The following is a 57,671-nucleotide window of genomic DNA, read 5'->3' as shown; positions in this document are numbered from 1 at the left end:
GCATCGCAAAAGGAGAGAGCATCTTGGGCAAATACAAAACATTGCTGTTTGACGCAGACGACACGTTGCTTGATTTTCGCGCAGCGGAAGACGAGGCTTTGCGCTCGCTGTTTGCCGAGCAAAACATTACGTTGACCCCGGAAGTGAAGGCGCGTTACCAGCAAATCAATCAAGGGCTCTGGCGGGCGTTTGAGGAAGGCAAGATCGATCGGGAGGAAGTATTGAATACCCGCTTCGCCCTTTTGTTCAAAGAATGGGGGCAAGAGGTGGATGGTGCGGTGCTGGAAGAGAGCTATCGCCGTTACCTGGAGGATGGCCATCAACTGATCGAAGGCGCGCTCGAACTGATTACGAGCCTGCAAGACAAATACGATCTGTATATTGTGACGAACGGAACATCCGGCACACAGCACAAGCGTTTGCGGGCTTCCGGATTATTCCCGCTGTTTCAAAATATCTTTGTTTCCGAAGACACCGGTTTTCAAAAACCGATGAAGGAATACTTCGACTATGTTTTTGCCCGCATTCCGGGGTTCTCCGTTGAACAAGGGCTGATCATTGGCGATTCGCTCAGTTCGGACATCAAAGGGGGAAATCTGGCCGGTTTGGACACCTGCTGGTTTAATCCGACGCAGAAACCGAATGAGACAAGCATCGCCCCCACTTATCAAATTCGCAGACTGAAAGAGTTGTACGAGATATTGGTGTAGGAGGCAAAGCTCATTCGACCCTAACAGCAAGAAAGAGGATGTCAGGACGGTAATTCCTTTGCTAAAGTGATGTTCAAAGCTGGTTTTTGGAAGCTGACGAACCGGCCGATACTGATGCAGGAAAAGGAGGAGCCTGGCGATGGCAGATCCCCAGCTTGACTTTGCGGAACTGTGGGAGATTTTTGTTTCCTGTGACAGTTCCTATGATCATCTCTTTTATGCGGCGGTTACGACGACGAAAATTTATTGTCGGCCGTCCTGCAAATCCCGTAAGCCGAAACAAACAAACGTGCGGTTTTATCGCACCCGTGCGCAAGCGGAGCAAGCCGGTTTTCGCGCCTGTAAACGGTGCCGGCCGGACTGCGACCTTTCGCCGCAGCTGGAGCTTGTTACGGATGCGCTCGAATATTTAATGAAACATTATCGGCAAAAGCTCGTTTTGCAGGATATCGCCGAGGCGGTTGGCGTCAGCCCATATCATCTCGAGCGTTTATTCAAACAGACGACCTCCCTGACGCCGCGTCAGCATTTGGAGAAGATCAGGGTGGACAAGGCGGCCTATCTGTTGAAAAAAAGCAAGCGCAGCAACTTGCAAATTTGCTACGAGGTCGGCTTTCAGAGCCCGTCCAATTTTTATAAGGCGTTTCGCCGCTTGAAACAGTGTTCACCTGCAGCTTATCGCAAGGAACATGCGGAACGTGAGGAGGTCGTTGGCGGTTGAATGCGTTCTATCAACTCGATTATTTGTCGCCGATCGGTACAATCAACGTTTGCGGAACAAGGGAGGCGGTCTGGTCCGTGGCGTTCTCTGAGCGGCCCGCAAGCGGTTTGGCGGGGCAGTCGGATGTCCCGCAAGTTTTACGAGATTGCGTAACCGAATTGGAAGAATATTTTCCCGGCAGACGACAAACCTTTACCGTCCCGCTTGCGGTGGAAGGAACCGCTTTTCAGCGGGAAGTCTGGCAACTGCTGCAAACGATTCCTTATGGGGCGACGTCCTCCTATAAAGAAGTGGCGGCGTTGCTCGGAAGCAGCCGGGCCATCCGCGCGGTCGGACGGGCCAATGGCCGCAACCGCTTGGCTTTATTGATTCCTTGCCATCGCGTCATTGGCGCTGACGGCAGTTTAACGGGCTATGCGGGAGGTTTGTGGAGAAAAGAGTGGCTGCTTCAACATGAACAAAAATGGCAACAATCAATAAACAGTTTCGACAGATGTTGACAAAAGTATAATAATGCACTAATATTTTCAATAGTGATTTAAAAAATGAATATTGTTTCTTATCCAGAGAGGTGGAGGGACTGGCCCGATGAAACCCAGCAACCACTAGCGGAACAGGCTAGAAGGTGCTAATTCCTGCAAAACAGCTTTGTTTTGGGAGATAAGAGCGGAGTTTACATACAAGCTTCCTCTTATGCGGGAAGCTTTTTTTATTCGTTTCTCTCCAAAACTGGATGCGCAGGGAGTGAGTTGTTGCAGGCATAAAGCAAAGTATTCAGATCTGAAAAAATGAAATTGAAAGTAGAGGAGACATCTATGTTCACACAAAAAGTACGTTTAAGTTTGTTTACGACGATCATGGCCGGGATGCTTGCCGTGACCGGATGCGGAAATCAGTCGCCGACCAGTACCGCTGGCGATGCGCCAAAAGCTGAGACATCTGCCGCACAGGAACAAGTGCTGAATATCGGTTTGAAGTCCGATCCCCCGAGCCTCGACCCGGCGCAATCAAGCGCAACGGTGGACCGCATGGTGCAAAACAGCATTTATGATAAACTGTTCGATTTGGACAAGGACGGCCAGATCGTGCCGGTGCTTGCTGAGTCTTACGAGGTTTCCGAAGACGGCAAGACCTATACTTTGAAATTGCGGCAAGGGGTAAAATTCCAGGACGGCACCGATTTTAACGCGGAAGCGGTGAAATTTAACCTCGATCGCTATAAAGAAGAAGGTTCAAAACGTGCCGGAGAAGTGAAGATCATCAACCAAGTAACAGTAGTTGATCCGCTGACCGTGAAAATCGAATTGTCCCAGCCGTTTGCCCCGTTCATTTCCGTGCTGACTGACCGCTCCGGCATGATGGCTTCGCCGGATGCTGTGAAAAAATACGGAAAAGACTACTTGAATCACCCGGTCGGAACAGGTCCGTTTGCTTTTGTTGAGCACGTCACCGGAGACCATGTTACATTGAAGAAAAATGAACAGTATTGGAACGGCGACGTAAAACTCGACCAAGTCAATTTTAAAGTGTTCACCAATGGTACCGCAGCGGTACAAAACCTGCGCTCCGGCGTATTGGATATGATCGACAGCGTGCCGACCAAAGAAATTAAAGGCTTGCAAGACAGCGGCTTTAATGTGGTCACAGAACCAAGCATGGGCTACTTCGGGTTTTATCTGAACATGTCCAAAGAACCGTTTACCAACAAATTTTTGCGTCAAGCGGTCGACCGGGCGATCGACCGGGAGGCAGTGGTGAAAGTGCTGATGGAAGGTTATGCCGAACCGGCGAATTCGCCGTTCTCTCCCGGCAACCTCGCTTATGGCGATTTCGATAAAGCAAGCAAGCCAAATCCGGAAGAAATCAAGAGCCTGCTGCAACAAGGCGGCAAGCCGGAAGGGTTCACCTTCAAGCTGCAAATTGGCACTTCTCCAAAAGAGGAACAATTCGGCGCGATTGTGCAAGGTATGTTGAAGCCGTACAACATCAATGTTGAACTGGAGAAAGTAGAATTTGGCGCATTGCTTGACAACGAAGTCAGCGGCAACTTCCAGGCGCTGGCGCTCGGCTGGTCCGGACGTCCTGACCCTGACCAAAACTTCTATGATTTCGTTGTAAAAGGCGCTCCGTACAACGTTTCCCGTTTTGATAACGACAAATTGGGCGAATTGGCTTTGCAGGCCCGGGTTGAACTGGACCCAGCCAAACGGAAACAACTGTATGGTCAAGCGATGGAGATCATGCACGACGAAGCAGGATATGTGTATGTTTACCATGAAGCAAACTTGATCGCGATGTCCAAAAACGTCGCCGGCTTTACCTACGTTCCGGACGGCATTATCCGGACGGCGACAATCGAGAAAAAGTAAAAAGAAGCGGCCTGCATGGCGTGAAAAAACGGCCGTTTATACGACATAGACAAATTTGTCTGCAAACTGGCGCTTCCGTTCCCAAAGAACGGAGGCGTTTTTTTGTCGGAAAGATGAGGAGCGGTTGCCCTGTTCAGGCCGGCAAGGTTGTCTAGTCCGCGGCGTTATTTTATAGTTACGGTAACGAAAGGAAACAGGAGGAGAGCAAGCATGAACCGATGCGGCTGGGTCAATCAGGATCCGCTTTATATCGATTACCACGACCGGGAATGGGGAGTGCCGGTTTATGATGATCGGCTGTTGTTTGAATATTTGAATCTGGAGGGAGCGCAGGCAGGCCTAAGCTGGTATACGATCTTGAAGAAACGGGAAAATTACCGCGCCGCCTTTGATCAGTTCGTTGCCGAGAAAATCATAAACTATGACGAGCAAAAGATCGAAGAACTGATGCAAAACCCGGGAATTGTGCGAAACCGGCTGAAAATCCGGGCGGTGATTGCCAACGCCCACGCCTATTTGCGGGTGTGCGAGGAATGGGGTTCGTTTAGCCGTTATCTCTGGTCGTTTGTCGATGGCAAGCCGATTCAAAACAACTTTGCCTCAATGAGCGAAGTGCCGGTGACAACAGACATCAGCGACAAGTTAAGCAAGGACTTAAAAAAACGAGGCTTTAAATTTGTCGGCTCGACTATTTGCTATGCCTTTATGCAAGCGGTTGGCATGACCAATGACCATCTGATCGGCTGTATGTGCCATCCGGAATATACGGCCAACATTGACAAATGAACTGGAAAATTTTATAGTCAAGTTAATTGAACGATGGTTAATTAAATAAAGGAGTAAATCATGGCACCCAGAAAAGCTGTTGCGCAAGAATTAACCAGAGAAGCGATCATCGATGCGGCGAGAGGTTTGTTCCAGGAGAAAGGGTACCAAAACCTCTCCATGCGGCAGATCGCGCAAACTTTGCAGTATAGCCACGGTGCGCTCTACTATCATTTTAAAAATAAGGCGGAATTGTTTTATGCGATCGTAAAACAAGATTTTTCGCTGCTTGACGACACTTTGGACCAGATTTTAAGCCGGCAGCTGGAGCCGAGCGAAAAGCTGCGCCGCGTGTTGCTGGGCTTCATCGAGTTTGGTTTGACGCACCGGAGTCATTACGAGATTATGTTTTTGATACGGGACAAAGAGATTCAGGAATTTGTCGATGATGGGCCCAGTCACAGTTATGAAAAGTTTGCCAAAGCGGTTCAGTCTTTGTCCAAAAACCGATTGGGCATTCAAACTATCTGGTCATTGTTTTTGGCATTGCACGGTTTTGTCACGCATTATTGCCGCAATCAGCAATCATACGAAGAAGTCCGGTCCATGGCGGAATACCATGTCGAGTTTTTGCTGAAGGGCTTGCTTCACGAGTAGTTTTTTTAGAGATTTATTGAACGGTGGTTAATAATAGGGAGGGTCAGATGAAGAAAGCTTTGGTATTGGGAGCTACGGGGAGCATGGGCTATGCGCTTGTCCAGGAATTGGTGAAGCGAAATGTCGAGGTGACCGCATTTGCCCGCGGGGAAGAAAGGCTGCGCGCTTTTTTTGCCAATCAAAACGGCGTCACCCTTTTTCCGGGCGATATGTTTCATCCGGACTCGTTGGATCAAGCAGCCGCGGATGCCGATGTGATTTTTCATGCGGTCAATTTGCCTTATGGCCAATGGGAACAAAAATTGCCGCTGCTGACCGATCGTCTGCTCGCTGCTGCACAAGCAACCGGCGCGAAACTGGTCGTCGTCGATAACGTTTACGCGTATGGCCGCAGCAATGGACAAAAAGTCACGGAGGAGACGCCCAAGCAGCCGGCCAGCAAAAAAGGAAAGATTCGTTTGCAGCTTGAGCAAACGATCAAGCAAAGCGCGGTTCCTGCCTTAATCGCCCACTTTCCCGATTTTTACGGCCCACACGCCGGCAATACGCTGCTCCATTATACGATGCAAGGCATTCTGTCGGGAAAGAAAGCTTACTTTGTCGGGAATCAACAGATCGAACGCGAGTACATCTATACGCCGGACGGAGCGAAGGCTTTGGTTGAGCTGGCGCTCCATGATTTCGCCTACGGCCAAAACTGGAACATACCGGGGAGCGGGGTAATTTCCGGAGCGGAGATTATCCGGATTTTGCGGGAGGCGAGCGGGTATCGCCGGCGGGTGGGTACCGTTACCAAGCCAATGCTTCGTTTCCTTGGGCTCTTTGACAAAATGATGAGCGAAATGGTCGAAATGATGTATTTGACCGAACAGCCGGTGATTCTCAGCGGCGAAAAGTACGAAAAGTTCATTGGAAAAGTGCCAATGACCGCTTATCGGGATGGTATCTTGCAAACATGGAACTGGATGACGGCGCGGCGCTGAGCAATGGAAGGGAGACAAACCATGAGCAGAAAAATCGATGTTCGTGCGGTTTGGGGCGGCAAACGGCGGTTTGAGGCTTGCGGCCCGACCGGTCATCGGGTGATCATGGATGCTGATGCGACATATGGCGGAGAAGGCAAAGGGAACAGCCCTGTCGAATTGCTTGTCATGGGGTTGGCCGGTTGCATGGGCATCGATGTGGCGCTGATACTGGAGAGAATGCGGCTTGTTTGCGAACACCTGGCGATCGATGCCACCGGTTGGCAAGGGGGTGAGACACCGCATGCGCTTGAACGGATTACGCTTCGGATTGACGTATCCGGAAAAATCCCGCCGTCCCGATTGCGGCAGGCAGTCCGACTGGCCAAGGAGAAGTACTGCACGGTGTCCGCTTCTTTGCTTGCGGCAATCGACTGTGAAATTTACTTGAACGGCACGCTTGTTGCAGAAGCAGTGGAATCCGCCGACTGACCATCACTACAAAAGAGAACAGGGAGGATATTACATGGCACATCAGGAAAGAGCGGAAGAAGTGGTTCAACGCCAGTTGGACTTTTATAACAAGCAGGATTTGGACGGATTCGTCTCAACGTACGCCAAAGAGGTAGAGCTGCTGGAACATCCAAGCGGTCAATTGCTGGCCAAAGGAGAGGCCGCCTTGCGCGACCGGTACGCCAAGATGTTTCGGGAAAACCCGAACAATCATGCCGAAATCAAGAATCGTACCGTATTTGGCAACTATGTCATCGATTTGGAAGAAGTGACGGGACGGGAGAATCGGGGGCCGTTCCAGGCGTTGGCGATCTATGAGGTAAAAGAGGGACTGATCAGCAGGGTCTGGTTTTTGCGTGAGGAAGCATAAATAAGCGAAAGGGCGGCAGTTGGCAAGTGCTGGTTATACAAAACGGGCCGTTTGCGAATCCTAACCAATGACCATGCCGCACCCGGATCAGGTTGAAGCATGAGTTTTGGCAGAAGGAGTGCTTACTGTGAATAGGACCTTGCAAAAAAAACTCGGACAAATCCTGTCGCTGGCAGCAATCGTCTCGCTGCTGGCCGGAAACGGACCGGCGATTGCCGCCAAAGGGGAACCGGCGCGTCAGAACTTTCAGGTTGGACAACCGCTCCAGGCCCCCGGCATAACGTTGCCGCAGGGAACCGTTATCGTCGAGGTGCAGCGCGCCGATGTGACCGGCGATCGTGTCCCGGATGACGTGTTGCTGGTTGGCAAACCTTTGTCGGACAACCCATCCTATTATCGCCCGCTGAGTGTAGTCGTGCGGGACGGAAAGAGCGGCCAATTCTCTGCTCTTCCCGACACGCGGACTGGCCAGTATTTGGCTGGTTACGAGCCGTCGATGTTTATCGGTGACTTTAGCGGAGACAAAGTTGGCGATGTGATGGTGACAGTAGCAACCGGAGGCAGCGGCGGCACCTCCAACCACTTGATCGCCACCTGGACAAGCGGCAAGCCGTCGGTCATTTTTGGGGAGCAGGAAAATCAGGGGCTGAAAATCACCGGCAAGTATTTGGACGGTTTTAAGGCTGAATTGTACAGCCCGGTATTGGACAAAAGTTTTCTTGTCGATGTCAGCGGATTGAAAGAACAGTATATTCAGGCCAAGGTGTACGACGCTAGCGGCAAATATATATATCGCGATCCGAACCGGGGGAATCAACGCAATGCGGCCGATATTTTTTCTGATCCATTTTCCGTGCTCACGCCGACGGATGTGAATCAGGATGGCGTATACGAATTAAGGGGAATGCAAAGTGTCTGGGGCCCGTTCCACGTGCTGACCTTTACGCAAGTGGCTTCAACTTGGGCTTATCGAGGCGGAAAATGGCAAGTCACTGATGCGCAATATACGCTAACGTATCCGATCACCGCCGGGAAATGAACGACCAGGGAAGAACGTCGCTTGTACGAGCGGCGTTTTTTGTTTTCTTTCCCTGCCGCAAAACCTTATAATAGATAGATACGCAAGCACGAACGCACCAGCGAAATGGAAGGATGTTATGATGAGCAAAACCTTGGTATTGGCAGAAAAACCGTCAGTCGGCAAGGACATTGCCCGCGTTCTCAACTGTACCAAAAAGGGAAACGGTTTTTTTGAAGGAGATCAATATATTGTCACATGGGCGTTGGGCCATCTTGTGACCTTGGCAGATCCGGAGGCATACGGCGAGCAGTACAAAACATGGCGGTTGGAGGATTTGCCGCTGTTGCCCGAGCGGCTGCAGCTGGTCGTGATCCGGGAGAGCGGCAAGCAGTTTCAAATCGTCAAAGCGCAGATGACGCGCAAAGATGTTAACCAAATCGTCATCGCCACTGACGCCGGCCGGGAAGGAGAATTGGTGGCGCGATGGATTATCGAGAAGATTCAGTTGAAAAAACCGCTGAAACGCCTGTGGATTTCCTCCGTAACCGACAAGGCGATTCGCGATGGCTTTCAGAAGCTGCGGGACGGCAAGGCTTATGAAAATTTGTACGCCTCGGCCGTTGCCCGCGCGGAAGCGGACTGGCTGGTCGGGATCAATGCGACCCGGGCCTTGACCTGTCAACACAATGCCCAGCTCTCCTGCGGCCGAGTGCAGACGCCGACACTAGCGATTATCGCCAAGCGGGAAGAAGAGCGAAACAACTTTGTTCCCAAGACATATTACCGCATCACCGCATCCAGCGGCAGCCTGAAACTGTACTGGCAAGACGCCAAATCGGGGGAGACCCGCATCTTTGACCAGCAAAGAGCGGAGAAAATCGCGAAGGCGGTCAAACAGCAAAGAGCGGAGATCATCGAGGTGCACAAGGTGCTGAAGAAAAGCTACGCCCCGCAGCTGTATGATTTGACCGAGCTGCAGCGAGAAGCTAACAAGCGCTTCGGCTTTTCGGCAAAGGAAACTCTGTCGGCGATGCAAAGCCTGTACGAACGCCATAAAGTGCTGACGTATCCGCGGACGGATTCCCGCTATTTGTCATCCGACATCGTCGCGACGCTGCCGGAGCGGATCAAGGCGTGCAGTGCCAAGCCGTATGCCGCGATTGCCGCGAAAGTGATGAAACAGCCAATCAAAGCCAACAAATCGTTCGTCGATGATCAAAAAGTGTCAGATCACCATGCAATCATTCCGACGGAACAGCGTGTATCGCTGACAGACCTGTCCGATCGGGAGCGGAAGATTTATGATTTGGTCGTGAGGAGATTTCTCGCCGTCCTGCTGCCGCCGTTTGAATACGAGCAGACGACGATCAAAACGGCACTCGCCGACCAGTTGTTTGTCGCCAAAGGCAAGATCGTGATCGCCCAAGGCTGGAAAGAGGCTTATGAAGAGGCGCAAGAGGATGAAGGGGACGCGGACGAGATTCGCGAGCAACTTTTGCCGAACGTAAGCAAAGGCGAGATATTGCCGATCACCGGTGTCAACCTGGCCACAGGAGAGACGCAGCCGCCGGAGCTGTTTACGGAAGGAACATTGTTGTCTGCCATGGAAAATCCCGCCCGCTACATGGCCGAATCATCCAAAGAGCTGGCCCGGACGCTCGATGAAACGGGCGGACTTGGCACCGTGGCCACCCGGGCGGATATTATTGAAAAGCTGTTCAAAAGCTTTTTGATCGAAAAACGCGGCAAATACTTGACGATTACCTCGAAGGGCAAACAACTGCTGGAATTGGTGCCGGCTGATTTGAAAACCCCTGCGCTCACGGCAGAGTGGGAGCAAAAGCTGGCCGCGATTGCCAAAGGGCAATTGGCGAAGGACGCTTTTCTGCGGGAGATGCGAGGATACGCCAAACAGGTTGTGCTGGAGATCAAGAACAGTCAGCATAAATTTAAACACGACAATCTTACTCGCAGCAAATGTCCGGAGTGCGGCAAACTGCTGCTGGAAGTCAAAGGGAAAACCGGGAAAATGCTCGTTTGTCAGGATCGGGAGTGCGGCTACCGCAAAACAGTGGCCCGCACGACCAATGCCCGCTGCCCGCAATGCCACAAACGGCTGGAATTGCACGGCGAGGGAGCCGGCCAAACGTTTGTCTGTCAGTGCGGCTATAAGGAGAAGCTGGCTTCCTTTACCGAACGGAGAGCCAAGGAGAAAAGCGGCAAACTGTCTCGCAAAGAGGTGGCCCAGTACTTGAAGAAGCAGGAACGGGAAGCGAATGAACCATTAAACCCGGCGTTGATGGAGGCTTTATCCAAACTGAAATTCGACGAATAACACGGAACCCTGTTTAAACACGAGTCAAATGTGTTCAAACAGGGTTCTTTTCCATGCGTCACGCTTGTACGGAGGTGACAGACTGGCTGGTTCGGTTTCTTTTCATCAGGCGGACAATGGTCAAGGCAAACACACAGGTGGACAAATACGTTACGGCCAGGCCAGTCAAGGTCAGCCAAACATTGTCGTAGATCCACTCCAGATCTCCGCCGAATTTTTCCGCAAATCGGTTAAACATGGTGATAAACGCGGAGTGAAACAGGTAGATGAAGTAAGTGAACCCCTTGCGGAAGGCTATCGGCAACCGATCGACTATGCGTTGCCCCAAAAACAGCATGAGCAAAAACGAAAGAGCAGTAGCCAGGACAAACCGCAGATGAACGGCAACATACATCGTGTCCGATAAAACAAACAACACCGCGCTGAGCAAAACGAGGCTCGTTCCCCCGGCTAGCAACAGCGGCTGCTGCAGGCAGGCGAACAATTTTTCGCGATACCAATACAGCGTATGCCCAAGATAAAAGGTAAAAATCCAGGTTGGCAGAAAGTGGCGGGTCGTCAACCCAAGCCACTCGTGATGCAACACATGGATGTAAAGATACTGCATTCCCATCAACGGCAGGAGCCAGTAAACGATATTGCGTTTTGTGATGAGATTGCGAAACAGATAGGCAAACAAGTAGTACTGGAATAACATAAAAATATAGTAAAGATGGCCGCCGGTTTTCCCCAGCAAAATATTGAGAAAAGCCGGCAGATCTTTCGGCAGTCCGCCAAACAGCAAATAATGATACAGAATACCCGCCAGTACAAACGGGACAAAAATAAATTTGATTTTGCCCATGATATAAGGAGCGAACCGCGGTTGCTTCCGGTCGAAGGAGTAGGCGGTGATAAATCCGGTAGCGATCGTGAGGAGCACAGTGCCGTAACGACTTAGTTGATTCAGGGCAAGAATCCAAAAATGATCGGTATAATTAAGCGCAGAAGCTGTATAGTGGCCGACCACTACCAAAAAAGAAGAGATCAACTGGATCAAAAATACCGTCTTCAATATCTTCTTTTCTGTGGGCATGATGGATCTTCTCCCATCCGAGATTTTTGCTTCTTTTAACAGGATAGCGTGCATTTTTTAAAAATACATGAGAGCGGGCGGGAGTGCAAATGAGATTGGTACCAATCGAGGAGCTTGTTGGAACTCTCTGTTGGTGCCATCTGCCTATAAATTACCGCAAAAAAGACTGTCCAATGGACAGTCACTGTTTGAATGCAGAGCAGTATGTTGCAAAAAAAAGCGGCTTCTCCGGCCGGAGCGTCTTCCGCGGCCGCGATGAGCGATGCGGCCCGAAGAACCGGCCGTTGGCTAAACATGGAGTCACTTTGTCTTTCCGCCTCAGACTGATGATGGGGCGGTTCCGGCCAAGCTTTTTGCCCGGCTCAAGGTAAACAATTGGGAAGCCATATATTCCGGCGGGTAGGGCATGCCGTTTTCAAGCCACCATAAAATAACGCCAAGATAGGCTGAGGTAATATAACGGATCGTGATTTCTTTGGGAACATCGGAACGGTTATCATGTTTCGAACAGTTCTCCAGCAGCGATTGGAAATAAGTTTGAAACAGTTGTGTCATCGAGGCCATGAACCCGGGAAACCCTCGCTTGCCGAGCATGACCGCATAAAAATCGGCATGTTCGGCGACGTGTTCAAAGAGTGAGATTAAAGCGGTCGCGCCAACGGGCTGATGAGTCGCCAGCGAGCGCAACCTCTCTTCCAGAGAGGACAGCACTTCAGCCATGCTATGGTCCAGCAAATCTTGTTTGTCGTGATAATGCAAATAAAAAGTGGCGCGATTGACGGTAGCCCGATCTGCCAAGTCTTGCACCGTAATCGCGTCGTACCCTTTTTCGTTGATCAACGTGATGAGCGCTTCTTTTAGAAGCTGTTTCGTCCGGATGATCCGCCGATCGATATTCTGGCCCTTGACTGTCACTCTGCACACCTGCCCAAAAAAATAAGTCATAATGAACGAGAATAGCTTCATTATCGTGAACTGTCTCGTATCTGTCCAATGAGTTTATCTAATAGAATATTACAGAAACTTAAATGCTGTCAAATAATTTGCTCATTTCAAAACAGAATGGCAGATTTGGAGGTCAACCGCAGTTGTGGTACGATTACCAGAAAGAAACACGTCATTTGACAATGCGAGGGGATTGGCATGGGCAAGTTTTTCCTTTTTTCGTTGTTGTTTTGGCTGACAGGCAATCCATTTTTGGCGATAATTTTGTTGCTTGTCATCTTGTACTTGGTCGACTTGCGATATGTGCGCCTGCTTCCCAATTGGTTCAGGCCAATTCAGCTTAACAATCGCTTGTCGAAATTAAAGCAAAGCTTAAAGGTAAATCCGCATGATACCTCGGCCAAACTTGAAACTGCCCGTATTTACATGGAGAAGAAACAGTACGATCAGGCTTTGACCTATCTGGAAGGAATAAAGGAAACGTTGCATGATTCCGCCGAGTTTTTGGCTGATTACGGCATCAGTTTGTTAAAGACGGGGCGCATTGCCGAAGGGGAAGAACAGATTCGGCTCGCGTTGGCGCGAAACCCCCGCGTGAAATATGGCGAACCTTTTCTTCATTTAAGCCAGGCATTCGCCCACCGCGATACGGCAAAAGCGTTGAGCTATTTGGAGAGCTTGAAGCAGCTGCATTCTTCATCGGTGGAGCTTTTTTACAGAATGGGACAGCTTTATTTGGAGCTGCAGCGAAAGGATGAGGCCAAGGCCGCCTTTCGGGAGGCGATTGAAGTGTACAACGGACTTCCGAAATACAAGAAACGGCAGGAGCGGCGTTGGGCGCTGCTGTCGCGAATGAAATGAACAACTGCGGAGAAAGAAAAAAGAATAAACAAACATGCAGCCGGCTCGCGAGCGGCTGCATGTTTTGTGTTTTAGGCAGTTGCTTCTCAACGGCTCTTGGTGAATTCTTGCACCCAGTAGCCGTTATAGTAAGCGACGCCGATTTTTGTATAGTTGGCATTGAGGATGTTGGCGCGGTGACCCGAACTGTTCATCCAATCTTCCATTACTTGTTGCGGGGAGCGCTGCCCCATGGCAATGTTTTCGCCAGCGTAAGAATAATTAATTCCATATTGTTCCATCATCTCAAAAGGTGAGCCGTATGTCGGGCTGTTATGATCAAAATAATGGTTGTTTGCCATATCTTTCGCCTTGTCTGTCGCCATCGCCGACAACTGGCTGTCCATTTGCAAAGGTTTCAGACCTGCTTTTGCCCGCTCTTGATTCACCAGGTCAGCTACCTGGCTGGCAAAAGCACTGACGGACGCAGTTTGCTGCTGAGTTTGCTGTTGTTGTGGCTGCTGGGACTGCTGTTGCTGTTTGGCTGGAGTGGAATAAACCTTGGCGGGAAGATTCAGCCGCATTCCAGGATAGATCCGATTTACATCTGTCAATTGCGGATTGGCAGCAATCAAGCTGTTCAAGGATAAGCTTTTCTTTTGGGCAATCTTGAACAACGTATCATTAGCCTGCACTTTGTAAGTAGCAGCAAATGCAGACGTGGAAAGACTCGCTACGACAAGCGTCAGCGTAAGGGCGGCAAGTGATTTTTTCATGCTGTTTTTTTTCATTGGGTTCACTCCTTTTGTTTGTCCTACGAGGTTAGTTGTCGGATTCGGATTGAGGATACAACCCTACGCTCAAAAGCGATTCACCCCAGTTGCAACGGCCGTTTACTGACCGCGGCATCGAAAAGCTGTCCCCCGCACTTCCGCAAATCTATGGGAGATTGATGGAAGTTTCGGCAAACTAAGGATAGCAAAGATTGGCGGTGCAAAAAATATGAGATTGCTGGAAATGAACACAACTAGATGGGGAGCAAAACGGTAAATGTCGTCCCGACATACAGTTGACTGTCTACTTCAATTTCGCCTTCAAAATTCTCAATCAATTTCTTGACCATGAACAAGCCAATTCCTTGCCCGCTTTTCTCTTCGTTTATTTTCCCGTACTTGCGGAACAACATATTTACTTGTTCCTGATTCATGCCAATCCCGTTATCTTCGACAATCATCGTCAAATGTTTGTCGGTTGCGTATGCAGTGAACCGGACGGTGCCGCCTTCGTCGCTGTATTTGATCGCATTGCTTAACAAATTGGAGACAATCAATTTGAACCCGTTGGCATTGCAGCGGAGCAGCAAATTGACGGGAAGGTCCAGTTTGACATCCAGGTTGATATTTTGTGTGCGCGCTTTTACCCGCATCACCGACAATACTTCCTCCAGGAGTGATTCGACCAGGATGACTTTCTTGCGCCATAAAGCTTCGGAAGTCAGCATTTCCTCCGTATTGATGATATGGGTCAACTCATTGTCAATCAACTTGACGTAATCAATGATAGCTTCCAGTTTTTGTATGGCTTCGGGGTCTGTTTCTCTGGCCAGCAGCAAGCTGGCGTAAGCGCGGATGACCGTTAAAGGATTGCGTACTTCATGGGAAACCACGTGAACGAAATCGAGTTTTTGCTTGTACAAATCCATTTCCGTGTCGATTTTCGATTGCACGGAGAGGGAAGGGAAGGTTGTCTGGGACAGCTTGTTTTTCGGATACAAGTTGGATAAGACAAGTTCATGATCGGTCATCAAATATTCATGGGAGCGCATCATTTCAATCTGGATCGCCGCTGGAACGGAGGTGCCATCGTATGCACATACCGTCAAAAAACCGAGATCGCTAATCGTTATGTCACACTGAGACTCGTAGCTATGCAGTTTTTTTAAGATGCCTGGCTGATCGACCCAGTCGACGTGCCCCCAAAGTCTGATCGGGATAGCTTCACTGATGTAAGGATTGATCGCGTTGTTGAGGTTAAGCAAGACTCTTTCGAAATGGAAGTCCCCGTACATTTCATAAAAGTGATAATGATCGATGTATTGCAGCTTGTCCTGATGAGGCCCCAGGGACTCTCCCAATTGGTCCAGGATCAATTGGTACCTTTCCGGGCTGTCGATAAAGATGACGTGTTGCCCCATTTGGATTCCGCTCAGGATAAATGAGGAGGCGTTTTCAACATAGCCTTGCAAATCATTGTAAAAATACAAAATGTGGGAACCGGTGGTAATGTTGATCTTGCTTGTTAACGGAATGCTTGCGATACTCAATGACAAAATCCTCCCTCATAAGCCAAGGTTTGCGACACCCTTTTTCGCGATAACGCGATAATAAGTAAGATTTTAACATCTTGCTAATTTTTCCTGTTATAGTGGGTAAAATTTTGTATGTCATGCTATGATAAAGGCTGATCAGGCAAAATGAGGGGGAGAGGAGAAAAACCATGGCATACAAAATTGTGTTTTTTGATGTAGATGGAACTTTGTTGGACCAGCAAAATCAGATCCCGGAGGATACCAAGCAGGCGGTTCGCCAACTTCAGCAGAAGGGAATCAAGGTCTCTCTGGCCACCGGCCGCTCGCCATATCACTCCGCCGGCATTGCAAAAGAGTTGGAGATTGACACGATGGTTACGTTTAACGGTTCGCTTGTGATCGATAAAGGGGAGATCATCCACAGCACCCCGTTGCAAAAGGATGAGATGAACCTGTTGCAACAACTGGCCGATCAAAATAATAAACCGCTCGTTCATTTGGGTGCGGAAGTTTGCTATGCAACCGAACTTCATCCCGATGTGAGCGAAACGTTCCGCTACTTGGGCTTAACCCCGCCGCCGGCTCAGCAAGATTACTGGAAAAACTTCGATGTTTATCAAGCGTTTTTATATTGTGGAGCGGATGAGGAAGAGCAGTACCGTGAGCTGGTGGGCAGGGTGACCATTCACCGTTGGCATCCAAAAGTAGTAGACATCTTGCCTTTGCATGGATCAAAAGCGCGCGGCATTGAGGCTTTGCTGCGTCACTACGGCATCTCCAGCACAGAAGCGGTTGCCTTTGGCGATGGTCTGAACGACAAGGAGATGCTCCAATATGTCGGCATGGGAGTCGCCATGGAAAACGCCAATCGCGAACTTCTGCCCTACGCCAACTTAGTGACCTACCGGATGGATCAGGGCGGCATCACTTTCGCTCTGCAAGAATTGGGACTGATCGATTAATGACAGAGAAAAGTTTTTGAGGGGAGACCGGTTATGCAACAGATGATACGACGAATGCTATGTTTTCTGCTTGCCTTGACCGCCATCATAACCGTACACGGCGCCGGCTCGGCGGCCCAGGCTCGTCCAACCATTTTGCTGGACGGTTTTCCGCTCGCTTTTCCCGCCGATCCGGAAATTATCGACGGCTATACAATGGTGCCGTTCCGTGCCGTAGCGGAAGCGATGGGCGTAACCGTGAGCTGGAATGAAGCCAATAAAACGATAACAGCGGTTAAAGGGACCGGACAAGACAGGAAAACGGTTATGATGCAAATCGACAATCCGGTCATCACCGTCGACGGCAGTCCGGTAACGCTGCCGGTCAAGCCGATTCAGCGCGGCGGACACAGCCTGATTCCGCTCAGCTTTTTCAGCAAGCAGTTTGGCGCGGAAGTAAGCTGGGACGAAGCGACCCGCACGGTTTCGATTGTTTCACCGCCAGCCGATTTGTATAAAATGGCTTTTTATGCGATCTCCTCCTTTTCCGAGCGCTCTTATATTGACCAGTTTGATTCGGTGGCATTTGGCTGGAGCCGGATTGCCGAAGACGGCTCCTTGACGGTTGACGGAAAAGATTTTTACTGGCCGCAGCCGGCAGGAGAAGTGACTCCGGAATCGCTTGTCCAGAATGCGGCAAATGCCGGGACCGTCCCTTATCTGATGGTGTTTGCGGTTGACGGCAGCGGAGAGTTGAGCCGGCTGCTGGCTGATTCCTCGCTGCAACATAAGGCGATCGACGAAATGATCCAGTTGGCCAAGGAAAAGAAATTTGGCGGGCTTGTGCTTGATTTTGAAGGATTGGGGCTTGGCGGCGATCCCGGTCAGGCAAAACAGCGTTACAGCCAGTTTGTCCAGGCATTGGCCCAACGGACAAAAGCGGCGGGCCTGCAGCTGTCGCTTGTGCTTCATCCGCTGAATGGCGCCTACCAAGGATATGATTACGCCGTACTGGGCAAGCTTGCCGATGACTTGATCGTCATGGCGTATGCCTATGAAAACGAAACGCAGCCGGAACCGTTGGCAAAAGTAAACGAGGCGGTCCAACTGGCGCTTCAGCAAGTGCCCAAGCAAAAGCTGATTCTGGGAATTTCCATGGGCAGCGAGAATGAGCAATCGATCGCCAGCAAAATCGGTATTGCAAAAAGGTACGGATTGAAGGGAATTGCCATCTGGCGGCTTGGTTTGCTGGGGCAGCCGGCCTTTGAGCAGCTGGAAAAGAGCGCGGGAAGCAAAGCGCTCCCGGCGTCCCGCTGATTCAAATGGCATGGAAAACGGGGAAAATAGCACAATCTGAAAGTGCTGGCATGGATCACAAAATGTTGCTATAATTGAAAAACAGTTGAGCCAAGTATATTCAGATGAGATGAGGAGAGAGAAGATGAGAAAAGTAATTGGTTTATTCGCGACAGGTTTATTGGCGGTTTCATTGGCAGCATGCGGTACGGCAGGAAATCAGGAACAAACGGCGGCGCCTTCCGCTCCGGCAACTTCCGATGCACCGGCGGAGCAGAAAACATTGAAACTGGGCATTACTCAGTTTGTGGAGCATCCCGCTCTTGATTCCGTTTACAAGGGCATTGTCGACGGATTGGCCGCTTCTGGCTACGAAGACGGGAAACAGATCGCGATCGATTTCCAAAATGCGCATGGAGAGATCGCGAATACGACGACGATCGCTCAGAAATTTGCCGGCGACAAGGATGACATGGTCATTGCGATTGCTACGCCGTCCGCGCAGGCAGTAGCCAAAACGGTTCAGGATGTACCGATTGTGTTCAGTACCGTCACTGATCCGATTTCCGCCGAGTTGGTCAGTTCGCTGGAAAAACCGGACAAAAACATCACAGGCACTTCCGATAAATTATCGATGGCACAACAGTTGGAACTGATTCAAAAATTTCTGCCCAATCTGAAAAAACTGGGGGTTCTGTATACCACTTCCGAAGTAAACTCCGGGGTACAGGTGAAAGAACTGCAGGAAGCAGGCAAACAGAAAGGGATAGAAGTAGTTGAAGCGGGCATTTCCAGCCTCAGTGAAATCCAGAATGCCACGCAATCGCTCGTCGGTAACGTGGATGCCGTACTGATCCCGATCGATAATACAATCGTGTCCGGCTTTGAAGGGGTGCTTTCGGTCGCCGAAAAAGCGAAGCTGCCGGTATTCGCTTCCGACACCGATACGGTCAAACGCGGAGCTGTCGCTACTTTTGGGATTGACTATTACAAAATGGGCAAACAAACAGGGGAAATGGCAGCGCGGATCCTTGGCGGCCAACAGGTTGCCGATACACCTGTAGAAGTGTCCAAAGAAACCGACTTGTATATCAATGCCAAAGCAGCCGAAACATTTGGCTTGCAGGTCCCGGAAGATCTGGCCAAATCCGCCAAAGAAGTCTTTCAGTAACAGAAAGAGAGAGCCTTGGTGCTCTCTTTTTCTTTCCCTTTTTGAGCGGGGCGAAGAGGGAGTTGGATATATTTCCAGGGCGGATTTGCAAATTTGGCTTTCATTTATTCATCGCATCGTGATAAGATTCTGATAATACAAAAAAACAGATGCCATTAAGGAGGAATTCTTCGTGCTTTCAAAAAACTTTTTAACCAAGACTGTACCCGCGGCTTTTTTTGCGCTGTCGCTTTTACTCGTTACAGCGTGTGGGCAGCAAAGCGCTAATACCCAGCCCCAATCAGCAGCCCCTCAGGGTGAAGCTTCCGCGCCAGCTGGAGGAGAAGATCAAGCAGGCAAAACATATAAAATCGGTGTCGTGCAAATTGTTGAACACCCCGCGTTGGATGCAGCGCGCGAAGGATTTATTGCACAAATGGCCAAAAACGGTTTTGAGAAAGACAAAAATGTTGTATATGACCTCCAATCCGCTCAAGGTGAAATGAGCAATGCGCTGTCGATTGCACAAAAATTTCAAGGGGATGGCGATGACCTGATTCTGGCGATCGCCACGCCGACCGCACAGGCAGCGTTGCAAACAACCAAAGAGATCCCGATTTTGTTCACAGCTGTCACCGATCCGGTTGCAGCCAACCTGGTCGCTTCCATGGAGAAGCCGGGCGGAAACGTAACCGGTACCACAGACATGAACCCGGTGGAAGAACAATTAAAACTGATACAGGAATTAAAATCCGATGCGAAATCTGTTGGAGTCATTTATAATTCAGGGGAGGTTAATTCCAAAGTGCAAGTGGATATGGCCAAGGAAGCGGCCGGCAAACTGGGCATGACGATCCAGGAAGCGGCAATTACCAGCGCAACCGAGGTAAAACAGGCTGCTGAATCGATGGTCGGCAAGGTAGACGCGTTTTACGTACCGACCGACAACATGGTTGTTTCCGCGATTTCCGCTGTCTTGACCGTAGCTGAGGCACAAAAAATCCCTGTGATTGCCGGTGAAGAAAATTCCGTGAAGAGCGGAGCGATTGCAACATACGGCATCGACTACGGAAAATTGGGCGAACAAACGGCTGACATGGCGTTGAAAATCCTGAAAGGGGAAGCGAAACCAGCCGATATGCCGGTCGAAAAACAAGCCGAAATGAAGCTGGTCGTCAACAAACTGGCAGCTGAAAAAATGGGGGTTACTTTGCCGCAAGCTATGCTGGATCGCGCCGCGGAAGTTATTGACAAGTAATCAGCTTGATAGAAGGAGAACAAAATGGGTGTAGCGATAAACGGAGCAATTGAACAAGGCTTGTTATTTGCCTTTTTGGCACTAGGTGTCTACTTTACCTTTCGAATTTTAAATTTCCCTGATATGACGGCGGACGGCAGTTTTGCCTTGGGCGGAGCGTTGGCGGCCAAGCTGATTATCGGAGGATGGAACCCGGTCACCGCCACTTTGGCAGCGATGGTCGTAGGGGCGGCTGCCGGCGCCTTTACCGGCTTGCTCACGACAAAGGGAAAAATCAACGGCTTGTTGGCCGGGATTTTAACCATGAACGCTCTTTATTCGATCAATTTGCGCATCATGGAAAAAGCGAATTTGCCTCTGTTGCGGGAAGATACGTTTTATACAATGATTCAAAGTTTGCATATTCCGGGGATCGGTGTGATCTCCGGAGAAGCCATTATTTTTCTTGTTATTGTCTTGCTGGTCAAATTGATCATGGACTGGTTTTTGCACACCGACCTTGGTTTGGACATCCGGGCGACCGGCGATAACAGCAAAATGATTCGCAGCTTTGGCGCCAATACCGACCGGACGACGATTATCGGGCTGGCTTTGTCCAACGCCATGATCGCGATGTCTGGTGCTTTTATCGCCCAGTACCAAGGTTTTGCCGATGTGGGCATGGGGATTGGCATGATCGTCATCGGGTTAGCTTCTGTCATCGTCGGGGAAGTATTATTTGGCAGCCGCAGCATCTTCCGCGCCAGTCTGGCGGTGATCGGCGGTTCGATCGTCTATCGTCTGGTTATTGCGGTAGCACTGCGCGCCGGCTTTAATCCATCCGATTTAAAGATTATTACGGCATTGATCGTCATCATTGCGTTGACACTCCCGAATGTAGCCAAAGGAATTTGGAAGAAAAGCAGCAAAGCGGCAAAAGGGGGGAAACTGGATGCTTAATATCAGGCAGGTTCGCAAAGTGTTCAATGCAGGAACCGTCAATGAAAAAATTGCGCTGCAGGAAATCAACTTGACGATGGCGCCCGGTGATTTTATTACCGTGATCGGAAGCAACGGCGCCGGCAAATCGACGCTGATGAATATCATTTCCGGCGGTTATTTACCCGATCAAGGGACGATCGAGATCGACGGCAAAAACGTCACCAAGCTGGCTGAACATCAGCGGGCCGCGTTTATTGGCCGGGTATTCCAGGACCCGATGGCTGGAACTGCTCCCAATATGACGATTGAAGAAAACTTGGCCATCGCCTATGCTCGCGGCCATCGGCGCAAATTGGCGCTGGGGGTAAATGCGAAGAAACGGAAAATTTTTCAGGAGCAATTGGCTCTGTTGGATCAAGGGTTGGAAAACCGCTTGAAAACAAAAGTCGGCTTTCTCTCCGGGGGGCAGCGGCAGGCGCTCAGTCTGTTGATGGCTACCTTTACGCAACCGAAAATTTTGCTGTTGGATGAACATACAGCTGCGCTTGACCCGAAAAGAGCTCAGCTGATTGTCGATCTGACCGTGAAGATTGTGGAAAAAAACAAATTGACGACATTGATGGTCACACACAACATGGAACAGGCTCTCACAATGGGAAATCGACTGTTGATGATGCATGAAGGTCGAATCATTCTTGACTTGCCGCAGGAAAAGAAACAGCAGATGACCACCAAGGATTTGCTGCAGGCTTTTGAGCAGGCAAGAGGCGGAGAAGCGTTTGCGGAAGACCGTTTCATTTTGGCGTAGCCTGAACAAACACCTCCCCAAGACCGATCTTGGGAGGTGTTTTTGTTATGGAGGGAAGTATAGTACAAAAATAGGCGCATAAAGATAGTGGATGGGAAAAACATAGCGGTTCCCTGGCAGGCGTCTGTTTGAAAGGAAGGGCTTGAGTGAAGGCGATTTTAATTGGCGTGGTCTCTTCGTTCTTTTTTGCGTTTACGTTTGTCCTGAACAGGGCAATGAATCTTGACGGGGGCAGTTGGATCTGGAGTGCGTCGCTCCGCTATATTTTTATGATTCCTTTTTTGCTGATGATTGTTGGCTGGCGGGGCAATTTGCGTCCGCTTATGCAAGAAATGCGAGAGAAACCGGGCGTATGGTTGCTGTGGAGTTTTGTTGGCTTTGGCTTGTTTTATGCCCCTCTCTGCATAGCGGCAGCTTACGGACCTGGCTGGCTGATCGCCGGTACGTGGCAAATTACGATTGTGGCCGGTTCGCTGTTGGTGCCGTTGATCGACCGCCGGCAAAAAATTCCTGCCAAAGGATTGCTGATGTCATTGATCATTCTGGCCGGGGTGATCGTCATGCAGCTGCAGCATGCGGAAGCCTTGTCGCCGCTGCAGATGTTTTTCGGGGTTGTGCCGGTGCTGATTGCCGCAGTCGCCTATCCGTTGGGCAATCGCAAAATGATGGCGGCCATACAGGGAAGACTCGATGCGTATCAACGGGTGCTGGGAATGACTTTGGCCAGTTTGCCGCTCTGGGTGGTTCTGTCCGGATACGAGTGGATGACATCCGGGTTTCCCAGTTATGGGCAAACGGTTCAGTCGTTGGCCGTTGCGCTATCATCCGGAGTGATCGCCACGGTTTTGTTTTTCAGCGCCACCGATCTGGCCAGGGGAAATGTGCAGCGGCTGGCCGCCGTTGAGGCAACGCAATCAGGAGAAGTCATTTTTACGGTTTTGCTGGAAATGCTGATTTTGCAAGCGGCGCTTCCTGATCTTGGTTCTTGGATCGGGATGTTGCTGGTCATTGCCGGGATGATCCTGCATAGCTATGTGTCCCAACCGCGTGTGAACCGCAAATTGAAAAAACCGCTTAATGATTCAGCCGTTTAGCGATCAGCTTCTCCAGCCAATTCCAGGGAAGCAGCGCTTTGGCCAGCAGCAACATCCGGATACCTTTGCCGACGGGATAGCGGAATCTCGGCTGTCCGACGGTTGCTGCCTTGACGATGGCTTGTACCACTTCGGAAGGGTCTTGGGCAGCGCCGGTGATTTGCTTCACTTCTGCCAATAAGCGGCCGAGCAGTGTCGCGTAAGGGGAATCGGGAACAGCGGCCAACTGCCGAAAACCCTTGTCCCAAATCGCTGTGCGGTAAGCGCCTGGTTCAATCAGCACCACCTCGATTTGGAACGGTTTCATTTCCAGACGGAGCGATTCGCTGAATCCTTCGAGCGCATGCTTGGAGGCAGCGTAGGGGGCGAGCCCGGGAAAGCCGATTCGGCCGCTGATGCTGCCGACGTTGATAATTCTGCCCTGCCTGCGTGCCCGCATATGAGGCAAGACAGCTTGCGTAACGGCGATAACGCCAAATACATTGGTGGCAAACTGCCGCTGCCATTCCGGCAACGGAAGTTCCTCCACAAACCCGCCTGCCGCGTAGCCGGCGTTGTTGACCAACAGATCAATCTGCCCGGCTTGTTTGACGATTTGCTCGATCACGGCGGGAATCCGGGAAAATTCGGTCACGTCCAACTGGATGCAAGTGATGCGTTCGCTGACACCTTCTTTTCGTGCGGTGTCCGCCAGTTGACCGCTTCGCTCCAGCGTGCGCATGGTGGCGAAGACATGATAGCCGGCCTTGGCCAGGGCAATGCTTGTCAAACAGCCGAAACCGCTCGATGAACCAGTAATAACTGCCACTTTGTTTTTCAAGGAAATCCTCCTTTTTGCAGTGATGAAAAAAATGTGTAAATCCGAAGGAAATATGGCGGAAATGTAACAGAATTATAACAAATTATCATATTAATCGTTGGTTATTTTATGTATACTATCTATGCTAACATTTTTATTGTGGCCCCAAGATTTTAATTGCAAGAAAACAATGAAAGTGCTAGTCAGGCAACAAATGAATTCAAAAGTTTGCTGTTCTTTTGGATTCTGGTTTGCGTCGACCCTTACTCTTTTTTAATTCACGCTATAGAAAGGTTGCTATTTATTTTCTTCTTTGGTTATCATATAGAATGGAAAGTAAGTAGCCGGGGCCATCTGTGGATTAGAAAAGGGCAATAATAGATTTCTAGTTGCGTACAGCAGTTAGAACTATTACAACATGGAAAGGAAAGAGGGGTAAAAAAAGTTATGAAGAGTCGATGGCAGCAACTTTGGCGTCAACTGTTCTTGTTTGGTATGTTGGCGCTCTTCCTCGCCGGTTGCGGCAGAGAAAACCTATCTGCCTTAACCCCGCAAGGGCCAGTAGCAGAGATGCAGTTTTCATTGATGAAGCTTAGCGCTTTGATCATGATCGGTGTCTTTGTAGTAGTAATCTTAATCTTTACCTATGTTCTTATTCGTTACCGTAAACGTCCCGGACAAGACGGAATTCCAAAACAGGTAGAAGGAAATCATAAGCTTGAAATCTTATGGACAGTAATTCCTTTCTTGTTGCTTATTGTGATGGCGGTTCCTACGGTAACAATCGCCTTTGACCTTTCGAAGGAATACACCAATAAGGACGCTTTGGTTGTCAAAGTAACAGCACACCAATTCTGGTGGGAATTTGAATATCCTGATCTCGGCATTTCTACCGCTCAGGACTTGTATATTCCAACCGGAAAGAAAATCCAATTTGACCTTACTTCCGCAGATGTTATGCACGCTTTCTGGATCCCGGCGTTGGGCGGTAAAATGGATACCAACCCTGGCGACTCCAACAAAATGTGGTTGCAAGCAGAAAAACCTGGCATTTACTACGGAAAATGTGCTGAGCTTTGCGGCGCATCCCATGCTTTGATGGACTTTAAAGTAAATGCATTGGAACCAGCAAAATTTGATGAGTGGGCAACTGCGATGAAATCGGCTGAATCCACTCCGGCTACCGCTTCTGCTCAACAAGGTCAACAAATCTTCCAAAAAAGCTGTCTCGGTTGCCACGCAATCGGTGCTGAAGGTGGAAAATTGGCGCCAAACCTGACCAACTTTGCCGATCGTCAACGCGTAGCAGGTATTCTGGAAAACAATCCGGAAAACCTCGACAAATGGTTGGCTGATCCGCAAGCGGTAAAACCAGGCAACTTGATGCCTAATCTCAACCTGAAACCTGAAGATCGCAAAGCGCTTGTTGATTACATGTCCACATTGAAAGTGTACCAACCTTAATGTGATTTGCTTTATACTTAGTCATCCTTAAAAAGGAGGTAAAACTGTGTCTGGTCATGCACACTCTCATAAAAGATCGGGCCTGTGGGATTGGTTAACCACAGTTGACCATAAGAAGATCGGGATTCTTTACCTGATTGCAGGTGGATTTTTCTTCCTGATCGGCGGTCTTGAAGCTCTGCTTATACGTCTCCAGTTGATCGTTCCTGAAGCGGATTTTGTCGGTGCAGCAACATTTAACGAGTTGATCACCATGCACGGAACGACCATGATTTTCTTGGCCGTCATGCCAGTTATTTTTGCCTTGATGAATGCGATTGTTCCTTTGCAAATTGGGGCACGCGACGTTGCCTTCCCATTTGTTAACGCATTGGGATTCTGGCTGTTCTTTTTCGGTGGAGTTCTCTTGAACACCAGCTGGTTTTTAGGTGGAGCGCCTGATGCCGGATGGACATCTTACACCACGCTCGCTCTGAAACAATATAGCGGCATTGGGGTAGACTTCTACGTGTTGGGGCTGCAAATTGCCGGTCTCGGTACATTAATCGGGGGTATCAACTTCCTGGTTACCGTTATTAACATGCGTGCACCTGGTATGACTTTTATGCGCTTGCCAATGTTCACCTGGTCCGCATTTGTTACTTCCGGTTTGATTCTGTTTGCTTTCCCGGCGATTACCGTTGGGTTGGTTTTGCTGATGTTTGAACGTTTGTTCGGCGCAAACTTCTTTAATCCAGATGCAGGCGGTAACGTTGTGATCTGGGAACACATTTTCTGGATCTTCGGTCACCCCGAAGTATATATCCTGATTTTGCCGGCATTCGGTGTTATCTCCGAAGTTGTCAGCACGTTCTCGAAAAAACGCTTGTTCGGATACAGTTCCATGGTATTCGCGACTGTGATGATCGGTTTCCTGGGCTTCATGGTTTGGGCTCACCATATGTTCACAACAGGTCTCGGTCCAATTGCGAATACGTTGTTCGGGATTGCAACTATGTTGATTGCTGTTCCAACAGGTATTAAAATCTTCAACTGGCTGTTTACAATGTGGGGCGGTCAAATTCGCTTCACGACTGCTAACCTGTTTGCAGTCGGTTTTATCCCGACCTTTACGATCGGTGGGATGACCGGGGTTATGTTGGCTTTGCCAGCAGCTGACTATCAGTACCATGACAGTTATTTCGTAGTAGCCCACTTCCACTATGTAATCGTCGGTGGTTTGGTGTTTGGCTTGTTCTCCGGTTTGTACTACTGGTGGCCAAAAATGTTTGGGAAAATGTTGAACGAAAAATTAGGAAAATGGAACTTCTGGACTTTCTTTATCGGATTCCATTTGACGTTCTTCCCGCAGCACTTCCTTGGTTTGATGGGTATGCCTCGCCGCGTATTCACTTACTTGAAAAACCAAGACCTTGATTTGGGTAACTTTATCAGTTCGATCGGTGCGATCGGCATGACGATCGGTACGATTTTGTTCCTGGCAAACGTAGTTGTTGCAGCACGCAGCAAAAAGCAAGCTCCTGCCGATCCGTGGGATGCACGTACTTTGGAATGGGCTATCCCGTCGCCTGCGCCTGAGTATAACTTTGCACAAACCCCACTGGTTCGCGGTCTTGACGCATTGTGGGTTGAGAAAATGGCGGGCAATAAAGGCATGACTCCGGCAGAACCGCTTGGTTCGATCCATATGCCGTCGCCTTCGTTCTTGCCGTTCCTGATGTCAATTGGCTTGTTTATTGCCGGATACGGCTTTATTTTCGAACATCATGTATTCTCTGTAATCGGGATTCTCATTGCTTTTGCATGTATGCTGATGCGCTCGTTGAAAGACGACCACGGTTATCATATTGAACCCGATGAGATTGAAGAGAAGGGGGTTAAGGCTTAATGAGCGCTGATCATACCGTAAATTCGGTTCTGCCTGATGAACCGGAAAAAGCCACCCTTGAGGGAAAAAATAAAGTATTGGGTTTTTGGTTGTTCCTTGGCGGTGAAACGATCCTGTTCGGTACTTTGTTCGCTACGTTTATCGCGCTGCGCAATCAAACAAACGGCGGTCCTACCGGACACGAATTGTTCGAACTGCCGCTGACCGCAGCTGCTACGGTGATCCTGTTGGTCAGCAGTATGACAAGCGTGATGTCCGTTTTGGCCATGCACCAACACAACCTGAAGAAGATGCAAGTATGGTTGACGATTACCGCTATTTTGGGGATTGCCTTCCTGGCATTGGAGATTTACGAGTTCAGTCACTATGTTGCCGAAGGACATAAAATGTCCAGCAGCGCATTCGGGTCCGCTTTCTATACCTTGGTTGGTTTCCACGGAGGCCACGTGCTGTTCGGGGTTCTCTGGTTGATCACCTTGCAATTGCAGGCGATTAAAAAAGGACTGACGGTTGTAACAGCTCCGAAGTTCTATGTGTTCAGCTTGTACTGGCACTTTGTTGACCTGGTTTGGGTCTTCATCTTCACGGTTGTTTATCTCATGAGCATCGTTGGCGGAAAGGTGGGGTAACCAATGTCAGCACATGTATCCAATGAATCGACGCATCGTACCCCGAAAGTCAAGAAATCTGGTGCAAAAGCGCATTTGGTCACATTTATTGTTTCCATCGTGTTAACAGCACTTGCGTTTATCGCGGTCGGGTATGAAGTCATTCCAATTGGCTTTACCGTTCCATTTATTATTTTGTTGGCAATCGTGCAAGCGGCATTCCAGCTTTTTGTCTGGATGCATTTGGATCAAAAAGGGCATGAATTTCCGCGTATCGGAATTCTCATGGGTGTTGTTGTTGTTGCCGCAACAGTCTTTACGTTTGTTTATTGGCTTTGGTAATAAAACAGGGGGGCGTAACTGCCCCCTTTTTTTAAGAAATTTGACCATTTGATCTGTAATGTAAAAACGTTGGTTTGTTTGTCGCTAGGTTGTAGTAGGAACGAAAAATCTGCTCTTTCTCGATAGAGAGGAGGAAACGTACATGCACGACAACCATGGGGGACATCTCGCTGCTCCTTCTTTTACCGAGCTGTGGAGTCCTGAAATTATGTTGATTGCGATTTTGATAGCGGTTCTTTATTTAGCAGTTGTTGGATCGTGGAGAAAACAGTTTGCCCATTCTGCTCCCGTCAGCGGAAAGAAGAAGGCGGCTTTTTTAATAGGACTATTGGTGTTTTATCTTGCAGAGGGCAGTCCCATCAGTTATTATGGGCACCACTTTTTGTTTAGTGCACATATGCTGCAGCAAGCCTTGCTGTATTTTACGATGCCGCTGCTGATCCTGGTGGGGACACCGGACTGGCTGCTTCGCAGCTTGCTGCAAAATAAAGTGGTCGACAATATTTGGTCGTTTATGACCAGACCATTGATTGCGTTGTTTACCTTCAATGTTTTGTTTTCCTTTTACCATATGCCGTTTATCTTTGATGCGGCTATGGAAGCCCACTGGTTTATGACGGTGTATCACATTGTATTGGTGATTACCGCGTTTCAAATGTGGTGGCCGATTATCAGCCCGATCGCCGAAGAACAGCAGATGTCTGATCTGCGCAAACTGGCCTATATCTTTGGAAACGGCGTTTTGATTACGCCTGCCTGCGCGTTGATTATTTTTGCTGATCATCTTATTTACGAGACGTACAGCAACGTACCGCAAGTCTTCTCGATGTTGGCCGCCTTTGATGACCAACGGCTTGGCGGGATTATCATGAAAACAGTCCAGGAAATCGTTTATGGCAGCGTTTTAGCATATACCTTCTACAAATGGTATAACAAGGAGAAGGGAACCGACATTCCAGAACTTGACCAGGCCTCTCAAGAGTCAATCAACATCCTAACTCCGGCAATTGAAAATAAAGGACGAGTGTAGGTTAGGCTAGGAGGAAGGATTTTGCATGTATACGATTGTACCAACCATTAGTACTTCTTTTATCGTTTTAAGCGCCATTTTTATCGCGATCGGCTGGTATCAGATCAAACAGGGAAAACGGGAAGCACATAAAAAAACAATGATCATCGGCTCCGTTTTTGCTACCTTGTTTTTTCTCACCTATGTATCCCGCACCGCTTTCATCGGGAATACGATGTTTGGCGGTCCGGAGGATATCAAGCACATCTATCAAGCCTTTTTGGTTTTCCATATTATCCTGGCGACTGTCGGGGGAATTATGGGGTTGGTCACGCTGTATCGCGCCTATAAACAGCAATTTGCGAAACATCGCCGGATTGGACCGTGGACTTCTGTGATTTGGCTGGCGACGGCTGTCACCGGAGTTACTGTTTATGTCCTGTTGTATGTGATCTACCCGGGAGGGACAACCACGGGTGTCCTAAGGGTCATATTTGGTTGGTAGGACCGCTCGGCAAAGCGGTCCTTTTTTTTGGGGGGTCGAATGCCGAATAGATCGCAGCGGCCCCGCAACAAAAGCATTCAACAAGGCGCGGACGATCGCAGTTCTTGTTGAAATATTGTCAAGAATCATTGCGTTATGAGGGGTCTGCTTCTGATAAAGTAACAATGTAATCAAGTTGACTCGCCTTTGCTGAATTCGTTACAATGTGATTTAGGCATGATAGACAGGTTATCGCATAGGTGAGTGCGAGTGTTGAAGAATTATAGCTCCAATGAACAGGAGGTAAGGTTTTGGACCAACAAGTGACGTATCATGAGACGATCGAGTCGGACTCTGCCATAGAGCATCAGACGGTTCAACCGGCGACATGGAGTGATTATCTCCATTTAACCAAACCGGGCATTACCATATCCAATTTGATGACGACCTTTGCCGGGTTTTGGTTGGCTTCAGCCGGTTCGCCAGATTGGACGATTCTGCTCTATACGCTGGTGGGGACAGCCCTGGTAATCGCTTCAGGGGCTGCCTTGAACAATTATTACGATCGTGAATTGGATTTGAAGATGAAACGGACGCGCAACCGCGGGATTGCGGCCGGACGAATTCATCCCCGCAATGCTTTGGCAATCGGAATCGTTCTGTTGCTGGCCGGCTTGGTTATTTTATTTATGCTGGTAAATCCGTTGGCTGCCGTTTGGGGATTGATCGGGCATGTTTTTTATGTACTGATTTATACGCCGATGAAACGGGTTAGTTCGCTGAATACCGTAGTCGGCGGGATTTCGGGAGCAGCCCCTCCGGTGATTGGCTGGGTCGCGGTAACGCAATCGATGGATATGGGTGCCTGGCTTCTGTTCCTGATCCTGTTTCTCTGGCAGCCCCCCCATTTCTTGGCTTTGGCTATGCTGAAGGTGGAAGATTATCGCGCGGGCGGTATTCCGATGCTGCCGGTCGTCAAAGGATTCGCTGAGACCAAAAGACAGATGTTTCTGTGGGGCGCGGCTTTGGTACCGGCTTCGCTGTTGCTCTTTTTCCATGGAAACGTCAACTACATTTATCTTGTTTCTATGACGATTTTGGGGTTAATCTATTTGGTTCTGCTGTTCCAAGGGTTCTCGGTCAAAGACGAACTGAAGTGGGCCAGAAAACTGTTTAGCTATTCCATTCTGTATTTGATGCTGATGTGTCTGGCGATGGTGATCAGTGCCGTCTTTAACTGACATAAAACGATCAAATTTGCCACTCCAACATCTCTTGCGCCGCAAGAGATGTTTCTATATTTTTATATAGGGGGTCGTAAACAGAACCTAGCCAGTTCCCGCCGTTAGCGGCGAAATTTGTCGGACTGCGGGAAGAGAGAGGTGGACTTGATTGAGATGACAAAGGATCGAATCATAAAATATGCAGCAATTGCAGCAACCGTCGTCATGTTTTTGACGATGATTGCCGGCTCCCTGGTGACCAAAACCAATTCCGGCTTAGGTTGCGGAAACGATTGGCCGCTTTGCAACGGCAAATGGGTACCGGAATATACCTTGCAATCGATCATTGAATATACGCACCGGATGGTTACCGGTTTAGCGGGTATTGTCGTGATAGTCTTTTCGATAATGGCTTGGCTCCGTTATCGGGGGAATAAAGAAGTTCGCGCTTTGGCGTGCTTTGGTATCTTTTTTATTGTATTGGAATCGATGCTAGGGGCATCGGCTGTCATATGGCCGCAATCCGATCCGGTGTTGGCGCTTCATTTCGGGTTTTCCTTGCTGGCTTATTCCGGCGTCTTCCTGCTGACGTTGTTTGTTTTGCAACGGGAGAAAATCAGCGGAGTGATCAAGGGGAAAGTGCCCGGCGGTTTTCGCAATTATATTTGGTTTGTCACGGTCTTTGCCTATGGAGTGGTTTACCTGGGCGCGTATGTGCGGCATACCGGTTCCAGCATGGGATGTTCCGATTGGCCGCTCTGTCAAGGGAAATTGATCCCGGAATTGTCCGGTCAAACCGGCATTCAGTTTGTGCATCGCCTCGGCGCTGCGCTGTTGTTTGTGTTGATCACCATTCTGCTGATTTATGCGGTCCGTTATTTGAAAGAACAGCGAAGAGACATTTACCGCGCCGCCATTTTTGCTTTCTCGTTGATTATCGTTCAGGTGTTGAGCGGCGGTTGGGTCGTCAAATCGCATCTTGTTCTTTATGCAACGATGTTTCATTCGGCCGTGATCACCTGTCTGTTCGGAGTGCTTTGCTATCTATGCGTCCAGTCGCTGAAGGGCAGCGTCGAGCAAAAAGTCAACCAATAGCGCCAACAGCCGTTTCCAAGAGAAGCGGCTGCTTTTTTGTTTGAACAGCGCTTTTCCTTATTTTTTGCCTGAACCATGCCTGTCCAGATTTGATACAATGTAGAGATAAGGCAAACAAATGATCTGATACGGGGTGAGCTTGTGCGGATATTACATACAGCCGATTGGCATTTTGGCCGCATGTTGGAAGGTATCGACCGGCGGGAAGAACAAGCGGCATTTGTGGACGAAATTTGCCATATTGTCGAGGAGCAGGCGGTCGATCTCGTATTGATCGCCGGTGATGTCTATGATTCGGTCAATCCCCCGGCATGGGCGGAGGAGCTTTTTTACGATGCGCTGGAACGGTTGGCGAATGGCGGGAAAAGAGGCGTCGTGGTCATCGCGGGAAATCATGATCAGCCGGAACGGGTGCGGGCGGCAGCTCCTTTGGCGCGTAAGCACGGCATCGTCTTGCTGGGATTGCCGAAAGAAGCGCCGGTGATCGAGAAGGCAGACCCGACAAAGGTGCAAATTGTGGCCGGCGGTTCTTCCTGGTTTGAACTGGCAATTCCCGGTGTGGAGCATACGGCGGTGGTTCTTGCTCTGCCTTATCCGTCCGAATCGCGGTTGAAAGAACTGCTCAGCGAGAGCTTTACCCAGGAACAGATGCAGCAAGCTTTTTCCGACAGAATAGAGCAGCTGTTCGCGGCGCTGGCGCAACATTTCCGAGACGATACGGTGAATCTGGTCACGAGCCATTTATTTGTAATGGGGGGAAAGGAAAGCGATTCGGAGCGTCCTATTCAAATTGGCGGGGCTTTGACCGTCCGTCCGTCCGCTTTTCCGCCGAATGCTCATTATGTGGCGCTGGGCCATCTGCATCGCTTGCAAAAGTTGAGCGAACAGCCGCTGGTTCGTTATAGCGGATCGCCATTGGCTTACAGTTTTTCCGAAGCGGGTCAAAGCAAAGCGGTGGTCATTATCGATGCGGTGCCGCAGCAGCCGGTTCAGGAGCAGATCATCTACCTGCAGAGCGGAAAGCCGTTGGTACGGTGGAAAGCGACCGAAGGGATTGCCCAGGTCGAACAATGGCTGGCAGAAGGACGGGATGCGGGAAGCTGGATTGAATTGGAGCTGCATGTGAAAGATGTGATTGATCCGGCGGAGTTTCAACGTTTGCGTAAATTAAGCGATGACTTCGTGAAAATTCAGCGCGTGTTGCTCAGGGACGAAACTGGCGAGCGAACGAGCGCTGAGCAGGAGAACAGGGAAGAGCTGAGCGCAGAACAGCTGTTTTGCCGCTTTTATGAACGGAAACGGGGCATGCAGCCGGATGAGCAGGTGATCAGGCTGTTTAATCAACTGATGCAGGAGAGAGACGAAGACGCGGAGGGACAGGCCATTGAAACCGATTTGGCTTAAAATTGCAGGTTTGCATAGTTATCGTGAGCTGCAGGAAATCGATTTTGCAAAATTGTCCGAGGCCGGGCTGTTCGGAATTTTTGGGCCGACGGGCAGCGGCAAGTCGACGATTTTGGACGCGATTACCCTTGCGCTGTACGGACAAGTCGTCCGGCTGGGGGGAGGAACGCATCCCAAGGAAGTGCTGAACCAGTTGGAACAGCGCGTCTTTGTTTCGTTCACCTTTGAAATTGGCGCAGGAGATAGACGCAAGCGATACACGATCGAGCGGGAATTTGGCCTGGATAAAAAAGGAAACCGCAGACAGCCGGAGGTTCGCTTGATCGAGCGGGGAACCGATGGCGTCACCCCGGACAAAGTGCTGGAATCGAAGGCAACGGCGGCCACCCAAGCAATCGAGTCGCTGATCGGTTTGACCTTGCAGGATTTTACCCGGGCAGTCGTCTTGCCGCAGGGTCAGTTTTCCCGCTTTTTGACACTGAAGGGCAGTGAACGGAATGAAATGCTGCAGCGAATGTTTCAACTGCACGAATACGGCGAAAAATTGAACGAACGGATTCGCACGAGGTACGAGCAAAACAAAACGGAACTGCACCGGCTGCAATTGGAGCTGGCAGCCATCGGTGACGTGGGACCGGAAGCGCTGGAACATGCGCGGCAAACGCTGGAACTGGCGGAGCAACAAAGCAAGGCGTACGCGGCGCAGCGGGAAGAGCTGTCGGCGAAAAAACGGGAAATGGAGCAGGTGTATCAATGGCAGGTGGAGCGGGCGGCGATCGAGCAACAGGCGGCGGCGCTGCAGTCCAGGCAGGCGGAGATCGAACAGATCGGGCAAAAAGTAAAAGAGATCGAGGCCAGCCTGCAGATCTGGCCGCTTTGGCAAAAGTATCGGAAACTCAGCAAGGAATGGGACGAGCTGGGACTGGCCTTGGCACAATTGCGCCAGCAGCAGCAATCGGCAGCCAGCGAATGGGAACAGGCCGACCAGGAGTACCAGTCGGCTGCCGCAACGCTGCGCCAGCAGGAGCCGCTGTTAGCCGAACAAAAAGGAAAGCTGCTGCAAGCGGTGGAATGGGAAAAGGAATTGGCAGCACTGGCGCGTGACTTGCAGGAAGCGGAGCGGGAGCAAGCAGGGCTGACCGGACAGCTCCATTTGCTGCATAGCCAGATTGACCAGCTGGAGCAGGCATTGGTTGATTTGGACAAGCAGTGGGCCGAGCTGGAACAGCAAGTGCAGCAGGTGGTGGTTACTCCCGAGGAACGGCAGCATTTGGTTGCGCTGCGGGAAGTGAAAGAGGGCTGGAGCCGTGAACAGCAGAAACTGCAGGAGTTGGTTGCGCAAAAGGCGGAGCTGCAAAAAGAGCGGCAGGCATTGACGGCAGATTTGCAGCAATTGGCGGACGAGGTGCGGCAACAGGCGACGCTGCGGGAACGGACCCAAAACGAGCTGGCCGCTTGCCAGGAGAAGCCGCTTCTCTCGGAGACAGAACTGGAACGCCTGCGTGAACAATTGATGCAAGCCAAACAGTTGGGCAAAGAGTGGCGGGAACAAGTCAACTTGCTTAACGCCTGGAGCAAAAAATGGGCCGAGCTGGAGCAACGCTGGGGCCAGCAGGAGCGCGACATACTGCAGCTGGAAGAACAACAGCGGAAACTGACAGAAGTTCATCAGCGGGCTCGGGACGCCTATGAACAAGTCAGCAGCGAATGGCAAAGCTGGCAACGGGAAAACCTCGCCCGGATGCTGCGGAAAGAGCTTTCCGACGGTGAGGCGTGTCCTGTGTGCGGCTCTACGCATCATCCGCTTCGTCATACCGAGCTGACGGAGGAAGCGCAGACAGCCGAGCGACAGCGGTGGGAACAGAAATTGGCGCAGATGGAAGAGGAAGTCGCCCAAGCGGAGCGGCAGCTTCGCGAGGCAACGGACAGTCTGCAGGCGGCGAAAATCAACGGGGCGGCACTTGCCGAGCAACGGCGGAGCCAGCAGGAGGAGAAAGCGTCAATCGACGAAAGAGTCGCCCAAATCAAGGCGGAGTGCGCAGCGCTTGGGGCGGATTGGCAGACGGAAGATTTTGAAGCGCTGCTGATGCGCTATAAACAGAACGAGACTGCCTTTCGCGTGAAAACGGAAGAGCGTGCGCGGCAAAAAGACATGCTCGAACAACTGCAGCAAAGGCTGGCGCAAGTTCGCGAACAAGAACTGCTGCGGCGAAGTTCCCAGGAGTCCAAACAGGCATTGTTGAATCGGCTGCAAGATCAGCTTGCCGTTGTCGATCTTCGGCTGGCGGAAGCGACGGAGCAGTTGCGGCAAGCGGAAAGCAAATTTACCCAACTGCGCGGGGAGCTGTTGCCGGAGGAGATCGAAAGCCGTTATCGGCAACTGGAAGAACGGGACAGATTGCTGATTCAACTTGCCCAGCAGCGGACAGAGCTGGAGAAAAGACGCAAAGATTTGGCGCAGCAAAGCGAGACGGAGAAGGAGCGGCGAACGCAACTGACAATCCGTGCGACAGCGCTTCAGGAGCGAAGGCACGAGCGGGCGCAGCTGCAGACGGAAAGGCAGCGGCAGCTGTTTGCCGTCACACAGGGGGAAGCGGCAGCAAGTTTGCTGACACAAATTGAATCGAAGCTCGCCCAGCTGCAAAAATCAGTCCAAACCGCGGAGCAAAGACGCACGCAAGCGATGGAGCGAAGACAGCAAGTCCATGAGCGCTTGCTAAAAGCAGAAGAAGCCTGCTCTTTGCTCAATCGGCAACGGATGGAAGCGGAACTGGTTTGGCAGACGGGCATGCAGCAGGCTGGTCTGGCTGATGATGTCTCCCGGCTTGAAGCGCTTTATCAGGAAAGCGAACGATTGGAGGCGTATCGAGAACAGGTAGACAGCTATAATCGCCAACAAACTCAGCTGCAGTACGAGCGGGATCGGCTCGGACAACTGCTGGCCGGACGAAGCGTTACCGAGGAAGAATGGCAATCCATGCTGCTGGCCTGGGAACAGCTGGAGCGCACTTATGAGGCGTTTAAGGATGAGGTGGCGGTCGCCCGGCAAACGCTGCAGCAAATTTCCGCGAACCATGACAAGTGGGTCGGCTTGCAGGCGAAAATATTCGAACGGGTGGATGAACAAAGCCGGCTGGAAGAATTGAAAAAGCTGTTTGAAGGAAAGGCGTTTGTCCAGTTTATTGCCGAGGAAAAGTTGGCGGCGATCGCTGCCGATGCTTCCTACCATCTGAAGCGCATGACCAAAAACAGGTATGCCCTGGAAATTGGCGACGAGGGCGAATTCGTCTTGCGGGACGAAGGCGCGGGCGGAATGCGCCGGCCTGTCAACACCTTGTCCGGCGGTGAAACATTCCTCACTTCCCTTGCGCTGGCGTTGGCTTTGTCCGTGGAAATCCAGATGCGCGGGGGCAAACTGGAATTTTTCTTCCTGGATGAAGGGTTTGGTACGCTTGATCCGGAGCTTTTGGAAACTGTTATGGATGCGTTGGAACGGTTACGGATGGACCGGTTTACAATCGGCCTGATCAGTCACGTGCCGGAGATGCGGCTGCGAATGCCGCGAAGATTGGTGATCACACCGGCGGAACCGCTGGGGGCGGGCAGCCAGATCAGGCTGGAAATGGATTGACGATCAGCAAGGGAGGGAATGAACAAAATGTCGCTGCAATTTGTGATTGGCAGGGCTGGTACAGGAAAAACAAGCCATATTCTCGGCTATATCCATTCAAGGCTGAAAGCGGACCCGGCAGAATCGACGTTTATTTATATTGTTCCGGAGCAAGGCACTTTTCAGGCCGAGTATGCGCTGGCCACCTTGCCAGAGCTGGGCGGCGTGATCGGTTCCCAAGTGCTCAGTTTCAACCGCTTGGCCTACCGTTTGCTGCAGGAATTGGGCGGTATGACGCTGCTGCCGGTCGACGAACGAGGCAAGCAAATGGTCTTGCGGATGCTGTTGGAGCGATACAAAGACCAGCTTCAGATGTTTCAGCGTTCTGCTCAGCAGCCCGGTTTCGTCAACCAGTTGGGCCGGATGATCAGCGAATGCAAGTCATACGGCGTGATTTTTCACGATTTGGACAATCTCGATTGGGGAAGCGCATCGCTAACGCAAAAAATCAAAGACATCAGCCTGATTATGAACGCTTATGAGGCGTATTTGTCCGGGATTTACTATGATACCGATGATATGTTGACCCGCGTGGCGACGCTGGTGGGCCAATCGGAATATCTTCGGCAAGCCGAAATTTTTATCGACGGCTTCAGCGGCTTTACCAATCAAGAATACCGGATGATTGAACAGTTAATGGTGCATGCCAAGCGGGTAACGGTCGCCCTTTCGCTGGACCCGCTGGAGCTCGCGCAGTCGACGGACGAGTTGGCGCTGTTTGCTCCGACGTTGAAAACGTACCACCGCCTGGCGCAAATTGCCCGTGAAGTGGCCGTTCCGCTCGAGGCGCCCATTGTCCGTCAAGAAAGCTATCGCTTTGCCGGTGCACCGTTGTTGGCCAAGCTGGAGAAATCGTATTTTGCCTGGGATGCTCTGCCAGTGAACGCCAAGCCCGCTCGCACCGATGAGCTATGCCTGGTAGCGGCCGTCAATCGGCGAGCGGAAGTAGAAGCTGCCGCCTTGCAAATTTTGTCGCTGGTCCGCGATCATGGCTACCATTGGCGCGATATTGCCATCCTGCTGAGAGAAATGGGCATTTACGCCGATGAAATCGAAGCGGTGTTCACCGAATACGGCATTCCATTCTTCCTTGATCAAAAGCGCACCGTATTGCACCATCCGTTGATCGAACTGATCCGCTCTTCCCTCGAGGTAATCGTCAGCCGCTGGCGGTATGAAGCGGTGTTTCGCTGCTTGAAGACCGATCTCGTGACCCCGGCGGGCGGGGAACGTCCGACCCGTTTGGAAGTGGATCTGCTGGAAAACTATGTGCTGGCTTACGGGATACAAGCTTATCATTGGTCGCAGGAGACGGACTGGAGTTTTCACGCCCGGCATGATCAAGACGCTTTCGAAATCGATGCGATTCGCCGCCGGTATGCCGCGCCGCTGTTGGCGTTTGAACGCGAAATGAAACAGGCGGAGCAGACTGACGTAAGAGCGCTGACCACCGTTTTGTACCGGTTTTTGCTTGAGTTGGGCGTACCGCAAAAGCTGGCGGAATGGCAAGAGCAAGCCGAGGCGGCGGGGGAGCTGGAAACGGCCCGCGAACATGGTCAGGTGTGGAACGACCTGTTGGAATTGCTGGACCAAATTGTCGAGGTGATGGGTGGAGAACAGATTGAGCTTGCCACATATGCCCGGATTCTCGACAGCGGTCTGGAGAGCATCCAGCTGGGACTCGTTCCGCCGGCGCTGGATCAGGTGTTGATCGGCTCGATGGAGCGTTCGCGGCAACCGGATGTCAAGGCCTTGCTGATATTGGGCGCCAATGATGGCCTGCTGCCGGCTCGCCCGGTGGAAGAAGGCATCCTCGATGAAGCGGAACGCGAGCATTTGGCTGCGCTGGGGATTGAATTGGCTCCCAGCGCCAGACAGCGGTTGATGGAGGAACAGTATTTGCTTTATCAAGCGTTTACGCGTCCGTCCGAACGCTTGTGGCTGAGCTGTTCCTTGGCGGATGAAGAGGGAAAAGCTTTGCTTCCTTCCCCGGTGTTTGAACGGTTGCAGGAACTTTTTCCCGAACTGACGCTGCGCTATTTTTATAATGAACCGACCGGAGAGGCGCAACAGGACAGTTTTCTGTTGGGCAGACCGGATAAAGTATTCGGCCATTTGCTGACATTGCTGCGGGAATTCAAGAAAGGCCAGCCGCTCTCGCCGTTCTGGTGGGAGATTTATGATTGGTTTGTCCGCTCCGATGAGCAGCGAACGAGGCAAAGCTGGCTTCTGTCCGGCTTGAACTACGACAATCGGGTTCGTCCGTTGTCCAAAGAAATCAGCGCTGCCTTGTACGGCCGCCAACTGCGGATGAGTGTGTCCCGCCTGGAACGGTTCCAGGCTTGTCCGTTTTCCCATTTTTCGTCCCATGGCTTGCGATTGACGGAGCGGGAATTGTTTAAACTGGAACGGTTCGATGTCGGCGAACTGTTTCATGCTTCTCTTAAACGGGCCGTCGAAGTCATGAAGGATCAACATTTGGAGTGGGAACGATTGAGCGAAGCGGAAAGCATGACTTTGGCCGATGAGGTGGTCGAGGAAGTAGTGCCGCAAACTCGCAGCAGTATCTTGACGAGAACAGCGCGCTACCGCTATTTGTCCGGCAAGCTGAAGCGGGCGGTCGGACGAGCGATCTATGTGCTGGGTGAGCATGCCAGACGCAGCCACTTTGCGCCGGTCGGTCTGGAGGTTAAGTTCGGTCCGGGCGGAGATTTGCCGGGTCTGACATTGCCGTTGGATCAGCAGTCGTTTGTGCAGTTGATTGGCCGGATTGACCGGGTTGATTTGTCCATTGACGAGGACCGTCCTTATTTGCGCGTGATTGATTACAAATCCGGCGCAAAACGGTTAGCCTTGTCCGACATTTGGAACGGGCTGAATTTGCAGCTGCTCGTTTATTTGGATGTCGTTTTCAGCAACGCCGAGCAATGGCTTGGGAAAAAAGCGGAAATCGGCGGTGTTTTTTATTATCAGGTAGCCGATCCTTTCGTTACAGCCAAACGAATGCTGGCGGCGGATGAAGTTGCCAAGCAGCGAACAGCGAAGCTGAAGATGAAAGGGCTCATGCTGGCGGATCCCGATGTCGCCAGGCTGATGGATCAGCAAGTGGAATCGGGCAGTTCAGAGCTTCTGCCGTTTGGGCTGAAAAAGGACGGAACATTCTCTGCCTACTCTTCTGTGGCCACCGCGGAACAGTTTCAACTGCTGCAGCAACACGTCAGGGATACTGTGCGAGAATTGAGCGCCCGCATGATCGCAGGCGACATTCAAATTGATCCATATACTCTGGGAACTTTTACCGCTTGTGAAACTTGTTCGTTCAAGGCCGTCTGCCAGTATGACCAGCAGCTTTCCAAGACGGAAACCAGAGTGTTGGGGAAATGGAAAGATCAGGAGATCTGGCAGAAGTTAGCGGACAAGTTCGGAGGAGGGTGTCAAGATGAGCAACAGTCGTGAGAGCAAACCGGATCGCTGGACAGCGGAACAATGGCAGGCGATTACTAGACAGGGCGGAAACTTGCTGGTCGCGGCAGCCGCCGGTTCGGGGAAGACATCGGTGCTGGTTGAGCGTATTATCCGCAAGATTACCGATCCGACCGAGCCGATCGGTGTCGATCAACTGCTGGTCGTCACATTCACCAACGCTGCCGCCGCGGAAATGCGCCATCGGATTGGCGAGGCGCTGAACAAGGCGTTGGAGTCGGCGCCCCGTTCCGCTCATTTGCGCCGCCAATTGGCCTTGCTGCCAAGAGCGACGATTACGACGCTTCACTCCTTCTGTCTGGCTCTTTTGCGGCAATATTATTACTATCTCGAACTTGATCCCGACTTCCGCATTGCCGATCAGCTGGAAATTGAACTGCTGCGCCAGGACGTGCTGGAGGATTTGCTGGAACAATGGTACGATCATGATCCCGAGTTTCAGCAACTGGCGGATATCATGGTCGAAGGACAGGATGACAGCAGCCTGCTCGGACTGATCCTGCGGCTGTATGATTTCGCGCACAGTCACCCAGCCCCGTACCGCTGGATGGAGCAAGCTGTTGCGATGTTTGAAGAGGACCAGCCATTGTCGGCGCGAAAGTGGACACGGGGGTTGCTGCAAACGATCCGGCTGGAATTGCAGACGGCGGAGACAGCGATCGGCAATGCGATTCGCCTGGCGGGAGAAGTCGACGGACCAGCCGTGTATCTGCCATTGCTGGAACAGGAAAAAGAATCGATTAGCCGCGCCCGCCTTGCCTGCGAGGCAGGTTGGGAAGCAATCGAACAGGCGGTGCGGCAAATTTCCTTTCAACGGCTGCCTGCGGCGAAAGAGGCTGATCCGCTTGTCAAGGAGCAGGTGCAATCGCTGCGCGGTCTGGCCAAGGATCGGGTCAAGAAACTGCAGGACGAGTTTTTTGCCGTGTCGAGCAGCGACTATTTGCGCGATTTGCAAAAAATGGCTCCTTATTTGAAAACATTGACGCGGCTAGTCCAGTCGTTTGCCGAGGCTTATCAACGGGAGAAACGGGCGCGTTCGCTGGTCGATTTCAGCGACCTGGAGCACTTTGCGCTGAAGCTGTTGCTCGCGCCGCAAGCGGAGGACGGAGACGACGTACAGATGCAGCCTTCGGACATCGCGCGGCAGTTGCGCGAACAATTTGCCGAAGTGCTGATCGATGAGTACCAGGACATCAATCTGGTGCAGGAAACGATTTTGCAAATGGTTTCGCGCGATGCGTCGAATGGTCCGGCCAATCGCTTTATGGTGGGGGATGTCAAGCAAAGCATTTATCGCTTTCGCCTGGCAGAACCGAAGCTGTTTTTGGAGAAATACAATACCTACCGTCACCCCGTTGACGAAGCAGCGGCAATTCCGGGAACAAGGATCGATCTCGCCGCCAACTTTCGCAGCCGGCGCGAAGTGGTTGATGCAGTGAACTATTTGTTCCGCCAGATCATGTCGCCAGGTGTGGGGGAACTTTCCTACGATCCGGCGGCAGAGCTGATTTGCCGGGCCGATTATCCGGCGGCAGACGCCGATTCGATGCGAGTGGAGGTGCACCTGATCGACCGCCATAACGCCGCCGCCGGGGGACATATGTCGGAGGCGGAGGAGACGGAAGACGAGCCGGCTGGCGGCGAAGCGGCGCAGTTGCTGGAGGAGGCTTCCGCAGCGCAACTGGAAGCGCGGTTGATTGCCCAGCGTATCCGACGCTGGATGGAACCGGGGTCCGGTGAGCAACCGCTGCTGGTATTTGACAAAAAAACGGGGGGAATGCGGCCGCTTGCATACCGCGACATCGTCATCCTGCTGCGGGCGACGAGCGGTTGGGGCGAGACGATGATGGAGGAGCTGCGGGCAGCCGGCATCCCTGTCTACGCGGAGCAAAGCGGCGGATATTTTTCGGCAACGGAGATTGAAGTCATGCTTTCCCTGCTGCGCGTGATCGATAATCCGCTTCAGGATATTCCGCTGGCTGCCGTGTTGCGCTCACCGCTCGTCCGGCTCAAGGAGGAACAGCTGGCGCAGATTCGCATCCATTATCCGAGCGGCTCCTTTGCCCAGGCGGTCTTGCAATACGCCGCCGAACAAAGAGACGAGGAAGAGGAGTGGCAGCGCCGCCTGCGCCGTTTTTTGCGGCAAGTTGACGAATGGCGCACGATCGCGAGACAAAGCTCGCTCGCCGGGCTGCTTTCGCAAATTTACCGCCAGACCGGATATTTGGACTATGTGGCGACCTTGGAAAATGGCCAACAGCGTCAGGCCAATTTGCGCGCCTTGTATGACCGCGCGCGGCAGTATGAAGCGGCCTCGTACCGCGGCTTGTTTCGCTTTTTGCGGTTGATCGACCGCTTGCAGCAAGCGGGAGATGATCTGGGCGAAGCGAGAACGGTCGGGGAAGGCGAAGACGTTGTCCGCATGATGACGATTCACAAGAGCAAAGGGCTGGAGTTTCCGGTTGTGTTTGTCGCCGGCTTGGGCAAACGGTTCAATACGATCGATTTGAACAGTCCGTTTCTTTTGCATAAAGATCTTGGATTTGGTCCGCAGGTCATCGATCCTGATATGCGTCTGCGCTATCCGAGTTTTGCCGCCATGGCGATCAAGCAGCAGCTTCACCGCGAGCTGTTGGCGGAAGAGATGCGGGTGCTATATGTTGCTTTGACGAGGGCGCGGGAAAAGCTGGTGTTGGTCGGTTCCGCGAAAAATCTGGCGAAAAGTGTCGAGGCTTGGAGCAACTTCTCCTCTGCCGAACAGGTGTTGGCTGATGAAGATCTGATTCAGGCAAAAGGGCTGCTTGACTGGATCGGGCGGGCGCTGCTGCGGCATCCGGCGGCTGAGCAATTGCGTCGATACGGCATGAGCGAGACAGAGGAGGCGCGGCAGGTTCCTCAGCTTCACGATCCGTCCTGCTGGTCGTTTTGTTTCTACCAAGCGGACCAGCTAAGCAGCCAAACGGCGGAAACCGGCGTGGAGCAGACTTTGTTGACGCGAATCATTCACCGGGAGCAAATTGAGCAACGCCCCGCCGATCCGGTCTGGAGACGGGAAATCGAGCGGAGGCTCTCCTGGACCGATCCGCTTTCGCACAGCGCGAAAATCGCCGCAAAATGGAGCGTCAGCGATCTGAAGCAAAGCGCAGTCGCGTCAGGAACCGCCGGCAAGCTGCCGCGACTGATCGAAAGTCCCCGCTTTATAACGGGAGCAAAGGAACACCGCTATACGAGAGCGGAAGTGGGGACGATCATGCATACGGTTTTGCAGCAGCTTGATCTGCGCCAGGAATTGGATACAGCCAATCTCCGGGAGCAGCTGTCGGGATTGGTATTGCGGCAATATTTGACCGAGGAAGAGGCGGCACAGGTAGACTTGGAACAGCTTGGCGCATTCTTCGCTTCTCCATTGGGACAGCGCGTGAAGCAAGCCAAACGGATTTATCGCGAGCTGCCCTTTACGCTGGCGCTTCCTGCCCGTGAGGTAATGGCGCCCGCCGGATCGGAGAAAGCCGATGCCGATGAGCCGATTATTGTGCAGGGGGTAATCGATTGTCTGCTGGAAGAAGCGGACGGCCGGTTAACTTTGCTTGACTTCAAGACAGACTGGGTAGGGGACGAGTCGCCGGATGCTGCGGCTGCTGTTTTGACCCGACGCTATGCCGAGCAGATCCGCTACTATGTGCGAGCGGTCGAGCGAATTTGGAAGCGGAATGTGGCGGAAAGCTATCTGTATTCGTTGACGGGGGGAATCGCCATACCGATTCGTCATCGGTAGATTCTCCCTAATCGCTTGGCGGTTGGACTCCCGCAACAGGCAAAACATAGATCTCTTGCGTGCAATTTACACTACATCTTTTGGAACCGAACGATTATAATTGGCATTATGTATTTTTTGAATATTTACAGCGAGTATAGCATTCGGGGGTAAAAAGACAACATGAGTTTGTTTCAGAAAAAGTCGATTTCACAAATGTTGGAAGGTTCAAACGGCCCCAGCGGCTTGAAAAAGGCATTGGGCGCTTTTGATTTGACGATGTTAGGGATCGGAGCGATTATCGGGACAGGCATTTTTGTGCTCACCGGGGTGGCGGCGGCGGAACATGCCGGGCCGGCACTGGTGCTCTCCTTTGTCATCGCTGCCATTGCCTGTGTGTTTGCCGCGCTTTGTTACGCCGAATTCGCTTCGAGCGTTCCGGTATCGGGGAGTGCGTATACGTATAGTTACGCCACTTTCGGCGAGTTGGCCGCCTGGATTTTGGGCTGGGATTTAGTCCTGGAATATGGAATGGCGGCAGCGGCGGTGGCAAGCGGCTGGTCTGGTTATGTCCAGGGATTGTTGAACGGATTTGGCATCCATTTGCCAACCGTTTTGACCGGCGCATTTAACCCCGCCAAGGGCACGATCGTCGATTTGCCGGCAGTCATCATTACGATGGTGATCAGCTGCTTGCTGATTCAGGGCATACGCGAATCGGCCCGGATCAACAATATTATGGTTGTGATCAAAGTGGCGGTCGTCCTGATTTTCCTCGCGGTCGGAGCGTTTTATGTAAAACCGGACAACTGGACTCCGTTCATGCCGTTTGGTTTTTCGGGGGTGGCCACTGGGGCAGCGACGGTATTTTTTGCTTTTATCGGGTTTGACGCTGTGTCCACGGCAGCGGAGGAAGTGAAAAATCCGCAGCGCAATATGCCGATCGGAATTATCTTGTCATTGGCGATTTGTACCATTTTGTATATCCTGGTTTCGTTTGTCCTGACCGGAATCGTGCCGTATCAATCGCTAAATGTAAACAATCCGGTCGCGTTTGCGTTGAATTACGTTCATCAAGACTGGATTGCAGGCTTTATTTCTTTGGGCGCGATTCTTGGCATTACGACGGTTTTGCTTGTCCTGTTGTACGGACAAGCCCGTCTGTTCTATTCGATGAGCCGCGATGGACTGTTGCCGCCGCTCTTTTCCAAAGTAAGCGCCAAACGGCAAACACCGCTGCAAAGTACGCTTCTGGTTGCCGTGATGGTTGCCGTTCTCAGCGGATTCATTCCGTTGGACAGCTTGTCCAAGCTGACCAATATCGGGACGCTGTTCGCGTTTATCGTCGTATCGATTGGCGTGGTCGTATTGCGAGTCACCAATCCGCAGTTGAAACGGGCGTTTCGCGTACCATTGGTTCCGTTGGTGCCGATTTTGGCGGTGCTTTTCTGCGGGTATTTGCTGATGAGCTTGCCGGCCAGCACCTGGATTGGTTTTGGAATTTGGCTCTTGATCGGCCTGGTGATTTATTTCAGTTACGGTTACCGCAATAGCGAGTTGACCAAATTTTGTAATAACAGCAAAGAGTAATGAATCGCATGGCGGCTTCCGGCAAGGGAAGACCGCCATGTTTTTTTACATCGTGTCGATCTCTGCGCCAAGGGCTTGCCAACCGGTTGGCTTCTGTGCCATTCTGTTACGTATGAAGCAATGATTGGATGGAGGAGAGGAACCGTGAATCATTTGTCAGACCGCGAATGGATGGCGTATCGCACTAAAAACAAGGACCGAGGACGCATGTTGATCGCTTGTCCCGATCAGCCGGGAATTGTCGCCGCCGTCTCCCAGTTTTTGTTTTCCCAAGGGGCGAATATCGTCCAATCGGACCAATATACGACCGATCCGGAAACAGGGAATTTTTTCATGAGGGTCGAGTTTGACGTCGTCGATCTGGAGGAACGGATTGAAGAGCTGCGCCGGCGGTTTGCGACAGTCGCCAACGACTTTGGCATGGATTGGTCGATTATTGAAGCGAAAAGACGCAAGCGAATGGCGATCTTCGTATCGAAGGAAGACCATTGTCTGCTGGAATTGCTGTGGCAATGGAAATCAGGACAACTGCATGCCGATATTGCCATGGTGATCAGCAATCACACCGATTTGCAAGAACTGGTCGAACCGTTTCAAATACCGTTTTATCATGTACCTGTCAGCAAAGAACGAAAGGAACAGGCGGAAGCAGAGCAACTTGCTTTGACGAGCGGAAAAGTCGATGTGATCGTATTGGCCCGCTATATGCAAATTCTTTCCCCCCGCTTTTTGCAAGATTATCCGCAACAAATCATTAACATCCACCATTCGTTCCTGCCGGCTTTTGTCGGGGCCAAGCCTTATGAACAGGCGTACAAGCGTGGGGTGAAGCTGATCGGCGCCACCGCCCATTATGTTACCGAAGAACTGGACGCCGGTCCGATCATCGAACAGGATGTGCAAAGAGTAACGCATCAGCACGATGCCGAAGATTTAAAACAACTGGGCCGACAGATCGAGCGCACTGTGTTGGCCCGCGCGGTAGGCTGGCATTTGCAGGATAAAGTGCTCGTTTACCAAAACAAGACGATCGTTTTTCCATAACGCTTACCCCTCGGGAAGGTTATCTGCCAAATACCGCTTGACTTGCTCATCGATAAAGCGGATTGCTTCTGCCGCTTCCGTTCCTTGCAGCAGCAAATGACCGGAGTGGGCAAAATATTGAACCGTAACTTGGCTGCTCCCCACCTGTTTTTGCAAATGGACGGCGCTGATCGCTTTCACGGTGTCGTCCTCTTTTCCTTGCAAAATGACGTACGGACAGGTCACTTCCGGCAGCAGCGGCTTGGTCTCCGCGAGCAACCGCCGAAACTGCAGCATGCTGCGCAACGGAATTTTTCGCGTGCTTCGCCAGTAGCGCGACAGGTGCATAGCCGGATCTTTGCGCAAGTTTCGCCATACCTGTTTTAAGTCCCAGTACTTGTAAGGTGTGTTGATCGTAAACAACAGCTGCACGGGATACTTTCTGGCAACATGGAAAGCAAGCAGTCCTCCCATGGAAAACCCGATGACGATGATCGTCTCGGCCCTCATTTGCAAACGTTTATACGCCTCCTCCGCAGAGCGAACCCATTGCTGACGCGTGCTGCGCGCCAGAAACCGGCGCCCCAAGCCATGTCCTTCCAGAGTGGGGCATTCAATGACATAACCTTGTTCATGCAAATAGCGAGCCAGAGGAAGCACCTCGTGAACATCTCCGGCAAAACCGTGCAAAATCAAAAAGCCAACCGTGGACACGCTTTTCACTCCTTTCGTCGTCGAGGTCATCCTATCGTTCATCGTAGCATGTTTGATTTGCCGTTAAAAAGTTTTCTGCAAACTTCCTCTTTTCCCTTATACTAGAAAAAAACGGATGATTAAAGGTGGGTTGTTCGTCTTTATGGGGGTACAAGTGCGAAATTGCTTTGCAATCTGCCTGACTCTGGCGTTGTTGTTGTATGCCAGCGGATGTGACAAACTCGAAGCGGAAGTGGACAAACTGCGGGATGATCAAGAAGAAGCGGCATTAAAGGTCAAGACGGTGGAAAGCTTCACGGTTGGCAATGAGCAGGGCATGCACATGCAGATTGCCGGGATGGTCGCTCCGAAAAAGGAATTGGCGCTTTCTTTTGGCGCTTCCGGCAAAATAGCCAAAATTCATGTCAAGAAAGGCGACCATGTTGAAGCGGGAGCTCTGCTCGCTTCCTTGGATGCAACGGTATGGGAGCAAGAAATTGCCGCAGCGCAGGGACAAGTGGACAGCGCGCAACTGGAGCGGGAAAAGACGTTGCGGGGGGCTGACTTGCACGACATCAACCAGCAGAAGCTCGAGGTGGAACGAACGAGACAATTGGCCGATCAAGCGAGCGCTGCGTATGACCGGGGGAAACGATTGTACGCCAACGGAGCGATCGCCAAGGATGAGTTGGAACAGCTGGCCTTGCAGGACAAGCAAGCGGGTCTGGATTTGCAGGAAGCGCAGCTCCGCCTGACGCAGTTGACGGAAGGTGCAGACCGATTGGATCTGGAAACGGCAAATGCGGCGGTGAAAGAAGCGAATGCCCAGCTGGCCAAAGCAAAACAGCAATTGAACAATGCGAACATTATGGCGCCGTTTGCCGGCATTGTCGCCGATTTGCGCCATCGGGAATCCGAGCAAATTTCCCAAGGGGAAGAAGTGATTCGACTTGTCGATACAGCACAGTGGATCGTGGAGCTGAAAGTGGACCAGGATCAGATTGGCCATTGGCAAGCGGGAAAAACCGTCACGGTACAGTCGGCTGACGGCGCACAGGCGGAAGGAACCGTCAGTTTTGTCTCGCCGGTGCTGGACAAAGCGAGCGGAACTTATCCGGTGGAAATCGTCCTGCAGGACACTGCGCTCAATTGGAAAGGGGGCATGAGTGTGATGTGCCGCTATCAGGTAGAGCTGGCCCAAGGCGTGCTCGTGCCGGTGTCGAGCGTAGGCATTGCAGAAGACGGCTATTATGTTTTGCAAGTGAGCAACAACAGCGTCAAAAAAGTTCCTGTAACCGTTGGTGCTCTCTATGACGACTATTATCAAATCCTGGACGGCCTGGCGGCAGGGGATGTGATTGTCAAAACCGGACTGTCCTATCTGATCGACGGAGAGGCGGTGAAGGTGCGTGATCCGTAAATGTGTCGGAAGCGGCAGTTTTCTCAACCTGCTTGTCGCCCTGATTGTGGTCATCGGCTTCGCCGCCGTGGCCAGAGTCGATTTGCAAAACTATCCGGCGGAAGAAACGCCTGTTTATCTCATTCATGCTGTCGCACCAGGGATGCCGGCAGACTATATTGACGAAAAAGTGAGAAAACCGTTGGAACAGGCGATTCGCCAACTGGGAGAATTTGAGCATCTGTCAACGCTTTCCCGCGACGGGCAAGCCGAGTTGACCGTTCAAAGAAGCACTCCTTTTCCGGGAGACTATGGACAGCGGCTGGACAAAAAACTCGCGGAAATCGCCCCCGCTTTGCCTGGCGGCCGTGAAAGTGTCCGGTGGGAGCAAGTCCCTTACGGTGACCGGCAAATCGCCTATCTGCTGCTGCAAGGAAACGATCTGCAAACGGCGTGGGATGCGGCTGCGCATACGGTTCGCGAGACTTTGCAGCAAATTCCGGGCGTGGCACGGGTTGAACTTGAGCAGGGCGCGGTACAACAGCGAGTGGAGGTGCTGCTCCAGCCGGCGAAATTAAAACAGTACGGTCTGACGCCCGAAGAAGTGAGCGAACAGCTTCAGCGGCAACATGCCACCGCACGAATCGGCGAAATCGGCACAGACGATGAAAAAACCAGTCTGCAGTGGACCAGTCAACCGAACAGTCCCCAGGAGTGGGGAAACAGCTTGATTGCTACCCGTGAAGGCTATGTTGCGCTTAAACAGATCGCTATTGTCCAGGACAAGCGGGCAAGCCGGGGAGAGACCGTCTCGCTGTATCAGGGCGAACCTTTTGTCGGGGTCCGGGTATACGCCGAGGAGCACGGGCAAGAGCCAAAAATCAGAAATGCGGTGCGGACAGCGGTCGACCTGCTCAATGAACAGGCCAACGGCACCTTTCGGCTGATCCGTTTTCCCGATGAGCAACTGGCGCTGGCCAGCACATTGCAAAATGCTTTCTGGCTGGTCGGGCTCGCCGTCTCTTGCGCAGCGTTCTGCGTTGGCTGGCGGTTTCGTCAACTGGCCGCCGGTCTTCTGTTCGGCGGGGCGGTTGGCCTGGCGTTGCTTGCGTTGCTTGGCGGTATCTGGCTCGGCGGAATTGCGATCAATATAGCTACGTTGGGCGCGCTGCTCTTTTTCGCGGTCTGGTTTGTCGGGGCGGGTACGGCCTTGTTTCATCAATTGACCCAATTGGCGGACTGGAATCTGGACGCGATCGCGGCGCGCGTAAAACGAACGCTTCAAGCAATGCTGTTGGCATTGGTGATCGTGTTTCTGCTTGTCTTCATCGCGGTGTATTCCGATTGGCTCAGCGTGACGGATCGCGCCACTTTGCTGCCCGCTTTGCCGCTGTTTGGCTGGGGCGCTCTATCCATGATCATCGTCTACGGCGTGATCCTGCCGGCCTACTGCCACAAATGGCTCAGCAAAGCTCCGATTCCGCGAGCGGTTCGTCCAGTCTCAAGATGGGCACAGCATCAGAAACAGCGCTGGTCCGCTCTGATGCGCAAAGGTTATCTGCCATATGTCGTCAGCCTGTCCGCTTCATTGCTGCTGTCGTTCTTTTTTCAGCCGTTTGTGACGGTCGATCCGTTTCTTCAATTGGATACCCATGAAATGCACATTCGTTTGCCGATGATCAAGGGAAGCAGTCTCGATCAGGCGATCGCGGCGGAGAGACAGGCGGAGCAGCAGCTTCGCCAAATCAAGGAAATCCAAGAGCTGCAGGCAAATGTTAGCAAAGAGCTGATCCGCTTTGAGGTGCGATTCAAGGACAGGTACGATTGGGAGCAAAGCAAGCCGCAATTGGAAAAAACCATCGAGCAGACTTTGCGGCAAATTCCGGGAACCGATCCGTACGAGCTGGCGATCGACGGGCAAACGGGCAGCATTGAATTCACGGTCAAGGGTCCTGCTTTACAAACGACCGGGGAGTTGGCCAACCAAGTGCTGGCATACTTGCAAAATTTGCGGTGGGTCGACAAGCAGGATCGGGAAATTATTACCGATGAACGGATCAGTACGCAAAGCAGCGATGTTCCGGCCATTCAGTTTCGACCGAAACGGGAAATGTTGGCGCGCTATCAGATTTCCGAAGAGGAGATTCGCGATCAACTGGCGTTTTATCTGCAGGAACAGCAAATTGGCGATTTGCTCTGGAATGGCAGCATAGTACCGGTTATTGCCAAATTTCCGGAGATGGCAAGGGAGCATCCCGAGCAAGTCAAAAAGTTCCTGATCCGCACGGCAGAAGGGACGGTTCCTTTGGCTGAGTTGGCAGAAGCGGAATTGGGCCCGCCTCCGGCCGAATTTATGCGGGAAGACGGCCTGTATGTGATGAAAGTAAGCGCCCAATTGTCGGAACCGTCGCGCAGGGATACGCTTTCTTACTATTTGCCGTATCAATTTCGTCAGGAAGGCAGAATACCGCCGGGTTATACGATTCAAACTGCGGATGAGACGGAGAAGGAACAGCAAGAAGAGGCCGACCAGGCGGATTGGCCAACACGACTGACCGTTACGGCCATTGCCTGCTTGATCGCTTTGTCGCTCGGCAGCGCTTTCGGATTCAAGGTACGCCATGTGTTGCTTGGCCTCCTGCTGCTTCCTGTGCTGTCCGGGGCAGTCATTTTGGCGCTGTTGGCCCTTTACCGGCCGTATAATCTCATGGCTTTTTATGGTGTGCTGGCCAGTTGCGGCCTGATTTTGCAGCAGGCTTTGCCGTGGATGGATTCGGCTGCCCGCCGGACGTTGAACCGTCTGGAACAGCGTGTTTTTTCACATGCCCCGGCAACCATCGGCTTGCTAGGTTCCGTTCTGCTTGGATTGTTTCCAATGGCAATGGGCATGGGGCAAAGTGGCGATTATTCCGCGTCGTTTGCCGCCGCTTTGGGAAGCGGAGTGATTTTGGCCGGTTGGTGTCTGCTTGTCTTGCTGCCGGCGCTTTTGGGGAAGGAAGAGCAACGAGCGGCCGCTGTTGACCCGTCAGCGGCAGCGGAGTTCCGCAGATGGTTGCGAACCGAATGGTCCAATTATTTGGTGAAGCGACGGGATCGAGCCAAACAAGCGGATAAATTGGACTCCTTGCCATCGCTCGCGCAGTCGGAACAAAGCGGGAGGGTGTGCCGGGAACTGACGGAAGATGATTTCCGGCCGCTGTCCCGGGACTCGTAAGCAGACAGCGGCGTGTTATTGTTTTTCGTTGCCTCCGCTGCGCATGGTATACTAAAAAACGGAGTACATGGCTGGGAGGCAAACATTGAACAGGAAAAAACGTTGGATTGATAGTATTTTGGTGCTGGTATTGCTGTTAGGTTTGTTTTATTCTTCTTCACAACCGTATGAAAATCAGGATATTCGCGGAAACATTTCCCAGTTGATCCCTGATGCTGAGAGCGTCGGCGAACGGCTGGACGGGTTCTCTTTCACATATGGTCATAGCGAAGTCAGTGTCGAAGAAGACGGGGTAGCCGGCTATATTGAATTTTTTGTCCGCAAGGGAACGCATTTCTGCACGTTTGCCTTGCTGACGTTGCTTTTTTACCGTCTGCTGCGCAACTGGTACCATCCTCCGGTGGCGCTTCCCTGGAGCGGACTGTTGGCCGTTTTGGCCGCCGTCTTGGATGAATGGCATCAAACATTTACCCCCCACCGGACAGGAATCATCACCGATATTTTGTTGGACTCGACAGGAATGTTTACCATGCTTTTGCTTATACTGGGATGGAGGACCTACCGTAAAAACAGGACGAGAACAAGATTTGGCAGAAAACAGTTAAGGCCGTAATCCTGCTTAAATTAGGCTTTTCATCAAATCATATTCTCTGCTATACTTAATTAGTGAGCCTGACTATAATTTAGGTTCGAAGACACTTTTGGAAAAAGATAAGGAGTGCAAACTGAATGGCAGTACAAGTGGGAAGCATCATCGAGGGAAAAGTAACGGCGATCAAACCGTTTGGGATGTTCGTAGCAATCAGTGAAACGGAACAAGGTCTGGTTCACATTTCCCAGGTGGCGAATGGATTCGTAAAGGATATTAATGAACACTTTTCTGTCGGTTCCCCTGTAAAAGTAAAGGTTCTCTCGATTGATGATGCAGGAAAAATCTCGCTTTCGGTTCGTGCCGCACTGCCTGCTCCAGAACGTGAGGAACGTGAAGAGCGCCGTGGTGGAAATCGGGGTGGTGACCGAGGAGGAAATGCCAAGCGTGGGGATAGCGCTGCGACCTTCGAAGACAAGTTGAAAAAATGGTTGAAACACAGCGAAGAAAACCTGGCAACGATCAATAAAAAACAAGCAAAACGCGGCTATTAAGCCGGGATGATGATAGACGATGCGAAGTGAAGCGGAAGGTCGATGAAACCATCGATGGTTTCCGCCGAGTTTGCGCATCCTACAGAAAAAAGAAGGAACGTCAGCGTTCCTTCTTTTTTCTACTTGAAAAAGGTACTGGAGTATAAAGGAGCGATTGGCTTGTCGACCCAAAATGATTTATTGCTGGAGATAACTCCGGAGCCGGCGGTGATGGAAGGGGTGTCTCTGTTTCGGGTAACCTATTTAAGCCAAGGACTGCGAGTCAAGGCCGCATTGGCTGTCCCGGATCAGGCGGGCCCGATGCCGGCGTTGCTGTATTGCCGCGGAGGGCTGAATAATGTGGGCAAGGTTCGGCCTGAGCGGATTTCGCAATTGGCCGCTTTTGGCTATATTGTCTTTGCGCCTCATTACCGCGGAAGCGAGGGAGGCGAAGGGCGCGACGAGTTCGGCGGCAATGATCGCCAAGATGTTTTTTCGGCTTACGAACTTTTGCGAACGCTCCCACAGGTTGACCCGCAGCGGATTAGTTTGTACGGTTTTTCTCGAGGCGGCATGATGGCCCTGTTTGCGGCGATGCAGTGTGAGGGCATTCTGGCTGCGGTGGTCTGGGGAGGTGTCAGCGACCTGTTTCTCACCTATGAAGAACGGGTCGATCTTCGCCGCATGCTGCGCCGAATCGTCGGTCATCCACGCAAGCAGGAAGCGGCTTATCGGGAGCGTTCACCCGTTTTTACGGCCGATCGCATCCGCTGTCCGGTCCTGATCATTCACGGTACAGAAGATCAGAATGTGGGCGTAGAGCATGCCTATCGGCTGGCCAATGCCTTGCAGCTTCACGACAAACCGTATGAATTATGGCTGGCGGAAGGGGCGACGCATTTGTTTTTGCCGGAGCTGAATGAAGCGTATACCAGACGAATGTTTGAATGGCTGAACCGTCAAGTCCCCCAGCCGGTTTAATCACGGACAGGCTTTATCGGAAGATGGATGGTAAGTTCCGAGCCTCGACCCGGCTCACTCTTGACGCTCAGCTCGCCCCCATGATTTCTCACCATCTGGATGGTGACCGGCAAGCCGAGACCGGTGCCATCTTCCTTCAAGGAAAAGAATGGCTCGAAAATTCGGTTGAGAAATTCAGCCGGGATGCCTTCCCCTGTATCCCGGATTGTGATTTCAACGTGACCCTCAAGCTGCTGGCTCTCGATGGTCAATTTCCCGCCGTTTTGCATCGCTTCTATCCCGTTTTTCATCAAATTCAGCAAAATTTGCTTCAATTGTTCCACATCGACATGCAGCGTGATGTCCGGTGCAGACCGGTTCAAAATTTCCACACCGCGAAATCTTGCCTCCGCCTGCATCAACGGTAAGATGGACGAGAGGATTTCCGCCAGCTTTACCTCGCGATAGTTGGGCCGAGAAGGTTTGGCCAGCAGCAGCATTTCCGTGACAATTTGGTTGACCCGTTCGATTTCTTGCAAAACGAGAGAGAGATGGTACTCATTGGCCTTTTCTGCCGGAAGCCCCTTCTGCATTAACTGGATAAAGCCATAAATGACGGCCAGCGGATTGCGAATCTCATGCGCGGCTCCGGCGGCCAACTGCCCGACAAGGGCCAGCTTTTCCGATTGATGCATGAATTCCTGGATTTTGATTTGTTCCGTTATGTCGGCCAGCACCACGACCCATCCGGATTCGCTGCGTTGCTGATTCAACAAGGGAACAAACGAAACGAGGCCTAAAAAAGAACTGCCATCCTGTTTGAGCAAAGTCATTCTCCGATTCACAAACCAGGGATTCTCCGACGAAATATCCCAAGGGGTACCGTCAGGTAAAACAGGGAAAAAATCTTGATCGAGCATGACCAGTTCCTTGGCTTTTTCGTTAATATGAACTTCGCTTGTCAGCGACTGCCGCGTGATCACACCGATCGGCAAGGAATCGAGGATTTGTTCGCGAAAAAGCTTTTCGTCCTCCAGGACCAATTGTTGTTGCTGGCTTTGTTGAAACAACTGCGCGATGCTGGCAGACATTTTATTAAATTCGCGGGCCAACTCTGAAAATTCGTCATTGGTCTGATAGACCACCTGCTTGCCAAATGCGCCCTGCGAGATCTGGCGAATTTGTCCGATCAGCGACTCAATCGGATGCAGCAATTCCTTGCGAAAGTAAAAAGCAAACAACAAACCGAAAAACAGGAAAAGTGCAGAAATGGAGTAAGTGACAATCAACACCATTTTCATCACTTTGTTGGTTTTGGCAAACTCCGATTCAGTCTGTTCGTCCAATGTATTCAGCGAATGAGTCAGCGTATTTTCCAACAGATCGAGCAGGGGCTGAAGATCATGTTCCAGCACATACGTTACCGCTGTTACATTGTTTACTTTAAGCAAGGGATTGATTTTATTCAAAAAGACAACATCCAGATCCTCAATCAGATTCATTACCTGGACCAGCGCGGTGTTGTCGTCTGTCTTCGGCAACACCTCCAAATCCGGCTTGTTGATTAAGGTTTGGTGATACTCTTGCAAATATTGCGACTGTCGCGTAACGGTATACATTTTTAACGCGTAGGTTTTCGTATAGATCTGGTTTTTCACCCGGATCATCGATTTGACTTGCGGGATCAGTTCCCGTGTCAAATGCGTTTCTTGGGAAATGAGTGTGGTCATTTGGTAGCTGAATAAAAAGGCAATCAAGCCGATTAACAGCGTCATGATCAAGTAACTGAGCCATATTTTTTGTTGGAAACCTAAAGAACGAAACAGTAACATGTTGTTCCCTCCGCTTAACGTGTAACGTCACCGAGCTGTTTGATCTCTTGTTCAATCGCTTCCCTCACGCTGGCCGGGACCATTGTGCCATACGGGCTGAAATAATTGACGCCTGATTCGATCCCGTACGTAACTTTGCCCGAAGGAAGAGTACCGTTGAAATATTGTTCAAACATTTTGTCGTACATTTTATCGATGTCTTCAATTACCGAGGTAATCACATGATCGGGAGCGATAAACCGCTGGTTGGAAATGTAGCCGATCACATAAATGTTCAATTTTTGCGCTTCGGTAATAACGGCCAGGTTAAAGCTGTCGCCTGTGGTATATATCACGTCTGCGCCTTCATTGTACAATGCGTGGGTCGCCGCGATTGCCGAGTCCGTATCGGAATAGGTGTCGACCTGTTTGATGATGGTCGAAGCGTGCTCCGCGGCTGCGCCATTCACAAAAGAGAGGGCCTGGCGCTTTTCCGCGGCATTGTTTACCGCGATATAACCCACTTTATGGCTTTTGCTCATCATCGCCGCCAATTTGCCAACGAAATAATTTTGTTTGACCACATCGCTGGAAATAGCGGTTTGATTGGCATGCAAGGGATTTCCGTTAATCGTCACAAAGCGGGTATTGGCATAGTGTGGGGCGACCTTCGCAAAAGCATCTGAAAAAATACGGCCATGGCCAATAATCAATTGGTAGTTTTGCTCGGCATAAGCGCGGGTCACTGGCTCAATCAGTTCCGCGGTCAAATTTCTTTTAATATCCAGCCGAAAGTTGTATTTTTGCTTCAACCGGTTCATGCTGACCCACGCGCTGCTGTTCCAGCTTTGGTCATAAGTTGGTCCTTCCAGTAACAGAGCCACTTTAGGCCGGGGCGGTTGGGGCGCGGAAATCAGGTTAATTTGTTGTAAGTTATTGATAAATTGCGCAGTAATTGCCAGTAGCAAAAGCAAGATTATGGTGACGAATAACACGGGGAAAGGTTTGTTCCAATTCGTCATAAAATCCCCCTCGGGTTGGCATGGAGTGAGTATGACAAATTCTGCACGAGTTGTCGAAACTCCTGCTAACACTCGCTGGAAAATACAAAACCCCACGCTGTATGCGTGGGGGATAACTCAAAAACGATGTCCCAGATTCAAAGCAGAGCGGTTGTCTACAGCGTGGGCTGCGTGGGGAGCAAGGTTCGCTCCGGGATTTTGCAATGCGTAAGGATTATGGAATTGTTGTAATGACGCAAGCGCTTGAGGAGTAACTTGCCCGTGGAAGACGAGAGCGACTGGCGATACCTGATCGGCATAGGCTGTCTGACGGCTGCTGTAATTTTGGTTAAAAGCTGCGTTGGGGCCATAAGACAATGCTTGCTGCCTGTGCATATCGGCTTGCTGACGGTGGAATTGGGCTTGTTGCTGATGTGCGTCTGCGTGAAATTGATGGAATTGAGCCTGTTGATGATGTGCCTGAGCCATATCATGGACAGAGCTTCTATACATAGGGCGTCTCCTCCTAATATGATCCAATTTGCAAGGCAGCAGCAGACTGCTTTGCCCCTACAA

The 57,671-nt window shown here is 51.3% G+C and carries 47 protein-coding genes and 2 riboswitches; of the genes, 38 read left to right on the top strand and 9 right to left on the bottom strand.

Annotated features, from left to right (window positions below):
• Positions 1 to 23: 23 nt before the first annotated feature.
• The 11 genes from JOD01_RS13500 to JOD01_RS13450 all read left to right on the top strand — a co-directional run bounded on the left by JOD01_RS13500 (position 24) and on the right by JOD01_RS13450 (position 10,423).
• The gene (locus tag JOD01_RS13500; RefSeq protein WP_204518859.1) at positions 24 to 710 is read left to right on the top strand and encodes a YjjG family noncanonical pyrimidine nucleotidase; all 687 of its coding nucleotides are present in this window, start codon (positions 24 to 26) and stop codon (positions 708 to 710) included.
• Positions 711 to 849: 139 nt separating this feature from the next.
• Positions 850 to 1,431 (top strand): bifunctional transcriptional activator/DNA repair enzyme AdaA, encoded by a 582-nt coding sequence (locus JOD01_RS13495; RefSeq protein WP_204518858.1) that lies wholly within the window; start codon positions 850 to 852, stop codon positions 1,429 to 1,431.
• Positions 1,428 to 1,931 carry a methylated-DNA--[protein]-cysteine S-methyltransferase gene (locus JOD01_RS13490; protein WP_204518857.1) on the top strand — a complete coding sequence of 168 codons (504 nt, stop codon included), beginning with the start codon at positions 1,428 to 1,430 and terminating at the stop codon, positions 1,929 to 1,931. Before JOD01_RS13495 ends, JOD01_RS13490 begins: the two co-directional genes overlap by 4 nt.
• Positions 1,932 to 1,987: 56 nt before the next feature.
• Positions 1,988 to 2,098: riboswitch (SAM riboswitch) on the top strand.
• Between the two features lie 148 nt (positions 2,099 to 2,246).
• Positions 2,247 to 3,800: an ABC transporter substrate-binding protein gene (locus JOD01_RS13485; protein WP_204518856.1), complete on the top strand. Its 1,554-nt coding sequence runs from the start codon at positions 2,247 to 2,249 to the stop codon at positions 3,798 to 3,800.
• Positions 3,801 to 4,010: 210 nt separating this feature from the next.
• Positions 4,011 to 4,586, top strand: coding sequence for a DNA-3-methyladenine glycosylase I (locus JOD01_RS13480; protein ID WP_204518855.1), 576 nt, complete (start codon positions 4,011 to 4,013; stop codon positions 4,584 to 4,586).
• Between the two features lie 60 nt (positions 4,587 to 4,646).
• Entirely contained in the window at positions 4,647 to 5,222 is a 576-nt protein-coding gene (locus tag JOD01_RS13475; RefSeq protein WP_204518854.1) for a TetR/AcrR family transcriptional regulator, read from the top strand.
• Positions 5,223 to 5,269: 47 nt separating this feature from the next.
• Entirely contained in the window at positions 5,270 to 6,205 is a 936-nt protein-coding gene (locus JOD01_RS13470) for an NAD-dependent epimerase/dehydratase family protein (RefSeq protein WP_204518853.1), read from the top strand.
• A gap of 21 nt (positions 6,206 to 6,226) precedes the next feature.
• Positions 6,227 to 6,676, top strand: coding sequence for an OsmC family protein (locus JOD01_RS13465; protein WP_204518852.1), 450 nt, complete (start codon positions 6,227 to 6,229; stop codon positions 6,674 to 6,676).
• A 34-nt stretch (positions 6,677 to 6,710) separates the two neighbouring features.
• A complete protein-coding gene (locus JOD01_RS13460; protein WP_204518851.1) occupies positions 6,711 to 7,067 on the top strand; it encodes a nuclear transport factor 2 family protein in 357 nt (118 codons plus the stop codon).
• Between the two features lie 127 nt (positions 7,068 to 7,194).
• Positions 7,195 to 8,106: a hypothetical protein gene (locus JOD01_RS13455; RefSeq protein ID WP_204518850.1), complete on the top strand. Its 912-nt coding sequence runs from the start codon at positions 7,195 to 7,197 to the stop codon at positions 8,104 to 8,106.
• 121 nt (positions 8,107 to 8,227) lie between these two features.
• Positions 8,228 to 10,423 (top strand): DNA topoisomerase III, encoded by a 2,196-nt coding sequence (locus tag JOD01_RS13450; protein ID WP_204518849.1) that lies wholly within the window; start codon positions 8,228 to 8,230, stop codon positions 10,421 to 10,423.
• A 58-nt stretch (positions 10,424 to 10,481) separates the two neighbouring features.
• Here the strand turns inward: JOD01_RS13450 and JOD01_RS13445 are convergent, their stop codons facing one another.
• Both JOD01_RS13445 and JOD01_RS13440 read right to left on the bottom strand, forming a co-directional pair.
• Complete coding sequence (locus tag JOD01_RS13445) at positions 10,482 to 11,498, bottom strand: acyltransferase family protein (RefSeq protein WP_204518848.1); 1,017 nt, start codon at positions 11,496 to 11,498, stop codon at positions 10,482 to 10,484.
• A 318-nt stretch (positions 11,499 to 11,816) separates the two neighbouring features.
• A complete protein-coding gene (locus tag JOD01_RS13440) occupies positions 11,817 to 12,413 on the bottom strand; it encodes a TetR/AcrR family transcriptional regulator C-terminal domain-containing protein (RefSeq protein WP_204518847.1) in 597 nt (198 codons plus the stop codon).
• Between the two features lie 228 nt (positions 12,414 to 12,641).
• Between JOD01_RS13440 and JOD01_RS13435 the strand changes: the two genes are divergently transcribed.
• On the top strand, positions 12,642 to 13,304 hold the full coding sequence (locus JOD01_RS13435) for a tetratricopeptide repeat protein (RefSeq protein ID WP_204518846.1): 663 nt from the start codon (positions 12,642 to 12,644) through the stop codon (positions 13,302 to 13,304).
• Between the two features lie 86 nt (positions 13,305 to 13,390).
• Here JOD01_RS13435 and JOD01_RS13430 read toward each other — a convergent pair whose 3' ends face one another.
• Complete coding sequence (locus JOD01_RS13430) at positions 13,391 to 14,074, bottom strand: CAP domain-containing protein (protein ID WP_239565446.1); 684 nt, start codon at positions 14,072 to 14,074, stop codon at positions 13,391 to 13,393.
• A gap of 4 nt (positions 14,075 to 14,078) precedes the next feature.
• A riboswitch (cyclic di-AMP (ydaO/yuaA leader) is annotated at positions 14,079 to 14,260 on the bottom strand.
• 50 nt (positions 14,261 to 14,310) lie between these two features.
• Positions 14,311 to 15,606, bottom strand: coding sequence for an MEDS domain-containing protein (locus JOD01_RS13425; protein ID WP_204518845.1), 1,296 nt, complete (start codon positions 15,604 to 15,606; stop codon positions 14,311 to 14,313).
• Positions 15,607 to 15,779: 173 nt separating this feature from the next.
• On the opposite strand from JOD01_RS13425, the gene JOD01_RS13420 reads away from it, so the two are divergent.
• The 7 genes from JOD01_RS13420 (at position 15,780) to JOD01_RS13390 (ending at position 23,059) form a co-directional block, all read left to right on the top strand.
• Positions 15,780 to 16,553: a Cof-type HAD-IIB family hydrolase gene (locus tag JOD01_RS13420; RefSeq protein ID WP_204518844.1), complete on the top strand. Its 774-nt coding sequence runs from the start codon at positions 15,780 to 15,782 to the stop codon at positions 16,551 to 16,553.
• 33 nt (positions 16,554 to 16,586) lie between these two features.
• On the top strand, positions 16,587 to 17,849 hold the full coding sequence (locus tag JOD01_RS13415; RefSeq protein WP_204518843.1) for a stalk domain-containing protein: 1,263 nt from the start codon (positions 16,587 to 16,589) through the stop codon (positions 17,847 to 17,849).
• Positions 17,850 to 17,973: 124 nt separating this feature from the next.
• Complete coding sequence (locus tag JOD01_RS13410) at positions 17,974 to 18,999, top strand: ABC transporter substrate binding protein (protein WP_204518842.1); 1,026 nt, start codon at positions 17,974 to 17,976, stop codon at positions 18,997 to 18,999.
• A gap of 172 nt (positions 19,000 to 19,171) precedes the next feature.
• Complete coding sequence (locus JOD01_RS13405) at positions 19,172 to 20,236, top strand: ABC transporter substrate binding protein (protein WP_204518841.1); 1,065 nt, start codon at positions 19,172 to 19,174, stop codon at positions 20,234 to 20,236.
• A 24-nt stretch (positions 20,237 to 20,260) separates the two neighbouring features.
• Positions 20,261 to 21,175 (top strand): ABC transporter permease, encoded by a 915-nt coding sequence (locus JOD01_RS13400; RefSeq protein ID WP_204518840.1) that lies wholly within the window; start codon positions 20,261 to 20,263, stop codon positions 21,173 to 21,175.
• The gene (locus JOD01_RS13395) at positions 21,168 to 21,965 is read left to right on the top strand and encodes an ABC transporter ATP-binding protein (RefSeq protein WP_204518839.1); all 798 of its coding nucleotides are present in this window, start codon (positions 21,168 to 21,170) and stop codon (positions 21,963 to 21,965) included. The genes JOD01_RS13400 and JOD01_RS13395 overlap by 8 nt, the downstream gene beginning before the upstream one ends.
• 146 nt (positions 21,966 to 22,111) lie before the next feature.
• Positions 22,112 to 23,059 carry a multidrug resistance efflux transporter family protein gene (locus JOD01_RS13390; protein WP_204518838.1) on the top strand — a complete coding sequence of 316 codons (948 nt, stop codon included), beginning with the start codon at positions 22,112 to 22,114 and terminating at the stop codon, positions 23,057 to 23,059.
• Here the strand turns inward: JOD01_RS13390 and JOD01_RS13385 are convergent.
• Positions 23,040 to 23,879 (bottom strand): SDR family oxidoreductase, encoded by an 840-nt coding sequence (locus JOD01_RS13385; protein ID WP_204518837.1) that lies wholly within the window; start codon positions 23,877 to 23,879, stop codon positions 23,040 to 23,042. The genes JOD01_RS13390 and JOD01_RS13385 overlap by 20 nt on opposite strands.
• A gap of 426 nt (positions 23,880 to 24,305) precedes the next feature.
• Here JOD01_RS13385 and coxB point away from each other — a divergent pair, with 426 nt between their 5' ends.
• From coxB to purU, 14 genes are all read left to right on the top strand, one after another.
• Complete coding sequence (gene coxB / locus JOD01_RS13380) at positions 24,306 to 25,322, top strand: cytochrome c oxidase subunit II (RefSeq protein WP_204518836.1); 1,017 nt, start codon at positions 24,306 to 24,308, stop codon at positions 25,320 to 25,322.
• A gap of 46 nt (positions 25,323 to 25,368) precedes the next feature.
• Positions 25,369 to 27,210 carry a cytochrome c oxidase subunit I gene (gene ctaD / locus JOD01_RS13375; RefSeq protein ID WP_204518835.1) on the top strand — a complete coding sequence of 614 codons (1,842 nt, stop codon included), beginning with the start codon at positions 25,369 to 25,371 and terminating at the stop codon, positions 27,208 to 27,210.
• Complete coding sequence (locus tag JOD01_RS13370; RefSeq protein ID WP_204518834.1) at positions 27,210 to 27,839, top strand: cytochrome (ubi)quinol oxidase subunit III; 630 nt, start codon at positions 27,210 to 27,212, stop codon at positions 27,837 to 27,839. Before ctaD ends, JOD01_RS13370 begins: the two co-directional genes overlap by 1 nt.
• 3 nt (positions 27,840 to 27,842) lie before the next feature.
• On the top strand, positions 27,843 to 28,160 hold the full coding sequence (locus JOD01_RS13365) for a cytochrome C oxidase subunit IV family protein (RefSeq protein ID WP_204518833.1): 318 nt from the start codon (positions 27,843 to 27,845) through the stop codon (positions 28,158 to 28,160).
• 142 nt (positions 28,161 to 28,302) lie between these two features.
• A complete protein-coding gene (locus JOD01_RS13360; RefSeq protein ID WP_204518832.1) occupies positions 28,303 to 29,190 on the top strand; it encodes a cytochrome c oxidase assembly protein in 888 nt (295 codons plus the stop codon).
• 25 nt (positions 29,191 to 29,215) lie between these two features.
• Entirely contained in the window at positions 29,216 to 29,674 is a 459-nt protein-coding gene (locus tag JOD01_RS13355) for a DUF420 domain-containing protein (protein ID WP_204518831.1), read from the top strand.
• Positions 29,675 to 29,964: 290 nt separating this feature from the next.
• Complete coding sequence (cyoE, locus tag JOD01_RS13350) at positions 29,965 to 30,894, top strand: heme o synthase (protein ID WP_204518830.1); 930 nt, start codon at positions 29,965 to 29,967, stop codon at positions 30,892 to 30,894.
• 156 nt (positions 30,895 to 31,050) lie between these two features.
• Entirely contained in the window at positions 31,051 to 31,971 is a 921-nt protein-coding gene (locus JOD01_RS13345; RefSeq protein ID WP_204518829.1) for a COX15/CtaA family protein, read from the top strand.
• Between the two features lie 141 nt (positions 31,972 to 32,112).
• Positions 32,113 to 33,375 (top strand): exonuclease SbcCD subunit D C-terminal domain-containing protein, encoded by a 1,263-nt coding sequence (locus tag JOD01_RS13340; RefSeq protein ID WP_204518828.1) that lies wholly within the window; start codon positions 32,113 to 32,115, stop codon positions 33,373 to 33,375.
• The gene (locus JOD01_RS13335; protein WP_204518827.1) at positions 33,356 to 37,006 is read left to right on the top strand and encodes an AAA family ATPase; all 3,651 of its coding nucleotides are present in this window, start codon (positions 33,356 to 33,358) and stop codon (positions 37,004 to 37,006) included. The genes JOD01_RS13340 and JOD01_RS13335 overlap by 20 nt, the downstream gene beginning before the upstream one ends.
• 27 nt (positions 37,007 to 37,033) lie before the next feature.
• Entirely contained in the window at positions 37,034 to 40,501 is a 3,468-nt protein-coding gene (gene addB, locus JOD01_RS13330; RefSeq protein WP_204518826.1) for a helicase-exonuclease AddAB subunit AddB, read from the top strand.
• Positions 40,485 to 44,303, top strand: a complete 3,819-nt coding sequence (addA, locus tag JOD01_RS13325) for a helicase-exonuclease AddAB subunit AddA (RefSeq protein ID WP_204518825.1) — start codon at positions 40,485 to 40,487, stop codon at positions 44,301 to 44,303. Before addB ends, addA begins: the two co-directional genes overlap by 17 nt.
• Before the next feature lie 162 nt (positions 44,304 to 44,465).
• Positions 44,466 to 45,872 carry a branched-chain amino acid transporter BcaP gene (locus JOD01_RS13320; RefSeq protein ID WP_204518824.1) on the top strand — a complete coding sequence of 469 codons (1,407 nt, stop codon included), beginning with the start codon at positions 44,466 to 44,468 and terminating at the stop codon, positions 45,870 to 45,872.
• A gap of 144 nt (positions 45,873 to 46,016) precedes the next feature.
• The gene (gene purU / locus JOD01_RS13315) at positions 46,017 to 46,916 is read left to right on the top strand and encodes a formyltetrahydrofolate deformylase (RefSeq protein WP_204518823.1); all 900 of its coding nucleotides are present in this window, start codon (positions 46,017 to 46,019) and stop codon (positions 46,914 to 46,916) included.
• Between the two features lie 3 nt (positions 46,917 to 46,919).
• Here purU and JOD01_RS13310 read toward each other — a convergent pair whose 3' ends face one another.
• The gene (locus tag JOD01_RS13310; protein ID WP_338028559.1) at positions 46,920 to 47,609 is read right to left on the bottom strand and encodes an alpha/beta hydrolase; all 690 of its coding nucleotides are present in this window, start codon (positions 47,607 to 47,609) and stop codon (positions 46,920 to 46,922) included.
• Positions 47,610 to 47,763: 154 nt separating this feature from the next.
• Between JOD01_RS13310 and JOD01_RS13305 the strand changes: the two genes are divergently transcribed.
• From JOD01_RS13305 to JOD01_RS13285, 5 genes are all read left to right on the top strand, one after another.
• On the top strand, positions 47,764 to 49,008 hold the full coding sequence (locus JOD01_RS13305) for an efflux RND transporter periplasmic adaptor subunit (RefSeq protein WP_338028558.1): 1,245 nt from the start codon (positions 47,764 to 47,766) through the stop codon (positions 49,006 to 49,008).
• Positions 48,998 to 52,201, top strand: coding sequence for an efflux RND transporter permease subunit (locus JOD01_RS13300; protein WP_204518820.1), 3,204 nt, complete (start codon positions 48,998 to 49,000; stop codon positions 52,199 to 52,201). The genes JOD01_RS13305 and JOD01_RS13300 overlap by 11 nt, the downstream gene beginning before the upstream one ends.
• Before the next feature lie 85 nt (positions 52,202 to 52,286).
• On the top strand, positions 52,287 to 52,814 hold the full coding sequence (locus JOD01_RS13295; RefSeq protein WP_204518819.1) for a VanZ family protein: 528 nt from the start codon (positions 52,287 to 52,289) through the stop codon (positions 52,812 to 52,814).
• A gap of 116 nt (positions 52,815 to 52,930) precedes the next feature.
• On the top strand, positions 52,931 to 53,344 hold the full coding sequence (locus JOD01_RS13290) for a S1 RNA-binding domain-containing protein (protein WP_204518818.1): 414 nt from the start codon (positions 52,931 to 52,933) through the stop codon (positions 53,342 to 53,344).
• 210 nt (positions 53,345 to 53,554) lie between these two features.
• Entirely contained in the window at positions 53,555 to 54,304 is a 750-nt protein-coding gene (locus JOD01_RS13285) for an alpha/beta hydrolase family protein (protein ID WP_239565448.1), read from the top strand.
• On the opposite strand, the gene JOD01_RS13280 is transcribed toward JOD01_RS13285, so the two are convergent.
• The 3 genes from JOD01_RS13280 to JOD01_RS13270 form a co-directional block, all read right to left on the bottom strand.
• Positions 54,301 to 56,115: a HAMP domain-containing sensor histidine kinase gene (locus JOD01_RS13280; RefSeq protein ID WP_204518817.1), complete on the bottom strand. Its 1,815-nt coding sequence runs from the start codon at positions 56,113 to 56,115 to the stop codon at positions 54,301 to 54,303. The two genes, JOD01_RS13285 and JOD01_RS13280, sit on opposite strands and share 4 nt — an antisense overlap.
• A 14-nt stretch (positions 56,116 to 56,129) precedes the next feature.
• Positions 56,130 to 57,116: a BMP family ABC transporter substrate-binding protein gene (locus JOD01_RS13275; protein WP_204518816.1), complete on the bottom strand. Its 987-nt coding sequence runs from the start codon at positions 57,114 to 57,116 to the stop codon at positions 56,130 to 56,132.
• A 117-nt stretch (positions 57,117 to 57,233) separates the two neighbouring features.
• Positions 57,234 to 57,608, bottom strand: a complete 375-nt coding sequence (locus tag JOD01_RS13270; RefSeq protein WP_204518815.1) for a hypothetical protein — start codon at positions 57,606 to 57,608, stop codon at positions 57,234 to 57,236.
• Between the last annotated feature and the right edge of the window lie 63 nt (positions 57,609 to 57,671).

Source organism: Brevibacillus fulvus, from assembly GCF_016908525.1.
GTDB classification, from domain to species: domain Bacteria; phylum Bacillota; class Bacilli; order Brevibacillales; family Brevibacillaceae; genus Brevibacillus_G; species Brevibacillus_G fulvus.
The sequence above is the reverse complement of the archived record's forward strand: the minus strand, read 5'-3'. Positions and strand labels throughout refer to the sequence as shown.

What these genes read in the sequence shown, in the direction of transcription:
- JOD01_RS13430 (WP_239565446.1), bottom strand. Translation starts at nt 14,074, where the DNA reads ATGAAAAAAAACAGCATGAAAAAATCACTTGCCGCCCTTACGCTGACG.
- JOD01_RS13470 (WP_204518853.1), top strand. Translation starts at nt 5,270, where the DNA reads ATGAAGAAAGCTTTGGTATTGGGAGCTACGGGGAGCATGGGCTATGCG.
- JOD01_RS13365 (WP_204518833.1), top strand. Translation starts at nt 27,843, where the DNA reads ATGTCAGCACATGTATCCAATGAATCGACGCATCGTACCCCGAAAGTC.
- JOD01_RS13415 (WP_204518843.1), top strand. Translation starts at nt 16,587, where the DNA reads ATGCAACAGATGATACGACGAATGCTATGTTTTCTGCTTGCCTTGACC.
- JOD01_RS13285 (WP_239565448.1), top strand. Translation starts at nt 53,555, where the DNA reads ATGGAAGGGGTGTCTCTGTTTCGGGTAACCTATTTAAGCCAAGGACTG.
- JOD01_RS13475 (WP_204518854.1), top strand. Translation starts at nt 4,647, where the DNA reads ATGGCACCCAGAAAAGCTGTTGCGCAAGAATTAACCAGAGAAGCGATC.
- JOD01_RS13410 (WP_204518842.1), top strand. Translation starts at nt 17,974, where the DNA reads ATGAGAAAAGTAATTGGTTTATTCGCGACAGGTTTATTGGCGGTTTCA.
- JOD01_RS13355 (WP_204518831.1), top strand. Translation starts at nt 29,216, where the DNA reads ATGTATACGATTGTACCAACCATTAGTACTTCTTTTATCGTTTTAAGC.
- JOD01_RS13290 (WP_204518818.1), top strand. Translation starts at nt 52,931, where the DNA reads ATGGCAGTACAAGTGGGAAGCATCATCGAGGGAAAAGTAACGGCGATC.
- JOD01_RS13400 (WP_204518840.1), top strand. Translation starts at nt 20,261, where the DNA reads ATGGGTGTAGCGATAAACGGAGCAATTGAACAAGGCTTGTTATTTGCC.
- addB (WP_204518826.1), top strand. Translation starts at nt 37,034, where the DNA reads ATGTCGCTGCAATTTGTGATTGGCAGGGCTGGTACAGGAAAAACAAGC.
- JOD01_RS13320 (WP_204518824.1), top strand. Translation starts at nt 44,466, where the DNA reads ATGAGTTTGTTTCAGAAAAAGTCGATTTCACAAATGTTGGAAGGTTCA.
- JOD01_RS13460 (WP_204518851.1), top strand. Translation starts at nt 6,711, where the DNA reads ATGGCACATCAGGAAAGAGCGGAAGAAGTGGTTCAACGCCAGTTGGAC.
- JOD01_RS13360 (WP_204518832.1), top strand. Translation starts at nt 28,303, where the DNA reads ATGCACGACAACCATGGGGGACATCTCGCTGCTCCTTCTTTTACCGAG.
- coxB (WP_204518836.1), top strand. Translation starts at nt 24,306, where the DNA reads ATGAAGAGTCGATGGCAGCAACTTTGGCGTCAACTGTTCTTGTTTGGT.
- JOD01_RS13370 (WP_204518834.1), top strand. Translation starts at nt 27,210, where the DNA reads ATGAGCGCTGATCATACCGTAAATTCGGTTCTGCCTGATGAACCGGAA.
- JOD01_RS13445 (WP_204518848.1), bottom strand. Translation starts at nt 11,498, where the DNA reads ATGCCCACAGAAAAGAAGATATTGAAGACGGTATTTTTGATCCAGTTG.
- JOD01_RS13280 (WP_204518817.1), bottom strand. Translation starts at nt 56,115, where the DNA reads ATGTTACTGTTTCGTTCTTTAGGTTTCCAACAAAAAATATGGCTCAGT.
- JOD01_RS13480 (WP_204518855.1), top strand. Translation starts at nt 4,011, where the DNA reads ATGAACCGATGCGGCTGGGTCAATCAGGATCCGCTTTATATCGATTAC.
- JOD01_RS13465 (WP_204518852.1), top strand. Translation starts at nt 6,227, where the DNA reads ATGAGCAGAAAAATCGATGTTCGTGCGGTTTGGGGCGGCAAACGGCGG.
- JOD01_RS13435 (WP_204518846.1), top strand. Translation starts at nt 12,642, where the DNA reads ATGGGCAAGTTTTTCCTTTTTTCGTTGTTGTTTTGGCTGACAGGCAAT.
- JOD01_RS13420 (WP_204518844.1), top strand. Translation starts at nt 15,780, where the DNA reads ATGGCATACAAAATTGTGTTTTTTGATGTAGATGGAACTTTGTTGGAC.
- JOD01_RS13275 (WP_204518816.1), bottom strand. Translation starts at nt 57,116, where the DNA reads ATGACGAATTGGAACAAACCTTTCCCCGTGTTATTCGTCACCATAATC.
- JOD01_RS13395 (WP_204518839.1), top strand. Translation starts at nt 21,168, where the DNA reads ATGCTTAATATCAGGCAGGTTCGCAAAGTGTTCAATGCAGGAACCGTC.
- addA (WP_204518825.1), top strand. Translation starts at nt 40,485, where the DNA reads ATGAGCAACAGTCGTGAGAGCAAACCGGATCGCTGGACAGCGGAACAA.
- JOD01_RS13450 (WP_204518849.1), top strand. Translation starts at nt 8,228, where the DNA reads ATGAGCAAAACCTTGGTATTGGCAGAAAAACCGTCAGTCGGCAAGGAC.
- JOD01_RS13485 (WP_204518856.1), top strand. Translation starts at nt 2,247, where the DNA reads ATGTTCACACAAAAAGTACGTTTAAGTTTGTTTACGACGATCATGGCC.
- JOD01_RS13270 (WP_204518815.1), bottom strand. Translation starts at nt 57,608, where the DNA reads ATGTATAGAAGCTCTGTCCATGATATGGCTCAGGCACATCATCAACAG.
- JOD01_RS13495 (WP_204518858.1), top strand. Translation starts at nt 850, where the DNA reads ATGGCAGATCCCCAGCTTGACTTTGCGGAACTGTGGGAGATTTTTGTT.
- JOD01_RS13345 (WP_204518829.1), top strand. Translation starts at nt 31,051, where the DNA reads ATGACAAAGGATCGAATCATAAAATATGCAGCAATTGCAGCAACCGTC.